The organism is Dyadobacter sp. HNCC25DJ184 (genome assembly GCF_056895215.1).
On record NZ_JBXHAQ010000001.1, the window covers coordinates 288357 to 346027 of the forward strand.

Genomic DNA, 57671 nt, shown 5'->3' on the forward strand with positions numbered 1-57671 from the left:
AGAAAATCCGGAACTGGTTAACCAATACTTCGATGGATTTAACGATACCGACAATGCATTCACAGCACTGAACACAGCTTTTGCATTGGACGGCGTGTTTATCCATGTTCCTGATAATCAGGTGGTAGAGCATCCGGTGATATTGCGTTTCATCTCTGACTCGAGAACTGAAAATGTTGGAAGTCAGCCGAGAAATATCGTTGCGATCGGAAAAAATGCGCAGGTGAAAATGGCCGAGGCGTTCCGAACAATTGGCGAGTTCCGTTCATTTACCAATGTTGTTACTGAGGTATATGTAGCTCAGGAAGCAAACGTGGAGTATTATAAAGTTCAGAACGAAAGTGAAAATGCATACCACATTGGTACTACTCAGGTGCATATGCAGGATCGTTCCCATTTCTACGCAGGTACTGTGACTTTGAATGGAAAATTCACGAGAAATAACCTGAATATCCTGATCGACGGAGAGCGTTGTGAAGCGCATATGTATGGCCTGTATTTCCCGGATGGAAATCAACATGTTGATAACCATACCGTTGCAGACCACATGAAGCCTAATTCTGAAAGTAATGAACTTTACAAAGGAATTTTGCGCGATAAGTCGAAAGGTGTTTTCAACGGTAAAATATTTGTAAGGCCTGACGCTCAGAAAACCAACGCGTTTCAGTCATGCAAAAACATTGTTCTTTCTAACGAAGCGACGATGAATACCAAGCCGCAGCTGGAGATATATGCAGATGACGTGAAGTGTTCGCATGGAACGACTACTGGCCAGATCGACGAGGAAGCATTGTTCTATATGCGTTCAAGAGGTATATCTAAGCCCGAAGCGATGTCTTTATTGATGTATGCGTTCTGTGCTGATGTGGTTTCTCAGATCAAAATCGAATCAATACGGGAATATCTGGAAGGCGTGATTGCAGAAAAGCTTTCGGACAGATAAACCTTTCGGTTCATTTTATTATACTGAAGATATACAACTTTGCCTGTTTTTTGGGAAAAATATATTACCCAACCTATATGACATTGGGTTGGGTATTTTAATAAATTAAGGATTTGCTATGAGTCAGTTACTTGATATTAGTGCCATACGCCAGGATTTTCCTATTCTGAATGAAAAGATCAACGGAAAAGAGCTTGTATATTTTGACAACGCTGCAACGACGCAGAAACCGCGGGAGGTAATTGATGCAATTTCAGGATATTATGAGCATACCAACGCCAATATCCACCGAGGAATTCACCATCTGGCAGAAAAGGCAACCGCTGCTTTTGAAGAGACCCGCAAGACAATTCAGGCGTTTATCAATGCGCCATCTTCGGATGAGGTCATCTTTACCTACGGTACCACCGATGGGATCAATCTGGTAGCTCAAACTTACGGAAGAAAATACCTTGGGGAAGGTGATGAGATCATTATTACAACGATGGAACATCACTCCAATATCGTTCCATGGCAAATGCTGTGCGAGGAAAAAGGTTGCATATTGAAAGTAATTCCGATTACCGATGAGGGGGAAATTATCTTTGAAGAATATGAAAAGCTGATCAACGAAAGAACCAAATTCGTATCAGTTGTTCATGCTTCCAATGCGTTGGGAACGGTTAATCCGGTGAAACAGATTATTGAAAAGGCGCACGAAGTAGGAGCTGCGGTTTTACTTGATGGAGCGCAGGCGTCGTCTCATTTGGAGATTGATGTTCAGGCTCTTGACTGCGAATTTTATGTATTATCTCTCCATAAGATTTATGGCCCTACAGGAATGGGTATCTTATACGGAAAAAGAGATATTCTGAATGATATGCCTCCGTACCGTGGTGGCGGTGAGATGATTAAGGAAGTAACTTTCGCCAAAACTACCTACAACGAATTACCATACAAATTTGAAGCGGGTACGCCGAATATAGCGGATGTCATTGCTGCAAAGGCTGCAATTGACTTCGTCAATAGATTGGGTAAAGATAACATCGCAGCATATGAACACGAACTATTGGTATATGCTACACATGCGATGAAAGAAATTCCAGGTTTGAAAATTATAGGTGAGGCGAAAGAAAAGGTAAGCGTTGTGTCATTTATAATTGATGGAATTCATCATCAGGATATCGGCGTGCTGCTCGATCAGCAGGGAATCGCTGTCAGAACCGGGCACCACTGTACCCAACCTTTGATGCAACGACTTGGCATCACCGGAACCTCAAGAGCTTCTTTTGCTGTTTACAATACGAAGGGAGAAATTGACAGATTGGTGCAAGGATTGATCAAGGTGAAGAAAATGTTGAGCTAGGTCTGTTATTCATATTTAAACATAGAAATTGTTAGAAATGACGATCAACGAAGCACAGGACAGTCTTATCGAAGATTTTGAACTGTTTGACGACTGGGAAAGTAAATACGAGTATATCATTGACATGGGCAAACAGTTGCCTAAGTTGGATGAAGAATATAAAACTGAGGAGAATATCATAAAGGGCTGCCAGTCGTTGGTTTGGCTGCATGCATACACCGAAGGTGGAGTTTTGAAATTCGACGCTGACAGCGACGCAATCATAGTACGCGGTTTGGTAAGTATGCTTGTTAAAGTTTTATCAGGACATACACCAGAGGAGATAGCGAACGCTGACCTTTATTTTATGGAACGGATTGGTTTGCATCGCCATCTTGCTCAAACAAGATCTAACGGGCTTGTCTCTATGGTAAAACAAATGAGAGCCTACGGATTTGCATATCAGGCGGTGAACTGATTATCCTAAAATTTGTTTGTAACAGTACTAATAAATTGAACATATAAAAATGTCCGACTCAGAATCAGAACTACGGGAAGAGGTGATTAAGGCAATCAAACAGGTATACGATCCCGAAATTCCGGTGGATGTATATGAGCTTGGATTGATATATGATCTGAAAATTTTTCCAATAAATAACGTTTTTGTTTCCATGACGCTGACTTCCCCTTCATGCCCCTCGGCGGGAAGTTTGCCAGGCGAAGTAGAACAGAAAATAAGGGAAGTAGAAGGAGTAAACGACGTAAGTCTCGAACTAACTTTCGACCCTCCATACACCACAGAAATGATGTCGGAAGAAGCGAAGTTGGAGTTAGGGTTTATGTAGCTCTTTTAGCTTTCAGGGGTTAGCTATTAGCGTTTAGTTTGCTCGAAATGAATACGTTAAAGTTTGAAATTATTAATAATAGAATAAGTAGTTAGTTTTAAGGAGTGAGTTTTCTCCCAACAGCTAACAGCTAACAGCTAACAGCTAACAGCTAACAGCTAACAGCTAACAGCTAACAGTCCATTTGTATCACTTTTAAATCGAAAAATATATGTATCCTCCACAATTAGTGGCGCCTATGAAAGCTGAGCTCGTAAATGCAGGCTTTCAGGATTTGTCAACAGCAGAACAAGTTGACACTTTCATGCAGAATACAAAAGGAACTGCTCTTGTAGTGATCAATTCAGTATGTGGCTGTGCAGCGGGTGCAGCGCGTCCGGGTGTTCGTGCGGCTTTAACGCGCAGCGAAATCAAACCAGATCATTTGGCGACTGTATTTGCAGGTGCTGATTTGGAAGCTGTTGCAAAAATGCGTGAATATTGCTTGCCATACCCTCCGTCTTCGCCAGCTGTGGCGTTGTTTAAGGACGGCGAACTGATCCATTTCGTTGAACGTCATCATATCGAAGGTCGTTCTGCTGAAATGATCGCTCAGCATTTGCAAATGGCTTTTGAAGAGTATTGCGCAGAAGAAGCGTAAAAATAACTTCGGTTTTCGGCAGTCGGCTAGCGGCTGCCGAAAGCCAAATACCATAGGTCATTCTAAAGTTCCTATGGTGCCTGAATCGATAGCTGACCGCAGAAAACTGGTCGCCAGGCAATATTACAGCAAGTCCAAAGTTTGAAATAGTGTAGTCTGCTCGCCGACTACAGAAAGCCGATTGCAAACAATACTATCATGCGTGGACACCTATTTTCAAAGTTTATTCCGGTAGAACAGACTGGTAACAACAAGTTTGATCAACTGCTGAATATTTTCCAGCAATTGCTTCTCATGACGTCGGGCGATGTAGCAGAAACGATGTCATGGATGAGCCAACTCGACAGACAATATAATCTGACGAATGATACCTATGGAATCGGCGATTTTTTTGAGGATCTGAAGAAAAAAGGATATATCACGGAGGAGCGGACCGAAGGAGAAAACAAGCTCATCATGACGCCCAAGTCTGAAAAAAGCATCCGGAAAAGCGCATTGGATGAAATTTTCGGAAAGTTGAAGCGCTCAAAATCTGGTGGTAATCACCACACTCCAAATACGGGCGTGGGTGACGAGTTGAGCAGTGATATCCGCCAGTTTCAATTTGGAGATACCCTTGATCAGATTTCTATGACGGAATCTATCAAAAACGCCCAGGTAAATCACGGTATCGGCGACTTTACTTTGATGGAAAATGATCTGGAAGTGGTGGAAAGGGAGCAGCGGACGACAACTTCTACCGTGGTGATGATCGATATCAGCCATTCCATGATTTTATATGGTGAGGATAGGATTACCCCAGCAAAGAAGGTGGCTTTGGCGCTCGCAGAATTGATCCGCACAAAATACCCAAAAGACTCACTCGATATTATCGTTTTTGGAAATGATGCCTGGCAAATTCAGATTAAAGATTTGCCATATCTAGAAGTAGGGCCATATCATACCAATACCGTTGCAGGCCTTGAACTGGCGATGGATTTATTGAGACGAAAGAAAACAAAAAACAAACAGATTTTCATGATCACAGACGGGAAACCGACCTGTTTGAAAGAGGGAATCAGATACTACAAAAACAGTTTTGGACTTGATCGGAAGATCATCAATAAGACGCTGACGTTAGCTGCCCAATGTCGTAAACTTGATATTCCGGTTACAACTTTTATGATTGCAACCGATCCTTATTTAAAACAATTTGTTCAAAATTTCACGCAGGTCAACAATGGCAGGGCATATTACAGCAACCTGCAAGGATTGGGCGGTTTTGTGCTGGAAGACTTTCAAAGACATCGTCGGAAAAACGTCAAATAATATTTTCCCGACGATATACCTTTTATTTTTTACCCACCGAAATCATATTGGCGAACAGACGATATGCGCCTGTTACGCCCGCAGGTAGCTCCCTGAAGAAGGACAGACCTGTATATATATAATTCCCCTTGCCGTATTGCGCATACAAAAGTGCACCTTCTTTAGGTGTTTGGTCCATATCATGACCTACCAGAAGCGGCGTATACTTTTCCTTATCCCAGGTTTCGCCAAAATAAAGACCGCGTTCCTGGATCCAACCTTTGAAGTCTTGGGAAGTGATCTTGTTTGGGTAATTAAATATCTGGTTATCAGGTTGCAATATGGTCAGTTCTGCATCTTCTTCGGTAATCCTTTCGCGTCCGGTAGTCAGAGGATAAGGGCCTATTTCTTTGATTATTTGTCCATTGGGTATAGTATACTGAACAACCATTGTTCCTCCGTTTTTTACATAGTCCATCAGTTTTGGCTGATAGTTTATCAATCTGCTTTCGGTATTGTATGCACGTACACCCACTACAATTGCCTCATATTGAGTCAGATCTTTTGCCAATTCAGCTTCGTTCAACATCGTGACAATACAGCCCATTTGACGTAAAGCCGTGGGCACATCGTCTCCAGCTCCGGCGATATATCCAATATTTTTCACGGTCGTTTTTACATCGACGCGAGCGAGTTTTGTTTCACTGGCAGGGAATATGGTTTGAGATGGTATATGCCTGTAAGAAATCGTCTTAATTCCTTTTTCATAAACCACACGATCTGATTTGGCAAAACCTTTGATCGTAACTTCCTGATTACCTGACGGTGGCGTAACCAAAAAGCTCAGATATTTTTGCTCATATTTGTTTTTCAAGTCAAATTCAAACGTGGCAGGTTCAGACTTCCAACCGTTCGGTAATTGCAGTCCGGCTGTTCCTTTCACGTCTTGTTTTTGAGCCTGAACTGTCATGTTGATCATTTTTGGCAGCGGGTCTGCAAACACATATACGGGCTCCGAAATTGTGACAGTCACAGCTGGTCTTATCTCAAATGGCTGATAAATTTCGCCTTCCGCAGCATCATTATGTTTATAAATCCAAGGTTTTGAAACAGAGAACAGTTGGCCTCCGATATCAAAAGTAAAAGTGGTCATCGTCTCTGGACGATTTTCAGGATATCCAATATCTGTTTGATTCTGAATATCAAACATGCCTTTATCCAAAGGTTTTTCTAGCCAGTAAGGCTGGCTGATTTTTAGTTTTTCTGAAAGCGGCGTTTTTACGGTAGTCTGGAAAAACACGTTATCCTGCAATTTCAGATTCAATATGCTGTCTCTCGAACTTCCAGTCCAACTGATGGATTTTAATGCCAATGGATAATCAGAACGATTAATGGCCGAAATTTTAATCGGCATAATTTCTCCTGCAACACCAGAGAAGCTTTGGGGATTGGTTTCATACCACAGACCGAGACATTCAAAAAGAATATTCTGAACTTCGTTCTTTTTCAGTTTCACATACTGATCTGTAGAATCCAGTTTATTTAGTTCAGTGTTGATATTCAGTAATATAGGTATTGATCTGGTCGGGTTTTCCTGAGAAAAATTTTGAATCACTGATTTGACAAGAGTCTGCACTTTCTCACTTCCCTTAACCCGCTTCCACGACATATCAATGCCATCAAACAGAGAGCTTTCTGCAGGATCACCTTCTTTTAAAACAAAATAGTCAGTTCTTTGACCTCTCACGGGCGAGGTCCCGAAGGCCTGACTTTTATGCTGACTCCGGCTTTGCGCGGCAATTTCCGTATAAGATTTTCCTAAAACCGCATTGTATCCACCAATTTCAACACTTGTGTAAGGTCTCTTTTCTTCTGTTGGACTATTGTTGGTAAAACCCGGTGTATAGGTGTTCCAAACCAATCGTTTCGGTTGCCAAAGTTTTACATATTTCAGTTGGTCGGGATAAGATTTCGGGTCTGCGGCCAGCGAGAAAGCTTTTTCCGCCAGATAGGCCGATGTCTGATGGTGGCCATGTCCGGCTCTTGGATCGGGTGGGAAACGGGTGATGATCACGTCCGGTCTGAATTTTCGGATCATCCAGACTACGTCACCCAGCACTTTGGTTTCGTCCCAGAATCGGAGCGTTTCTTCTCGTGTCTTTGAAAACCCAAAATCATATGCGCGGGAAAAGAATTGCTCAGCCCCGTCTATTCTTCTTGCTCCCAACAGTTCCTGCGTCCGGATCACGCCAATATTATATCCTTGTTCAGGGCCGATCAGGTTTTGTCCGCCGTCACCTCGCGTCAAAGACAAATAGCCGGTTCTGACCAGTTTGTCTTTTGACAAATAGGACAGCATCAAGGTATTCTCATCGTCTGGGTGAGCTGCGATATACAGCACTGAGCTCAATACATTGAGTTTTTTCAGATTCTGAAAGATTTCGCCGGAGGATGTTTGTGCAAAAGATCTTACTAAAAACAGGCTTAGAAATAAGGCAATAAATAGTTTTCGCATAGGTGGTTATGACGAGTTGTATATAATTAGGTATGTACTATCATTTCAAAATCCTTTAATTTGTTTCAGGGTCGAGTGCTAAAACCATAAAACCAGCCACCTCAAACCGTCCAGGTTAACACATATTCCCCAATCCATTCAAATTGAAGGCATATGCTTTTGATGTCGTTCTTATTATGAATATAAGCTTCGATGTTTCCAAATTGTTCCATCTTCACGGGGCAAATCTGAAGATCGTTTTTGAAATCAAGATCAGACTGTCTCAGATATTTGTAAATAGATTCCTTCGCCGACCAAATCAGATTATGCTGCGATATGTTTTTCGAGTTGATCCAGCCTTTTTCAAAATCATTCAGAAAAAAATCAGCGCCTTTTATGACGACAGATCTAGCCTTCTGGATATCTACGCCAATTTGCTCTTTGGGATGCAGATATACCGCAACAAAGTCTTCGGAGTGCGAAATTGAAATGGTGTTTGACGCGCTGGCAAGATATGGAGCGCCATTTTCATGGTAGCAAATCTTTTCGGGATGAGTTACCAGCGTCTTCAGAAGACAGCGGGTAGCAAGCCATTCTCTCTTCCTCTTTTCTGATAAATGGGGTTTAGCTATGAACTCTTCCAATTCCTCCGGTATCAGCGAAAGCTCCAACTGTGCGGTCGATTCAGTTACCTCCCAGACGGCCAGGATACCCGAACTACCAATAAGTTTTCTAAACGCAATACCCATTTATTCTTACTTTTACCTGAATGTTTGTGTTCTGATTTTAAAACGCACTGTTCACTAGGTAGTGCGCGGAGTAACGGTGTAAAAACTTTCCTTACTCAGTGAAAACTTCCAAAACTCTGCGTTGAACAATAAAAACGCATTCCGATTTTAAATTGAAGTATGTGGCCTCAAAATAAATTTTTAAGAAGATTTTTAAAAACCCTCAGTGTAATTCTGGTTTTGTCAGCCGTGTTGTTTGGCCTCTTTATCTGGAGGATACGCATTCCGTCGCCAGAAATTAAAAGTAGTAAAACAATTGAAAGCTACAAACGAATCCAATTAGCTCCCGATCATTTTGTAGTAGAAGATAGCTGGCTGAAAAAGAATAAACAAGGGATTTGGGAAATGTACCTGGAAGGAAATCCTTATGAGCGTGGGTTGAAATACGGTATTTTGGCACGTGAGCTAATGGAAAAGCAGGAAGTGCATTTTGTAGCCCAAATCAACGAAATGATTCCGAACAAGTTCTTTCTGCAGGTGATCAAAGGGTTTGTCGGTTGGTTCAACAAGGATATTTATAAATACATACCCGAAGAAAATCTGGAAGAAATATATGGTGTAAGTAAATCATTTTCAGATAAATATGACTACATAGGGCCTAAGTATTACCGCATTCTAAATTACCATGCAGCACATGATATCGGTCATGCACTTACGGATTTGAATATGGTCGGCTGTACGTCGTTCTCGGTTAATAAAAAATTCTCTGCGGATTCAACCCTACTGATTGCCCGTAATTTTGACTTTTACATGGGTGATGCCTTCGCCGAAGACAAACTTATTGTTTTTATCAAACCCGATAAAGGATACAAATTCGCTTCTTACGCTTGGGCAGGTCTGACGGGTGTTGTGTCGGGCATGAATGAAAAGGGTGTGACGGTAACACTAAATGCTTCAAAATCAGATATTCCATATGGGGCCAAAGATCCGATTTCCCTATTGGCCCGTGAAATTTTGCAATATTCAAAAAATATAAAAGAAGCGGTTGCCATCGCTCAGCAAAGAGAAACGTTTGTTTCTGAGTCATTGCTGATTGGCTCGGCAGAGGACAATAAGTCGGTTATTATTGAAAAATCACCGCAACGGATGGATGTATATGATTCTGGTATCGATTATCTGGTTTGCGCAAATCATTATCAGGGTGCAAAATTTATTCGGGATTCTACAAATATTATTAATATCAACACGACAGATTCCAAATACCGGTTTGACAGGATATCAGAGTTGATGACGGAAAAGTTTCCAATTGACGTTCCTGCGGCGATCGGTATTTTAAGAAATAAAAATGGAATGGGCGAGAAATTCATTGGATATGGCAATTCGAAGTCTATCAATCAGCTTATTGCGCACCATGGAATTGTCTTCAAACCTGCGAAAAAAACACTTTGGATATCATCGGCTCCGTATCAGCTGGGCGAATTCGTGGCTTATAATCTGGATGTGGTTTTTGGTAGCGGCGGTAAAATTACCGGGCTTGATTCACTAGATATTCCGACGGACAACTTTATTCATACCAAGGAATATAGCCAATACGAGTCCTTCAAAAAGACGAAACAACGGATTGGTAAATATATCATGTTGGGTAAAGATCTGACAATCAGTCAGCAGGAAGAGAGCAGCTTCATAATGAACAATCCTGAAAGTTTCCTGACATACCTTGCCCTGGGAGATTATTACCACAAGAAAAAGGAGGCAGATCGCGCGATTAGTTATTACAAAAAGTCGCTGGAAAAAGAGGTTTCGTCTGTACAGGAGCGAGAGGCCATACTGAACAAAATCCGGGAGATTGAGGGTAAGGAGTAGTGGCGGATTTTGTCAGGTGTTGACAGGAGTTGTCATCTATGGCCATTGAAGGTGTAATGATCAATTTTGGCGTCAAGATGAAGTTGTACCTTAATGTTTCTAAACGTCTTAAAGGTTAAGGGAAAATATGTTAAACCATTAAGGAGTTTAGGCTAGTTAAGGGTTTTGCATGAAAACAAAACCTATTCTTCAAACTATAAAAAAATTTATATGAATGCCGAGGTTCAGCAAAGGCAAAATGAGAAACTAAGGGATGTTTTGGCTCACGTGTCCAACAAATCTTCTTACTATAAAAGGGTATTTGATGAGAATGGAATAAATATATCTTCGATACAGACCGTCGCGGATTTGGGGATTCTACCCTTTACAACTAAAGACGATCTTGCTCTGCATAATGACGATTTTTTATGTGTGCCAAAATCTCATATTGCAGATTTTGTTACAACTTCCGGGACATTAAGCGATCCGGTTGCATTTTATCTGACAGACGCTGACGTTGAAAGATTGGCTGTAAACGAAGCCGAGTCGTTCACCTGCGCGGACGGTTCGAGCGAAGATATATATCAACTCATGACCACTATCGACCGTCGGTTTATGGCAGGATTGGCCTATTGGATGGGAGCCAGAAAACTGGGGGTCGGTATGATTCGAGTGGGTCCTGGAGCGCCATTTTTACAGTGGGAATCCATTGATCGTTTTAAGCCCACGACTTTGATTGCTATTCCGTCCTTCATTCCAAAACTAATCGAATATGCGGAGCAAAATGATATAGATTTTCAGGCTTCTTCCGTCAGGTCGGTTATTTGCATTGGCGAGCCTATCCGCAATCCTGATTTTACTTTGAATGAATTGGGAAAACGTATCACGAGTCAGTGGGATATCAAATTGTATTCTACCTATGCTTCCACTGAAATGGGAGCTGCTTTTACGGAGTGCTCTGAAGGAAAAGGCGGCCATTTAAATCCCGATCTGCTGATATTGGAAGTAGTCGATGATAGTGGTGAGCCTGTGAAGGATGGCGAGCTGGGAGAGGTTGTTGTGACAACGTTAGGGGTTGAGGGTATGCCTTTGATCCGATATAAGACCGGTGATCTATGCAATGTATATCATCAACCCTGCGCCTGCGGCCGAAATACTACCAGGCTCGGGCCTGTGGTAGGGCGAAAGCAGCAAATGATTAAATTCAAAGGAACGACGATATTCCCTCCAGCTATTTTTGACGTATTGGATATGGTCAAAGAGATTGATCTATATCAGGTTGTGGTATCGAAAAACGAGTTTGGAAACGACAATATTACCATTCTCCTGTCCATGCAATTGCAGTCGGAAAAGTTTCGGGAAATGCTTCATTCGTTATTCAAATCCAGGCTGCGTGTGAGCCCGGAAGTGCAATTTATTACCACTCAAGAACTTTCCTTCAGGATATACAAGCAGGAGAAACGCAAACCTGAGAAATTAATTTATCTTTGATTTCCATTAAAGCAGACCACTTTATATGCCCATTGTAAACCAAATGATTATGAAAAAACTACTGTTCTTGTTGCTGTTCACGCCTTTTGTTTTTTTCAATGCCCAAGCTGAATATACGATGGCAGACTTGTTTGCTGGCAAAGCAAAGGTGACCTTTCTGGGACTTGACCTAACCCAGACAAAATATATTGGCAAGGTTGGCTTCACGGATCCGGCCGCTATCAAAAATCAACACTCAGTGAGCTGGAACCTGCTACTCAGCGCTGAACCTAAAAAGTTCTCTCTGCAAGATCCTTTGAAAATTAAAAAAAGCGATATGTACACTACCAGTGTGGACGACATGATCGCAAATAATAAAGATATTGATGTTGAAAAAAACATCACGGAAGATGCTTACACCATTACAGAAGATCAGGTGAAAAAATCCGTTTCTAAATACAAATTAAGCGAGAAAGACGGAATCGGTGTGGTATATGTGGTTGAAAGCATGAGTAAAACCGCCGAGAAGATGGCAGTCTGGGTTACTTTTATCGATCTTTCTACAAAAAAAGTGCTTTACACTGAGAGAATTGAAGGTAAAGCGGGAGGTTTCGGTTTCAGAAACTACTGGGCAGGTGCGGTATATCAGGTAAACAAGGCGATCGATTCAAAGTATTACAAAATCTGGAGTAAAAAATTCGCCTCATAAGATATACCGAATTATTTCCTAATTTAGTTGCATCTCAGAGCTGTGAATTTATTTCCTTTTGGGAATAGATTCACGGCTTTTTCATAAACTGTGATCCATATTTGTGCTAAAATTTCTGAGTTATTCTTTGTTGTCTCTGCTCATGCTTTCGGCGGGTTGTACCAGACATCTCTTCAAAAAAGCGGCAAAATCATACGAAAAGGGCATTCAGGGGCAACCGTATGATGCAATTATTGTAACAGGATTTCCTTACGACGGGAAGACGTGGGGGCAGGTCGTGCAGATGCGGGTTTACTGGGCCAAGTATCTTTATGATAAAGGGTATACTAAAAAAATCATATTTTCGGGAAGCGCGGTGGCCACCCCGTATATCGAAAGCAGGGTGATGGCCAAATATGCAATTGCACTTGGTATCCCTGAAAAAGATATTTTTAAGGAGGAAAAGGCCGAGCACAGCACCGAAAACGTATATTACTCATACCGGTTGCTCAAAGACAAAGGGTACAAGAAGATAGCCCTGGCAACGGATCCATATCAGAATCACTATATGGAGAAGTTTGTTCGAAAATATCAATTGCCCATTGCATTTTTACCGATCGTACTTGATACCTTGCGAACGCTCGATACGCTGGAACCGAAGATTGACACAGCAAAAACATTGAAAAAGGATTTCGTGAAATTGTCGGATCGCGAAGGTTTTTTCAAACGTTTCAAGGGTACCATTGGTAAGTATATCATCTGGCATGAAGAAGATTTAAAAAAGAAGAAATACAGAAAAAGATACAAGGATCGTACGATACCTTGATTTAGAAATTGAGTTAAAACAATTTGTTGAAAAGGCAGTAACCAGCTAACAGCAGGGTTTTATGGCTAAAAGCTAAAAGCTAAAAGCTAAAAGCTAAAAGCTAAAAGCTAAAAGCTAAAAGCTGCCCAAGATTTTATAATCGAATGAAGAAAGAATTGTCGGCGATTGATGCCAAATATGAAGCTCAGAAAATTGCCTTTGGGCCAATGTATTTTCAGGCGGTGATTGCCATGAGAGATTTGGGGATACTCGACTTCATAAGCAAAAACCGGAAAGGTGTAACGATTAAAAACATCATTGAGAATCTGGATGTATCCGAATATGGTGTCGAGCTTCTTGTGGAAGCAGCAGAAATTCTTGGCGTTGTAGAGATTGAAAATGAGTTTGTGAAGATTACTAAAATCGGCTTCTTTCTTCTAAAAGATGAAATGACGAGGGTGAATATCAACTTCATGAATGACGTCTGCTACCTCGGAGCCAAGGAAATGACTGAAAGCATCCGGACCGGAAAGCCGGAAGGGTTAAAAACGTTAGGTAACTGGCCAACGATTTATCAGGGACTCTCGATTTTGCCTGAACCAGCCAATCGTTCATGGTTTGAGTTTGACCATTATTATTCCGATAATGCATTTCCGGAGGCGTTGAAAATCGTCTTCAAAAAAAATCCCAAACTGATTTTTGATATAGGGGGAAATACTGGCAAGTGGTCATTCGCGTGTTGTGATCATGATCCAACCGTGAAAATCAAAATTCTCGATTTGCCCGTTCAAATTAAGGTTGCTCGTGCCAATGCGATTGAACGGGGACTGGAAAACAGGATCGCTTTTCATGAAATCGACCTGTTGGATACTGCCCAGAAAATCCCGGAGGGCGCTGATGTGATATGGATGAGCCAGTTTTTGGACTGCTTTTCGAAAGAACAGATATCCAAAATTTTGGAAAACGCCTGTCAGGCGGCTTCGGCAGATACCACGCTTTTCATTCTGGAACCATTTTTTGATAATCAAAACTATCCGGCAGCACATTTTAGTCTGGTGGCTACTTCGTTATACTTTACGATCATGGCCAATGGCAACAGCAAGATGTATCGCATTGAGGTGATGAAAAAATTGGTATCAGACGCGGGCTTTGAAGTGGTGGAAACCTATCCGTTAATAGGTGATAGTTATCACACTATTTTAGAATGCCGCAAAAAGGCAAGATAAGTAATGATAAGTGTTAAAAAGATATTTGTTCTCCTGGTTATCGGGGTGTTATTTGGTGCTTTTCGATTCTCGGTGGAGCGGAAAGAATACTACAAGGCACTTTCGTCAGGAGATATAAATGAGATTGAAAGTATTTTGAAAGTACTTGATGGTCAGAAGGAAAGCTCTTTGGTCTTGGCTTTTAAGGGAGCACTGATCATGAAAAGCGCTGGTTTTGAGAAAGGTGTGAATAGCAAAGTGAAAACCTTCAAGAAAGGTGCACACATGCTGGAAGGGGAGATTGATAAAAATCCTTCGAATGCAGAATATCGGTTTCTTCGACTGGCAATTCAGGAACACGCGCCCGGAATACTGAATTATAACAAAAAGATGAATGAAGATAAGAAGGCCGTAATTTCAGCATTTCCCAAAATGGACGATGACCTGAAAGAGGTAATTATGAACTATGCGGCCAAATCAAAAAAACTGCATCCGGAAGATCTCAAACCCTGATGTGGGGAAAATGTTTCACTAATGAATTGCAAATGAAAAAAGTTCTGGCCGTCGGATACTCTCAGTCCGGTCAACTCACTGAAATTCTTGAAAAATTTCTCATACCATTTGACAGCCAGCTTGTCGAGAAAGTCCAGATTCAACCGGCAGTAGATTTCCCTTTTCCCTGGACAACTGATGTGTTTTTTGATAAAATGCCGGAGTCGGTGCAGGAAGAGGCGATTGAATTGAGACCGATTTCTTTTCAATCAGACCGGTATGACCTGATTGTTTTGGCATATCAGCCGTGGTTTCTATCACCCTCTTTGCCGATTACCTCTCTTTTGCAAAATGCAGATTTTCAAAAGCTTATGAAAGACACGCCCATTGTGACACTCATTGGTGGCAGAAATATGTGGCTTAATGCGCAGGAAAGTGTAAAATTGTATATTAGTAAGACAGGTGGCCGACTTGTCGGTAATATCCCGTTGATGGACAGAACTTCCAATCTGATCAGCGCCGTGACCATCCTTCATTGGATGCTGACGGGTCGAAAGGATAGTAAATGGGGAATATTTCCGTTGCCTGGCGTGAGCAGAAAAGATATCAATAGCGCGACGGATTTTGGAGTCAAGGTGAAGGATGCATTGGAGAGAAATCAGTTTGATTCATTGCAAAAGGATATAATAGGTACAGGGCTTATCAAAATACCAACGGATATTCTTTTTATTGAGCAAAGGGCGAAGAAGCTATTCCGAATTTGGGCGGGGCTGATCAAGAAAAAAGGGACGACGCCCGAAAAGCGAAAGACATTGGTAACTTTCTTCAAGTATTATCTCTTGGTGGCACTTTTTATGGTGGCTCCCATACTGGTAACGGTTTACAAATTGTTGATAGCGCCTTTCGTCGGAACATCGATTAGAAGGAAAAAAGAATATTTTTGTGGTTTAGAAACCAAGTAATAATGTCAGAAGTATATATCACTAGAATATCCCACTTTTTGCCAAATGAGCCTGTTTCGAATGAAGAAATGGAAGCCTATTTGGGATTTATAAATGGAAAGCCTTCCAAGTCAAAGGCAATTGTTTTAAGAAATAATGGAATCAAGAGACGCTTTTATGCGCTGACAAAGGAAGGTATAGCCACACACACCAACGCCGAAATGGCATCTCTGGCGATCAAAAGTTTGTTTAATTCTGATAGTAACGAGATTAATTCGATAGATTTAATCAGTTGTGCAACTTCCAGCCCTGATCAACTGATGCCCTCGCATGGGGTGATGGTTCATGGTCATTTGCCAGAGACTAAATCGGTTGAGGTGGTATCACCTTCCGGTGTTTGCTGTGCCGGAATGCATGCTTTCAAGTACGCATATATGTCGGTGAAAATCGGAGATAAAAAGAAAGCAGTGAGTTGTGCTTCTGAACGTCTTTCACCTGTTCTCCGCGCTGACCAATTTGAGGAAGAAGTACAGCAATTGGTGAAACTAGAGCAGAATCCCTTTATAGCTTTTGAAAAGGACTTTCTGAGATGGATGCTTTCCGACGGCGCAGGGGCGTTTTTGATTGAAGACAAGCCTAATAGTGAGGGTGTCAGTTTAAGAGTTGAATGGATTGAAGGTTGCTCATTTGCCAATGAGGAGGAAGCGTGCATGTATATGGGTTCGGATAAGCAGGCTGATGGTTCGCTGGTGAGCTATAAGGACATCAGTCCAGAAGATATTTTGGAGAAATCGATATTTAGTATTAAACAGGATGTCAAGCTGTTAGGGGAGAAGATAGTACAGCTTGGCTTCTCAAAACTTAAAGATATACTGACAGAAAAAGGAGTATCGATGGATGATGTATCCTACTTTTTACCTCACCTTTCGAGCTACTTTTTTGAAGACAAGATTGATAAATTTTTTACGGAAAACGGCCTGGCGATACCCAAAGAGAAATGGTATACCAATCTGGTAACGGTCGGAAATGTGGGAGCAGCTTCGATATATATGATGCTCGGAGAGGTTTTCAATAGCGGCGCTTTGAAAAAAGGGGAGAAGATACTTTTGGCTGTTCCGGAGAGTTCGCGCTTTTCGTATATGTTCGCGTTGCTCACCGTTTGCTAAGAGCGATTTGGGAAATTGGAAATGTATAAGTAAGGGGGTAAATTGGATCAGTATAAAGAATAGGTGATTTTCAAATAACCATTAAGATTTAAGGGTCTTGATGGCCCTTAATTTCTGAAGGTTAAGAATTAAAATCATCTTTGTAAAACTCCGAATTGGAATGAAAAAGGAAGATTTACCACAAGATCCTGGAGCGTTGGACAAATTTACGCGTGAAGTAGTTTACGTGAAAAATGAGGATGGGAAATACGAGACGGCGTTGAGTCGCGGCTGGAATGTGAAGAAGGATGCACTAGACAGTGCGTGGGTGGAAGTAAATGAGCGCATTGAGGAAGCCCGTAAAGCAGTGGCAGATGGCGAAAAAAGTCCGGTTTACTACTATATGGAGCTCAGGCTTATGGATATGACAGTGCTTGCCGGCTACACAGGTTTCTTTCCGTTTTTTATTAAACGTCATATGAAGCCCTCTGTTTTTGCAGGATTAAGCCAACGAAAACTCGAAAAATATGCGAAGGCATTTGATATCAGTGTCGACGAATTAAAAAACTTTAAAGGGTAAAATTAAGTGGATATAGTTACGCAACCAGCTGTTTTTCAGCATGTTCAGGCAGCCCATTGTGAAAATGGCGTGACAACAGCCCTTTTACGACATCATGGTCTGTCATTCATGACCGAGCCGCTTGCTTTTGGTATGGGATCAGGGCTTTTCTATATTCAGATTCCGTTTTTGACTGTAAACAATGGCCCTGCTATATCGTTTCGTACCATGCCGGGTGCCATATTCAAGAGGACTTGTAGCGCGCTGAATATTGACGTAACGCACAAAAAATTTGGCAGTGAAAGTAGCGCGCAACAGTTTTTACAAAAGAAAGTAGACGCGGGAATTCCCGTAGGCTGCCAGGTCGGCGTTTTTCATCTGTCGTATTTCCCAAAAGAATATCGATTCCATTTCAACGCACACAACCTTATTGTTTTCGGCAAAGAAGACGATCAGTTTTTGATCAGTGATCCGGTGATGGAAACGACTACTTCCCTGAACGAAGAGGATTTGACACGCGTACGTTTTGCAAAAGGAACATTCGCGCCGAAAGGGCATATTTATTACCCTGAAAGAGTGGGAGTTGTGACAGAGGACCTCATCAGAAAAGGTATTGTGAGTGGTATTAAAAGAAATATCAGAGATATGCTCCGTATCCCCGGAAGTTTTGCCGGAGTGGATGGTATCAGGCATACTTCGAAGCATATCCGGAAATGGCGTGACAAATTGGGTGTGAAAAAGGCAGGTCTTTATCTCGGACAGATCGTTAGAATGCAGGAAGAAATTGGTACGGGTGGCGGCGGTTTCCGCTTTCTATATGGAGCTTTTTTGGAACAGGGCGCGGCATATTTACAAGACGATCGCGTGGCGAATATTGCCGAAGATTTCACAAAGTCAGGAGATATGTGGAGAGCCAGCGCGATAAAGATGGCCGGTGTTTACAAAGGCCGTCTGACCGAGCAAAAGGATTTTGAAGAGATTGCGGATATGCTCGTGGATATTCGGTCCGTTGAGAAAGAGGCTTTTGAAAAGCTATCGAGATTGAACCTGGGCAAGCGATAAATACCTATAATGATTGATAATTCCTGTGTAATTGAAGTCAGCCGCGTATCTCACAAATACAAGACAGCCGGGGAGTATTCACTTCGAGATGTTTCTTTGCAGATAAACCGATCCGATATTTTTGGTCTGCTTGGACCGAATGGAGCGGGAAAGACTTCGCTGATTTCGATTCTCTGCCATATATTCAACGCTACGGAAGGGCAGGTTTCTTACCTTAAAAATAATATTGAACTTTCAGTCTTAGATCGTAAAAGGGCTATTGGATTTGTTCCCCAGGATTTCGCATTTTATGCAGAACTGACTCCCAGACAAAATCTCGACTATTTCGGCGCAATGTATGACATGAATGCTGATTCTCTGAGAAGTCGGCGGGAATATTTGTTAAAGGTTTTAGGCTTAGAAAAGGTGGCAGACAACAAGGTAGAGACATTTTCCGGAGGGATGAAACGCCGTTTGAACCTTGCGATAGGGATAATTCATGAGCCGGAATTTTTGTTTCTGGATGAACCGACCGTGGGGGTAGATGTGCAAAGTAAAAATGCCATTATCAAGTATTTACAGGAACTGAACGGTTCCGGAACGACGATTATCTATACCTCACATCATTTGTCGGAAGCAGAAGAATTATGCAACCGGATCGCGCTGATGGATAATGGAGCCATTATTGCAGAAGGGGATTTGGCCGCTCTTTTGGCACAATATGCCGCCAAAGATTTGCATTCGCTGTTTATTAAACTAACCGGCGAGGCTTATCGCGACTGATATGTTCAAAATTTTTGCATCCATACGTAAGGAGTTTTTACTTTTGCTGAACGACAAGGTCGGGCTGATATTGATGTTTGCAATGCCTGTTTTGCTCGTTTTTATCATCACGATTATTCAGGATGGAGCATATAAAGTCGTGAATGAGAATAAAATTCCGATGATAGTGGTGAACCACGACAAGGGAAAGATTGGAGAGAAGTTATTAAACACACTAACAGAATCCGGACTTTTTGAAATAGACAGGCAGGATAAACTTCTTCAAAATGCCTTAAAATCTGAACTTCTGGCGCGCGGGAAGATGCTCGCGCTGTATATACCTGCTGATTTTTCTTTTGGTTTGGAAACGAACGCGGGAGAAGTGAGCAATATCCTGATGGAAGATCTTGGTTTAGAAGGGGATAGTTCCAACAACGCCTTGACGAAAATCCCACATCTGACATTTTACCATGATCCAGTACTCCAGCAAAATTATACTTACTCGGTTCAGGGTGTGATCCAATCCTATATGAGCCTGATTGAGAAGTCGGTGATGATAGAAAAGATGTACGCCAGCATGGACCTAGCAGGGAAAGAGGCAAAGCTGGAAAAGAAAATGGTTGACAATCGCGTGAGAATTGATCAGGTCGTTGCTAGCAATAATAACAGCATGGCTGTCCCCAATTCGACCCAGCATAATGTCCCGGCTTGGACGATATTCGCGATGTTTTTTATGGTGGTGTCACTTGGAAGTAATATCGTCAAGGAACGTGTAAGCGGCAGTTTTCTCAGACTAAAAACAATGCCGACATCCTTTCAACTGGTGATGTTTAGCAAAATGTTTGTTTACGTTATCGTTGCCATATTACAGGTCTTGGTTACGTTTTCAATCGGGATGCTCATACTGCCTCTGATTGGTTTGCCTGACCTCACGTTTCCGAGCAATATCCCGGCCTTTGCTGGTGTGGTGCTAGCGAGTAGTCTCGCAGCTGTGAGTTATGCGTTAATGATAGGGGCATATGCACGCACACAGGAGCAGGCTAACGGGTTTGGGGCGGTATCTATTGTTATTTTCGGTGCCATTGGCGGGATATTGGTGCCATCGTTTGTAATGCCTTCTTTTATGCAGGGCATTGGTAAATTGTCGCCGTTACACTGGTGCCTGGAAGGGTTTTATATACTATTTTTAAAAGGAGGAAGCTGGTCGGAGCTTAAACAGGTACTTCTATTTTTAGGTGTGTTTGTTTTGTTTTGCCAACTTTTTACTTACTTGAAATTAAGATTGGAAAAAATCATTTGACATTACGGGGTTAATGGTGATAGGGAAAGGATAAGGGTAAAATTGTTTAGGGGACGTGGGATAGTATTTTTAAACGCTTCTCATCTTGCCTGACTGTTAAAATAACACAAAATTAAATTATGAATATCAGCTCTCTGAAGACAGTATTAAAAACACAAATTGTGCAGTATCTCAACCTTTTGGAGATTAATCCCGAGGATATAAAGGATGATGAACCACTTTTTGGAGGCGATCTGGGACTGGATTCCATTGATTCTCTGGAACTGGTTGTGTTGCTCGAACGTGAATATGGTATCAAAATAACCAACCCTGCAGAGGGTAGAAAGATATTGGTCGACGTAAATCATATGGCAGAATATATTCTGGCCAATACAAAAGAGGCATAACGAATGAGGCGTGTGCTAGTGACTGGGCTGGGGATCATTACATCCATCGGAAATAATCTTCGGGAAAATCACGAAGGGCTTACCAGAGAAATTTCTGGAGTTTCCAAAGCGTTTTTTTTTGAATCGGCATATGCTTCTCAATTACCCTTTGGAGAAGTAGCCCTTTCCAACGAAGCGTTAAAGACTGCCGTTGGCGCTAAAGATGAAAAAGGGTTGACAAGAACCTGTCTATTAGCAAGAAAGGCATTTGATGAAGCCATTTCGGATGCCTCTTTATCTTCCCAAACTCTAACCTCTTTTGACACGGCTTTTATCTCCGCCAGCACCGTTGGCGGTATGTGCATCACGGATCAGCTATATGATGATGCAAATTTGAAATCTGGTGGCTCGGAATATTTGAATTCTTACGGATGTTCTGCGCACACTCTTTCAATCATCAGAAAATACGGTATAAGAGGTTTTACAGACACGATAAACACAGCCTGTTCTTCGTCTGCAAACGCAATCGCCTTCGGTGCAAGGTTAATACGGTCAGGAAGAGCCAGATGTGTGATTGTTGGGGGAGTAGATAGTCTGGCAAAATATACTGTCAATGGCTTCAATGCATTGAAGATCCTTTCTTCCAACCCTTCCAAACCTTTTGACGAGAACCGCGACGGGTTGAATCTCGGTGAAGCAGCGGCATATCTGGTACTGGAAGGAGAGGAGAGTATTCAGCACAAAAAGGTATACGGCGAAATATGCGGATACGGGAATGCAAACGACGCATACCACTCGTCAGCGATGTCAGATGAAGCAACCGGAGCGATCTTGTCTATGCAAGAAGCAATCGGGATGGCGGGTATTACTCCAGCTCAAATCAGCTATGTAAACGCGCATGGGACGGGAACGCCAAACAACGATCAGGTCGAGTCATTTGGCATGAGCCAGGTATTTGAAAATGTTCCGCCATATAGCTCAACCAAATCCTATACAGGCCACACACTTGGCGCATCCGGCGCAGTAGAGGCTGTTTATAGTATTTTGAGTATTCAAAATTCGGAGATATACCCCAGCCTGAATATAGAAACTCCGATTCAAGGTTTTGATTTTAAACCGGTCCAATCGCTACAGTACGGTGTAATAGTTGATTACGTGCTTTCCAACTCCTTCGGGTTTGGAGGAAATTGTAGTTCGTTAGTGATTGGGAGAGTTTAAAAAACCTCATTCAAAAATATAAGCGCATCGCTTCTCCCGGGTTTTTTCATATAATGGCCAGCTATGGAGATTGCAATCAAAGCCATTAGCCTTTTTGAAATGTTTTCAGTTTTCCGCGACCAGCCGAATCACATAGCCACCGCCGGGAGCCATTTTCACAGATATTACATTCTTATTAGAAAGTGTTGTGGAATACAGGTGATAATCCATGGCATTGCGTTCGGCATTGACACCATCTTCGCATATGGTAGCAACGTAATTTTTTGTGTCGAGGAAAGTCAAAGGAAACGTCAGGTGTCTGGCTGTCAGGTCGTTCATTCCACCTATATACCAGTCTTTTCCTTTTTTTCGTGCAGTTACTATGTAGTCTCCTATTTTGGCATCAAGGACAATTGTCGTGTCCCAGGTTGTTGGTAAACTGCCCATTAAGTGCATGAAATCAGGCTCCAACTTACCTTGTGAGGGATTCCCGGAAAAGAATTGAGCAGGACTGTCATATACCAGAAACATGGCCAATTGCTGTGTCCGCGTTCCCATCGACATTACATTTTCGGGATTGGCCCTGAATCCTTCCTTGGTGCCATTGCTAAGTAGTCCGGGTTCATAATCCAACGGCCCGGACGTCATCCGAATGAATGGTAAAAGCAAATTGTGATCGGGAGTCGTTTTGGCGCTCCACATATTATATTCCGATCCCAATACCGCTTCTCTAGTCAATGCATGCGGATAGGTTCGGTTAAAACCTGCCGGCTTAAACGCTCCGTGAAACATGAGCATGATTTGATGACGGGCACAAGCCTGGGCAATTTTATGGTAAAAACTGACCATCTTCTGGTCGTCGCGATCCATGAAATCAGTCATGATAAAGTCGACTCCCCATTTGTTAAATTGATCCAAAGCATGCTCAAGTTGCCGATCCAAAGTCATAGCCAGAGTCCACATTCCGATTTTTATCCCTTTACTTTTGGCATATGTGGTGATTGAGTCCATGTCAATCCCGGGAGTGATTTTAAAAAGATCATTATTGTCGCTCCATCCAGCATCCATCAAAACCTGCTCAAAGCCGAACTGTTTTGCAAAATCGATATAGTATTTATAGGTGGCGGTGTTGACTCCGCTTTTAAACGGAACCTGAAAGAGGTTGGAAGAAATAATCCATTCCTCGGTGGATTTCCGCGGAGAAATCCACGATACATCCGCAACCCTCGACGGTGATGCAAGTCTGTACACCAGATCGTTTGCGGGCAAGTCTTTGTCCTCCGGTGCGATCATCAGCACCCGCCACGGAAAATGTCGGGTGCCAATAGTTTTGGCAATATAGGTTTCCCGTTCAGCTACATATACCTGAGAATAAAGACCTTCGGCAGTTTTTTCACTTTTCGGGTAAGGTGCGAACTCGCCTTTGAAACCCGCTCCTCCACTGCTGACCAGAAACATTCCAGGATATTCTTCTATATCTGATTCTGTAACAATAACCTTTGGCCCGGATCCTGGCGCGATCAATATTGGTGTGAAAATCAGACTTTTCGGGGAAATACTGTCAATAGTATTGATCTGGTAAGGTTCTTCAAAACTCGTATGATATCGGTCCTGATTGCCTCGGAACACTACCTGCGGGTAGAAGGCGGTTGGGTTAGCCGGAAAGTTGAATTCAGCAAGTTCAGTTTCCACTTTAATCGAATCTTTAAAAAAAGTCGATATCCGGTAAGCCACGCCATCGTCATATACCCGAAATGTAACACCAAAACCATTGGCGAACCGGTAATCGATTTCATTATAGTGATCGGGAATATATTTTCTCTTTTCAGGAACCGGAGAGGTTATTGTTTCCCGGACTGACCTGGTTTTAATTTTTGGCTTCGCTAGATTAGAACTTAGCTTTCTGCCATCCAGTAGCTGCAAGTCTATCGTTGAATTTGACGTAATAGCTTGTCCGTTGTATTCAACTTGATAACTCAACGATTTTTCAAGTGATATTGAGAGTTTGACAGCGCCATTCGGTGACCTGACTTCCGTGGTCGAAGCCGCGAAAATTTGCGCGATAAATGATATATGAAAGAGTATTGTAAAGAAATATCTCATGGTAGGAAAGACGGAGGTGTGGGGTATCAATATTCGAAAGGGTCAATTTTTTCAAAGTTAAGTGAAGTTTTTAAAAAAAGAGACGAAAGGCATTATGCAGGAAAATGAATTTTTTTGGTTTTATGGAACTACAAACCTCAAAAACCGCTCTCCCTTCATCCCTTCATCCCTTCATCCCTTCATCCCTTCCTCGCTACGGCGCAATCACCACCTTCTGTGTATAAACCGGAAGATCACCTCCACTTAACCGGACGATATATAGTGCCGATGGTATCAGGTTGACAGGTATATCCAGTTTTCCGGTTTTGTTGGAGATATTTGATTTTAGCAAAGTTGTACCAGATACACCAATCAGCTCAAAGGAATCGTAAGGTTTTTGAATATTAACCGTCAGAGTGCCTGAGGTGATAATTGACGGTAATACCAAATCTCTGGCTTGATTGTCAGTATCAACCGGGAGAATAGCGGAATAATCATATGTGCCGTCGGTATCTATCATTTTCAAACGATAGTATACGAGACTTGGGGGAGCAGTGGAATGCGTGAAATGGTATTCGGCACCAACCTGACTATTTGTGCCGACGATTGTTCCGATTTTCGTGAAACCCTTGCCAGACGAACTGTATTCAATATCGAATGTCTGGAAATGCTCTTCCATTGAAGTTTTCCATGAAAGTTTAACACCTTCGATATTCCTTTTGGCGGTAAAACTGATCAGATTTACCGGAAGTGGGTCGACGTTGGCATCCACAAAACGGTAAATGTTATTGTCGGCCATAGACACAGCATATATTTCGCCATTTTCGCCCTCGCTGAAATCGGCAATATTGACCATATTATCCAGCATAATCGCTCCCATTCGACCAACTTCCGATTCTGGAGCAAGAATATGAAAGATGCCTGAGTAGTAATCTGCTCCGATATAATATCCATTCATAGCCGGGTACTTCGAACCGTGATAAACCACCCCACCGATCACTGACTGTCCGAGGGAATGGTCGTAGGTATATTTGGGAACAAAATTTCCATATGCGGCACACTCCGTCTGATAGGTCGGCGAAATGTAAGCGGGGGTTCTGATATCACCCTCGTAGCACCTCCATCCAAAATTTGCTCCTTTTATCATTGCCGCCGGGCAGTGATCAATTTCTTCCCTCGCCCCCTGACCCACATCGCCTATCCACATATCGCCGGTAGCACTGTCGAAGCTCCATCGGAAGGGATTTCGTAACCCAATACAGTATACCTCATTTCTCGGCAACAATGGATTTTCGGGAAAAGGGTTGTCAGCCGGATTGGTATATGTATCCGCTCCAGAGGTGGCTGGCTGAATTCTCAAAATTTTTCCCAGCAATATTGTCGGATCCTGTGCATTGTTGTTGATATCATTTGATCCGCCACCGTCGCCGACGGATATATATAAAAAACCATCCGGCCCGAAATGCATCTCACCACCGTAATGATTGGTTTGAGGATGTGGGATCGTGAGAACTGATATTGGAGTAGTGTCGTCCATCACGTTGGCGTCAGGATCTGAACCATCGTAACGATCAATAGCAACGTTTCCAAACTTGTCAGTATAGTGTACAAAAAGGCAGCCATTTGTTTCGAAATCAGGATGAAAGGCGATGCTTAATAGTCCTCCCTCACCACCTGAATTCACCAGGCTGGTGATATTAAGATATTCCCCCAGATACCCATAACCGCTATTAAAAACTTTGACAACGCCCCCTCGTTCGGACACGAAAATCCTTCCCGACCCATCGCCTGCATTGGCCAGGTGCATGGGGCTGGTCAAATTTGTACCTATTTCGGATTTAAGCTGTATATCTGGTTGAGCAAGAGATTGGTCGGCAAATAATAGTGCGAATGAAAAAAGTAGAGCACTTCGTAAATTCCTGAATAAGTAAAAGTGTGACCGTCGCATGTGTATGTAGATTTAGTGGGTTAAAAAAATTTTCGGAATTTTTTATTGATCTATGAATCAGGAGGTCAGGTAGTTTTAACTAATCAAATATCGTACTAGAACGGAGTTGTAAGGCTTCTTATCAGGTGAGCAAAATGCGTGGAAAGCTTGGGATATAATGACGATATACTTCCAGAACTGGTTGGAGAGGTCTGAAGCGATATTTTTTGTATCGGAAGGAGACTTTTTTGAGGCGAAATTAAATTTTATTGCCGATTGGTTTCAATCTGAAGTGTGAAGCCCGGATGACCCATTTTTTCACACAGTCCGAGAGAGGGTTTGATGATTGCCACGAATAATGTAAGATGCTAAGGATCTGACGAGTGGGGTTTCAGTCTTGGTTTCATTGTTAAAGTAGACTTGATTTAATATCAGTATTTTAATCCAATTTTAAATCAGGCGCTTTCCTGCATCAAATCGGTAAGAATTTTTATGGCCGAGGTAGCGATGACGGTGCCTGGCCCGAATATGGATTTTACACCAGCCTGATGTAGAAAGTCAAAATCCTGTTCCGGAATGACGCCCCCCGCGACGATATAGATATCTTCCCGCCCTTCGTCCTTCAAATGGGAGATTAATTCGGGAATTAGCGTTTTGTGACCGCCGGCCAGGCTGGAAATGCCGATGATATGAACGTCGTTATCGATTGCCTGACGGGCCACCTCCGCGGGAGTTTGGAACAACGGACTTATATCCACATCAAAACCCAGGTCAGCAAAGCTCGTCGCCACAACTTTGATACCCCGGTCATGGCCATCCTGACCCATTTTTGCCAGAAGGATCCGAGGTCTGCGCCCATCGTATTTTGCGAACTGATCGGAAACCTCCCGCGCTTTCTGGAATTGATGATTATCTGCGCTTTCGGACCCGTAAACACCTGAAACCGATCTGATCGTCGATTTATGTCTGCCGAATTCTTTTTCCATTGCCTCGGATATTTCACCTAAAGTAGCTCTTTTTCTGGCAGCTTCAACAGCGAGGAAAAGCAGATTGGAGTTCATATCAGTGCCTCCGTTTTCTTTACAGGCATTGGTCACCGCCTCCAGAGCCTTTTCAACATCTGCCTGGTTTCGGTTTGCCTTGACGTTGGTTAGTCGGATCAATTGAGATATCCTGGTTGCTTCACTGTCCACCTCCCGAATGTCAAGATGGTCGGATGTTTCCGTTTTATATTTATTAACCCCAACGACAATCTCGCTTCCCGAATCAATATGAGCCTGCTTTCGAGCGGCCGCTTCTTCGATCCGCAATTTTGGCAACCCAGACTCCAAAGCTTTTGTCATGCCGCCGAGTTTTTCAATTTCATCAATCAAACTCCATGCTTCCTGAATCAGCTCGTTTGTTAGATATTCGACATAGTAGGAACCGCCATATGCATCAACAGCACGGCACAAGTCTGTTTCGTTTTGGAGAACAAGTTGTGTATTTCGGGCAATTTTAGCTGAAAAATCGGTGGGTAAGGCGACGGCTTCATCAAACGAATTGGTATGTAAGGACTGTGTGTGACCAATGATGGCAGACATAGCTTCCACGGTTGTACGAACGATATTATTCAAAGGATCCTGTGCCGTAAGGCTATATCCGCTGGTTTGACAATGCGTCCGCAACATCATCGAGCGTTCGTTTTTTGGGTTAAAATGCTTCACCAGTTTCGCCCACAGAACCCGCCCTGCCCTCAATTTCGCCACTTCCCGAAAATGATCCATTCCGATTCCCCAAAAAAATGAAAGCCTTGGAGCAAACTCATCGATATCCATTCCGGCTTTTAGCCCAACTCTTACATATTCCAACGCGTCGGCAAGTGTATATGCCAGTTCAATATGGGCAGGCGCACCCGCTTCATGCATATGATACCCACTGATGCTGATCGGATTGAATTTCGGCATGAAACGTGTGGCATAAGTGAAAATATCGCCAACAATCCGCATTGATGCGTCAGGAGGATATATGTAGGTGTTCCGAACCAGGAATTCCTTTAATATATCATTCTGGATGGTGCCGGTTAACTTGTCCGAACTGATTCCTTTTTCTTCGGCAGCCACGATAAAAAATGCCATTATTGGAATCACAGCGCCATTCATGGTCATTGAAACAGACATTCTGTCCAGGGGAATCTGATCAAAAAGGATGGCCATATCCTCGACAGTATCAATAGCTACGCCTGCTTTTCCAACGTCGCCAGTTACTCTTGGGTGGTCGGAATCATATCCGCGATGTGTAGCCAAATCAAAGGCGACGGAAAGACCGTTTTGCCCGGCGGCCAGATTTTGTCTGAAAAAACGGTTGGACTCTTCGGCTGTTGAAAAGCCGGCATATTGTCGAATTGTCCATGGGCGTTTCAGATACATGCTTGCAAAAGGCCCACGGAGAAACGGTGCAGAACCGGCACCAAATTCAAGATGTCCGGCCCCGATGAGATCGTCATTTGTGTAATATCCTTTATCGCCAGGAGATCCGGCTGGCTCCGATAGATCTGTGTCCGATTTCTCAGAGTTTACTTTGTAATTGTTCAGCTGTTTAGAAAACGTGGGCTTCATGCTTTTGCTGGATTTAGGGAAGCGAGTTTTCGTAAGTCTTCGATCAGATTTCGTTTCAGTAAATTGACCGAGTTAGAATTTGAGTTCGAAATAAACTCAAGATTCTGAAACGTATCTGTTGTGTTTGAAGTCTGGCCTGTTTGCAGTCTGGTACTCAATAATCGTGCATAACTTCGATCTACATCCTGCCGGATACGACCACTTTCAAAACATTTGCCAATTCCTCCCTGATCTTCGACTTCAAGAAATAGCTCCCAGGCAGCGGTCGCCATTTTTTCAGTCATCGTTTCAATAAGATATGATCCTGCCGCAGACTCTCCGATATGGTCGAGTTTCCCTTCGAGGGAAAGAATAAGTGGAATTGTTTGTCCCAAATTGTCAAATATGTCCATCTCATCTGTTCCCAAAGTATCATCTGGGGAAACGGTTAATGCATTACATCCTCCAGCAATAGCGCTCATTGCAGAGATACTTTTTCTGACCAAATTGGTATGTGAATCCTGATAATCCAAATATAGATCGGAGGTAACACAGTTAATGAACGGCTGATAGGTATCCATTTTTATACCATAATTTCCCGCCACCTGGTCGATCAGTACCCGAAAGGCACGCGTCTTAGCGATTTCTGAGAAGTAGTTTATGCCGATAGATAGCGAGAACGATATGCACGAAAGAGCTGCTTGCGGTGATACTTGATTTTCGGTTAACAAATCTAAATAATATACCAGCTTGCCTATCGTGAATGCTAATTCCTGCACAGGGTTCGCACCGGCTTCATGAAAGAGGTGGCTTTGAACCTGCAATGGATAAAATTGCTGAGCAGTATTTTTGGTTTTGGAATATTCCGAGATTTTGGAAATATATTCCGAGTCAATTTTACCGGTTTTCATCCAGCGACCGACCGGGTCATAGACAAGCCCCACCTGGATTGAGCTGGCTAAAGTCTCGAAAGGTATATCGTATTTAGAATCAGGAAGTTCCAAAAAAATCAGGAAGTCGTGCGGCGGAATTTCCGTTAAAAGATTATTTAGCTCATGTTGGGAATGTGCAATTTTGGAAAGATCGACTATTGCGCCATGCGCCCCACGGGCATGAATATTTGTTAACAATTTCTTAATTGATCCAAAATCTTTTCTTTTTATTATCGGAAGGTTTTTCCAGCCGTTCAATCGCTTCTGACGCCCTTGAATCCATCCTGTTTTTGTCGTATTAAGCTCATTTTTTGCGAGATACGGAGGGACAGTCACCCCTTCTCCCAACTCCCATTCTGGAAGGGCAGTCATCGGAGCAAAAAGCTCTTTTTTGGCGCATTCAGCCCACTTTTCGATAGATCCAGGTTCGAATTCCTCAAATGAAATGCGTGGCGTTGCCATTGTTTTGTCGTGGTGTAAGTTGTATTTTAAGAATGTAATATAGTAAAAATACAAGTAATGAAAATTAATTTTCTCAACCTTAGCTTTAATCTCTATACGGTAGAAAACATTCGCTTGTATTTTTCTCATACTTTGATCTTTTGGTTTGTTTTAGCCTTGGCTTCATGCTAAATTGAAAGTCTTTTCGCCTTCGCAACGAGGTATTTTTATATCTTTGCCGTCCGTTTGAGTTTTGACATCCTGACTTCGGAAAATTAACATTGGAAAGAGTAGCTACATATAGAGAAGTGGACCAGATTTGGGATGCCTGTTTACGGGTTGTCCAACAGAATATTCCTGAGGATAGCTTCAGGACTTGGTTCGAGCCAATACGTCCGTTAAAGTTGCAGGGGAAGGTGTTAACCATTCAGGTTCCTAGTCAGTTTTTTTACGAGTGGCTGGAGGAGAATTATGTTAATTTGCTTAGAAAAGCATTGGACTATGCCATTGGTCGCGACGGCTTGCTGGAATACTCTATCATTGTTGATAAAGGGAACGACAGCCACCAGCCATTGACAATGAACGTATCTCCGCCGAAGTCTAACAACTATGGCCGCTCTGATAATTTTGCAACAGATCCACGATATGGATCGAAAAGTGTGCAGAAAGATCAGGACTCCATGACGCTGGATACCTATCTGAATCCGAATTACTCATTTGATAATTTTATTGAGGGAGACTGTAACCGTTTGGCACGTTCGGCGGGTTTTGCCGTAGCGCAACGTCCCGGACTTACTTCCTTTAACCCGTTGATGATGTACGGTGGGGTAGGGCTAGGGAAGACGCACCTGGTTCAGGCAATCGGAAACTATATTATGAATCATTTTGACAACAAAATGGTCTTGTATGTTTCTTCGGAAAAGTTTACCAACCAGTTTCTGAACGCGATCCGTAACAATACGATTCAGGATTTTACTGATTTCTATATGAAAGTGGACGTACTCGCAATTGACGACGTTCAATTTCTTTCAGGAAAGGAAAAGACGCAGGATACTTTCTTCCATATATTTAACCACCTGCACCAGCTGGGCAAGCAAATCATTATGACGAGTGACCGCCCGCCTCGTGAACTGCAAGGATTGCAGGATCGTCTTTTGTCACGATTCAAATGGGGTTTGACTGCTGATTTGCAAACTCCTGATTTTGAGACTCGTATCGCTATCATTCAGCGGAAAATTCAGGCCGAAGGTATTGCTATCGATTATGACGTTATTGAGTATATTGCTCATAGTGTGAATTCAAACGTTCGTGAGCTGGAAGGAGTTATTGTATCTTTGATGGCTCAGGCCTCCCTTACCCGTCGTGAAATTGATGTTGAGCTTGCTAAAAACACGCTCAAGAATATTGTCATGAACGAGCATAAGGAAGTTAATATCGATACAATTCAGGAAATCGTGGCAGATTATTTTCAGGTATCAATCGCCGATCTGAAAAGCAAAAGCCGTAAAAAGGAATATGTATATCCACGGCAATTGGCGATGTTCCTGGCGAAGGAGTACACTGATTTACCTCTGAAATCCATTGGATATCATTTTGGAGGACGTGACCACACTACCGTAATCCACTCTATTCAGAGCATCAATTTGCTCATGAATGAAACCCCTGACGTGGAAGAAACGCTGCAGAAACTGCGCAGCTATTTTAAATAATTCGTTGCATTGGATTGAACGGAAGTTAGCGTAACAAATCTCATTATTTGTCTGATTAGCAACGATATTCATAAGTTTGTTTTCCAACACAACGGTTTGTAAAACTCATGGATATGTCCAACCAGCCGATTTTACTTTCCAGATCCGAAATTGATGATGGGAAGTGGGACCGGCTAATTTATGAAAGCAGACAATCTCTGGTATATGCTCTCTCCTGGTATCTGGATACTGTTAGCCCCGGATGGGAAGCTTTTGTTTGGCCTTCATCGTCAGACTATCAAGTAGTTATGCCGATTCCAGTTCTTAGGAAATTGGGATTTCGCGTGGTTCAGCAACCTTTGTTTTGCCAATATCTGGGTCTTTTTTCAAAATCAGATTTGCCGCTGGAGACGATTAATAGCTTCAAGAATGCACTGGTTTCCACCTTTTCCTATATCTCTTCCTATCACTTCAATCCTGATCAAACGGAGCAGATTATATCCGGGTCAGGGAGCTTTCCCAAGTTGGAGACTGATATTCATTACTCGCACCTATTGGATCTGTCAAAATCATACACACATATTTTTGGTAACTTCTCAAAGGATAGAAAAGTTAATATCAAACGGGCAAATGATTGGACTTGGGAGGTATATGAGGACAAGAATCTGAACCCAATCTTGGAGATGTTCCGTAAAAATCATGAAAATAAAATTCATGGTGGAGTTAGTCCTACCGCATATGAGTTATTAAGACGGCTTTTGGAGATAGCTGGTAAGTTTTGTGATGTTAAAGTGATATATGCCGCGCAGAATGGAAATTACTGCGCTGGTATCGTTTTAATGGAATATAATGGCCGGGTTATTTATATTTTTAACGCAGCAAACAAGGAGGGAAGAGAGGGCAACGCGCGCAGCTGGTTGCTGAACAACTTTGTCAAAGCCAATGCTGAACGCGATTTGCTGTTTGACTTCGAAAGTCCCGATGTGCCGTCTATTGCGGCATTTTATGAAAGCTTTGGAGCAAAAGCCATTTCCTATCTTCGGGTTCATATGAATAATCTTCCAGCTCCTTTGAAACAATTTCAGCGCTGGCGACGGGATCGATCCCGTTCTCAGTCCTGAAAGTCGATCGGTTTTTTAAGACCTTTAATCGACTTGATATCCATTTCCAACGATCCGATCATCAATTGAACTTCGGCTTTCAGTGGAATTCGGTTTGCATCATCTGATACCCAAAGTTTCATGGGGTTGTCGCCTTTGAAAAACTTGTTTTCAGGAATAATAGGGTTGAGCCGGATTACACGGACTTTACCGAATTTTGTCTTGATGACATCCTTACCGCCATATTTCACTCTCAACTTGTATATTTCACCGTCGAAAAAAGTCGGTACTTCAATGATGTCGCCCTCTGAAAACGAAGCAAAGTTCACTGTTCTCAAGAAGAAATACCCGCTGATAATGTCATGTACATTGTTCGGGCAGTTATATGTTTTAGTTTCGTCTTTAACGGTCGATATGGCCTGATCCGATGTATGGTTAAAAACCACGGTTTCTTCCTTGCGATACTTATTTTCCTGAATACTTCTTTGAAACATTCGGGGCAGAATTGCAGTCGTGTCCAGATAGGTACGCCAAGTGTCTCTCACTCTTGTAATAAGGTCAAAAGCTCCTGTCGTACGGCCAGTAGCGCTGATTTTAAAGCATGGTCGATTATTCACCATAGCCACATTTTTGGCAATTTCAACCCTTGCTTCAGCCGCGTTAATGAACCCGTAGTGTACCCTGTATTCTACTCTTTCCCCGGTTCCGAAGCTATTGTTCACCACAGTTCTATTGGCCTCAAATTGCTTATAGCTCAGAAAAACACAAGATATAATAAGAATTCCTAATAATGATCTCTTCATTTAGTGAGTGTTCTATATCGAAGGGTACTTCTTTTGTAAATAGGAAAAGTATGCTTTAAAATCGCTTTTGAAAGTATTTTCAAACTCATTCCGAAACGAATTTTGCTTCGATTTATAAGTTTTGTAACTAATAAACACCGCGTTATTGGGAAGATTAACGTCGGAATCGAACTTTTTATTTTTCGGTTTCACCTTTCCTCCCATCAATGTGTCAATGTTAGCCACAATTCCGCTGATCGTATTTTTCTTTAACGAATCTTTATAACGATCCGGGCTTTGATTTTCACCAAAAGACAGATATAAACTATCCAGTTCTTTGATTGCCCGCAGCATATGCTGGGAATAGGCGTCGTTATATTTTTTTGAAAATTCGTAGTCTTTTAATTCTTTCGATTCAGTTCCGTATTTGAACTTAAGAAATCTGATTGCGCCATAATCCCCTATAAAACTGGCCAGATTTTCGTTAAGTTCCAGATTGTTTTTAACAAAAAGTGTTCCATGTGTTAATTCATGAAGAATTAAATTGGCCAGACTACCCTCCCTACGCTTTAGCATACTCGATAGAATAGGGTCTTTAAAGTACCCTAACGTCGACCAGGCTGATACATCGCCGATATCAGTATCCATGTTCTGCGCGATGAAAATTTGCTGATCAGAAACAGCTCGTGTAGAATCAAAATAGCCCTTGTAAGGGAAGCTGCCGATAATCGGGAAATCCCACTTATGGGCCTCAATTTTATATCGTGGAGATGCCGTCAGAACCCATATCAAAGGTTTGTCGTGCTGATCGTAAAAGGTAGTGTAGTTGTCTGAAGGATGCAGCCCCAGGGAGTCGACGCCGAATTTCTTGATTTCTTCGATCAGCCTTATTTTTTGTTTGAGCGTTTCAGGATAGTTTGGGTCTTTCAGTACATCTGAAACTTGCTGAACATTTCGGAGAATCGAAAGCTGTCCTTTTGCTTGCATATATCCATAGCTCAGCAAGTCGCGCTGGTAAATACCCAAACCCAAAAGGCAAACTGCAATTACAAGAATTATTTTTTTGAACATTGAACCAGCGGTGTAAAGAAAAAGGCCAGTTTCAACCGGCCTTTAACAAACAAAAATATCGCTAGTTTTAGTATTTACATATAGTTAAGATCATTATTTGGCTTCAACTTGATGATCTTAACTTTATTTAAGAGCAGAATAAATGGGTAAGTAGGATCGAACTCATGCCATTTGAAACCGAAATTTGCCCTTCCGCCGTACTTATGATGGTTGTTATGGTAAGATTCGCCCATCATCAGGAAGTCAAACGGAAGCAGGTTTTTGGCAGTGTCGTCCACTTTAAAATTAACATAACCGTAACGGTGTGCATACCAGTTAATAATAACGCCGTGGACCGGACCCATCAAAAAATGGATCGGAAGAAGCAGAAACATCCACCACGCTGTCGCGAATTGAATGTAAAACAGCACATACAGGGTGCCCCAGCCAATTCGGGATATCCAGCTGTCGCCAAGCTTTTCCATAAATGGCCAATTCGGAACTCCCTTTTTGAATTTAGGCTCGATCGTATCCGTTCGGTCAACAATGTTATTGTAATAATTTTTCGTCTTCCACATCATGTCCATCACGCTGTTGGAGAATGACGGTGAATGTGGATCGTTTTCAGTATCTGCATAGGCATGATGCAGCCTGTGCATTACTCCATATGCATACGGACTCAAAAAAGAAGAACCTTGAAATACCCAGGTCATAGTGTAAAAGAATTTCTCCCACTTCGGACTCATGGTGAAAATCTTATGTGCCGCGTATCTGTGGAGGAAAAAAGTTTGCATGAGTAACGATAAGTACCAATGCGCAATGAAGAAAATAAGGATAATCACGAAGTAAGTTTAATAAGTAGTTACGATAATATGGTACAAAAGTAAATAGGGGTGAAAATAAAAAAGATGAGAATCATCAGTCGAAAAGGAGGGTTTTGTTGGTATTGAGCGGATCGTGCACGGAATATTAATTTATGATACCTGAAATATCAATTTAAATGATACTTTTTGAATCAAAATTGAGTTTTTATGTTATTAAGACATTGTTATACTGTTAAAAAGAAATAAATTTACACCGGATTAAAACATAGTCCGGCGTTGGCAGGATGCCGATCATGGCTATTTAAAAAATAAAAACAGAAAAGACCTTTATGGCAGCACAAGTAACATCGGATAAGGATAACAAGCTGAAAGCATTGCAGACCACGCTTGAAAAACTGGACAAGGCATATGGCAAAGGCACTGTAATGCGCCTGAGTGATACCAAAGTTTTAGATATCCCGGTTATTTCGACCGGATCGCTCGGACTTGACCTTGCACTGGGAGTGGGTGGATTGCCAAAAGGTCGGGTTGTGGAGATTTACGGACCTGAATCATCAGGTAAAACGACGTTGTCTATGCATTGTATTGCTGAGGCACAACGTAAGGGAGGCTTAGCAGCATTTATCGATGCGGAACACGCTTTCGACAGAACTTACGCAGAGAAGTTGGGAATTGATACCAGTAATTTGTTGATTTCGCAGCCAGATAGCGGTGAGCAAGCGTTGGAAATTGCCGAACATTTGATCAGCAGTGGAGCGGTGGATATCATAGTAATTGACTCCGTAGCCGCATTGGTTCCGAAGGCTGAGCTGGAAGGTGAGATGGGAGAGAGCAAAATGGGTCTTCAGGCAAGATTGATGTCTCAGGCACTTAGAAAGCTTACTGGGGTCATCAACAAGACCGGATGCTGCTGTATATTTATAAATCAGCTGCGTGAAAAGATTGGGGTAATGTTCGGAAATCCGGAAACTACAACAGGTGGTAATGCATTGAAATATTATGCGTCGGTTCGTTTGGATATCCGTCGTATTGGACAGATCAAGGAAAGTGCGGACGCGATTCTGGGTAACCGTACGAGAGTGAAAGTCGTGAAAAACAAAGTAGCTCCTCCGTTTAAAGTAGTAGAATTTGATATCATGTATGGTGAAGGTATCTCCAAAGTGGGAGAGGTGATTGACTTGGGGGTAGAGCTTGAAATTATCAAAAAATCAGGTTCATGGTTTAGCTATGATGGCAACAGATTAGGTCAGGGAAGAGATGCAGTAAAAGCATTATTAAAAGATAACCCTGAGTTGCTGGACGAATTGGAAGCTAAGGTGAGAGACAAAGTAAATGGCGATCCGGAAACCCTGATCGACCTGAGCGAGCCTAATATTAAAGACGATGGTTCTCCAGAATAAGGGAGGCTATTGGCTCAGTTCTTATATAAATGAAAAAACCTGCGATAGCGCAGGTTTTTTCATTTATATCTAACTGCTGTAGTTTGACAAGATAAGCGTGGGGGGGCGAATTAATCTACAACCATTTTTCGCGTAACCGTACCATCAGATGTTTGTACTTGAAGTAAGTACAAACCTGCTGGTAACCGTTCGGATGATTTGAGACTCGTGCTAGCGTTTCCTTGGTCATCGGTAGTGAGGTTTTGTTGTTCGTGAATACGTCCAAGCATATCGATCAGGTTCAATTTTATCTTTTCCTTTTGATTTTGCTGAGTAATATTGACTTGTATTTTCTCGCCTTTTGCCGGGTTAGGGTACACCTTAATAATCTCATCGGATCGCGTTTCTTCTGTTTCTGCTAATGTCAATCTTGCGGAGCTCTGACTACTAGTTATCGGCGTTGCTTTTCGACTGACTGGGGAGAAATTGCCTCCTATGTAATAAATTGCTCCTTTCAGCTCCACAGCAACGCCGGCAGCTCTGGCGATGGGTATGGGCGTAAGGCTTGTCCAGGAATTGGAGGACGGAGAATATGCATATACTTTCGAGGATGGTACATTATGTGAGGTTTGTCCTCCAAGAACAATAATACGATCGCCTAAAATGGTTGTTGAGGAGTTGATATGATCCAACCCGATAGGCATATCGGCGAGACGCGTCCAGGTATTGTTATCAGAATTGTAAACCTCAGTTATTTTTTGGGTTATCGCCTGAGTATTCTGGCCATGGGAACCGCCGATTACATAGATTTTTCCATTATAAACAGCTGTCCCAGGATGATTCCGTGCATCAGATATTGGCGCTAAAACTTTCCATCCGGCCTCAAGGCTGTCTAAATTCAATACATAATGAACCGCGACATCTTTACGTGCTTTATCAGCTCCTCCCAGGTAATGAATTCTGCCTTTTAGGTATTGCAGCTGACCTGCTGCGAGTTCGTGAGGCAGGTCGGGCAAGGCTGAGTAAGTGTTTGAGGCAACGTTATATTTCCAAACCTGCTTTGTGCCAAAAATTTGTCCTGTACCATTTGCATTGGACGTATATCCTCCTGCCATGTAAATATCGGTACCATCCGATGTCATCCCCTCATGGGATATACCGCCGAAATCTGTACCCGTTGGAGTGTGAGGTAAATCTGCGATTGCGCTCCATGAATTATTACTGGGATTATAAACATAAGAACGCTTGGTGGGTGTAAAGGTCGGTTGCTTTTTTGAGTCAAATCCTCCAAATACATATATCCTGCCATTAACAACCTCTCCATGTGCTTCATGCGTTCCGAATGGCTGACCGGCGACTGTACCCCAGCTTAAAGCATTGTAATTTGGAGCCGTAGTCCCAATAGTCACGTCAATATTTACATTAGCATTGGCAGAAAGACCCTTTACGTCTGATGCACGGACTGCCAATACGTAGTTATTCTGCTTGTGGCTGTTAACAACTTTGGCAAGCCTTATTTCACCTGTCGAGGCGTTGATCGAGAACGCTCCATTAGTATTGCCGGAAATGATGTCGTAAGTAATTGCATCACCATCGGCATCAGTTGCTTTTACACTTCCGACCACTGATGCCACAGCGACGTTATCGGGAATAGAATTGTTGTACGTGCTGGAAGAAAATACAGGAGCATTACTGCTCGAGTTGAGAGACTTTATATTGAAATCTTCAAAATTGTAGGTAACCGGCGTTGCTGAATTCCTATGCGTGGCGAAAATCCCTGCATACGCGGTACCTGAAGTCAGCCCCATTCCAGATATATTCAAAGTTTTGGCGGGGTATGCCGATCCTACATTGACAAACGTTGATCCGTCTGTGGAATAAAAACCTTCTACCGTGTTGGTGGCCGGATCGATGATCAGACGTAAGCGCACGGTTCTTGTATTGAGATTAGAGATAGTTCCCGTAATCCGTTGGTCTGGGTTGGTAGTGCTTGAGACGTCACTTGAGGTGTCATTGGTTTCTTTACGCAACTCGACTCTGTTGGCCGATATATTCAGTTTTATGAAAGTTTTGTCAGTCAGACCAAACCACAAACCGGCCTGTTGACTTGCCCCGCCATTAAAAGGACTGACTATTGTAGTCTCCAATTGCAATTTTTCCTGGCTGTTCACCTGTACACCAAGCGTATTGAGTTGATTATTATTCGTCAAATGTCCAATCCCTTTGTTGGTTATAACTTGCAAACGACCACTGGTTACAGTTAGTTTGGACGGTTCATAGCCTGGAACATTCGCATTGGTCGGCGTACCATCTTGGGTGAGGCGCGATCCGGAATAGGAGGCGATCATAGTAAAACCTGTTCCTGCGCCATTTTTATCCACAATAGTTCCTTCAACACTTGCATCGAAGTTCAAACTGAAAGGAAGTGTTACCTGGAGATTTTCGCATGACAGGGTGCTAATCGGACTGCAGCCAGACATTGTGCTGAGCAACCCAAAAAAAGCTTTCTTTCTGTCGCTATTGATTCCCCAATCTACTGGCAGATTTTGATATCCTTCCACCAAAGCTTCGTCTGTCCTCCTGAAATCAAAAAAGCCCCAGGAAGCATGCATTTTGGTAGCGGAGAGAAAGTTGTTAGCAGGTTTATCAAAATTGTAGTGATCATCTTCATTAAAAACAATCGGCTGACCGGCATATAACACATTGCTTCGCACTGTTTTGACCATTTTCTCAATTTCCGCCGGATTTCCCACACCATTCCCGTGAAGCAGAACGTAATCAGAGGCGGTAAGAACATTATTCGTCGGAATCTCTCCGCCTGTAAAGCTTGTGGATACAGGAAGTCGGCGGCCATCAAGCTGAATAGATTTCACTAGGTTCATCAACTCATGCACTCTCGCAGGCTGTAAAATAGCATGGTCATATCGAAGGTCGCACTCATTATTGATCTCAACAAGAACGTTCTGATTTCCTGATCTAAGCAGCCATTCAGTCAAATTTCTAACCGCCGCAATCACCGCTTTTTCATCTTCTATTCTTTCGTCCTGGCCGAAATAAAAATATCCGACCATGACGACCATGCCCAATTCGTTCGCTTTTTTGATGATACGTTCCAGTCTGTTCAGGTAGGCGTTGTCCAGTGACCCGTCCGCATTGAATCCTGAATTATGCCAGGGTTGAGCACCCGAATATCCTTGAGGGCTTCCACCCTGAAAATTAACTGTAATGGCTAGGAGTCCGTTAGCCCTCCAAAGTGGCATAGCCTCTACAAATTCTTTTACATTACGTTCCGCATCCCACACACCTGTATCCGGATATTTCCAACGACTTCGGGTCGCGGAATTTTTATCATCGAATGTGCCCTGTACCATGCGTGAGTTAGGTAAAAGCCCTTGCAAATTCATGCCTTTATAACTTTTGCCTTTGAGAGTGATTTGATCATTAATGTAAAAATCCTCGCCCTTGATTGAGACCTTCGTGGATGAGGGTTGGGCGTAAGAGTTGAAAATTGTACACAGTAGTGTTGCAATCAGAAGATTTTTGAGGATCATAACGTAGATTATTGCGAAAGGTGAGGTTTTTGTTAATGGAGGTCAAAAAGCATGCCGTGGCATACTTTATGATAACGGATTGGTCTTAAATTTCTAGAATACTGAGCGTTACTATGATAAGTTGATTTCTTGAACCTCGGAATGAGGCTATACGATCAGTTTCAATACCATGATGCAGGGAGGTACTGAAGCCTGGAGGCTGCCAGCATTTTTGTATCTTTTAACATCCTATCTATATTAAGATGAAGGGTCGACAGGAGGAAAGAATTGTTATTCTGATGTCAGACTGGGAACGCGGTCGGGTCAAGCTTTTTCATTGGAATAAAGGGGTAGGTTATCACAAAACAGTTATGTAGAAGAAATTATGAAATATTAATATTTCATAAACGTATATACCACAACTTAGTTATCCCATAATGATAGTTAAATTATGTAGCAATACATAAATAGTTTCTACAATTTTTCTGATGATGCTTTCACTCAAAGCGATGTTACGAGGCGTATGGGGACAACTATGTTTCAAGATGAGTTTGAATATGGGCAGGAAAGTTGACTAATCAGGAATAGGCCCTACAACGAAAAAACCTGCATCAGCAGGTTTTTTCGTTAACATCAATTTATAATTTTCAAAATGGTTTTTCGTCGTCATCGTCGAAATCATAATCCTCATCATCTTCACCGGGGCCGGTAAACATGCTGCTTACCAGATCCTGAAACTTCATACCCTGATCGAGGGACTGTTTTCCGATGAGCGAGAATTCAGCCATACCATGCAATGCAAATTCCATCATGAATAATTTTTCTGATGGATCTGAAATGGTACTGAGCAAATCGACAAAGTCGTCCAGGCCTTCAATGGTTTTCAATCTGGCAGAGTATTCTCTGTCCGTCATATCCGCCGGCATTTCCATTGAATTGCCTGCGCCAAACCATTCGATTGCTTTCGCATATGGATTGATTTTGCTTTTTTTGCTTTTCTCAGGATCCGGGAAGTAATTGAGAAACTGTGTTCTGATTGCTTTTCCGATCAAGTTTTGAGCAACAATAACGGGGCCTTCAACTTCGCCTTCATATACCAGCTCGACTTTACCACATATTGCTGATATAACCCCGTACAAGTCTGAAATACGGGCATATGTAGTGGTTTCGTCGTTAATCAAAGCACGGCGTTCAGCAGTACTTAATAAACTCTCATATGCTGAAATCGTTAAACGGGCAGACACACCACTTTTGCTATCCACATATTCGCTTTCACGGGCTTCAAACGCAATCTGTTCGATCAATGTTTTGGTAAGTTCATTAACCGTGACAATGGATTTTTGAGCCTCCTTAACAACCGCTTCCTGTTCTGTGATTTTCTTTCCTACCTCAAGTGTTTTCGGGTAATGCGTCACGATTTGACTTTCTATCCTGTCTTTCAGTGGCGTGACAATACTTCCACGATTGGTATAATCTTCCGGATTAGCGGTGAATACAAACTGGATATCAAGCGGCAATCTCAACTTAAACCCACGTATCTGTATATCACCTTCCTGCAAAATATTGAAGAGAGCTACCTGGATACGGGCCTGTAAGTCGGGTAATTCGTTGATCACAAATATACCCCGGTGCGATCTTGGGATCAAACCAAAGTGAATTACACGTTCGTCGGAATATGGGAGTTTTAAAGATGCAGCTTTAATCGGATCCACATCACCAATCAAATCAGCTACTGAAACGTCTGGCGTTGCCAGCTTCTCTGTATATCTGTCATCCCGATGCAGCCAGCTGATGGGTGTAAGATCGCCATGCTCCTGAATGATGTTCTTTGCATTCAAAGTCAACGGCACCAAAGGGTCGTCATGTAATTCAGAACCGCTTATATAAGGCACATACTCGTCAAGCAGATTGACCATCATTCGGGCAATCCGTGTTTTGGCTTGCCCTCTTAAGCCCAGGAAATTGATATTATGCATCGAAAGAATAGCTCTTTCGACATCAGGAATTACGGTTTCTTCGTACCCCCATATCCCCGGAAAATTGACCTCTTTATTACGTAATTTCTGAATTAGGTTATTACGCAATTCCTCTTTTACTGAACAGGATTGATAACCAGCCTTTTTTAATTCTCCAAGGGTACTGATACCTAGTTTTTCAGATGCACTCAGTGTTGTGTAGGTCATGAAGCCGGTTGAGGATTAACGTGCGTAAGCTACCGCGCGCATTTCACGGATAACAGTAATTTTTATTTGTCCAGGATACTGCATTTCTTTTTCGATTTTCTGAGATATATCGAATGACAGCATGCCTGCTTTTTCATCCGAAACGTTCTCAGCATCAATAATTACACGAAGCTCTCTACCTGCCTGTATTGCGTAACATTTCTCCACGCCATCAAATGACAGTGCCAGATTCTCCAGATCGCGAAGTCTTTGGATATATGACTCCATCATCTCTCTTCTCGCTCCCGGGCGTGAGCCTGATATCGCATCACACACCTGGATGATCGGAGACAACATGCTAGTCATTTCGATTTCATCGTGGTGAGCTCCGATCGCGTTACACACTTCGTGGTTTTCCTTATATTTTTTCGCAAGTTCCATACCCAATACTGCGTGCGGGAGGTCTGATTCCTCAGGCCAAACTTTACCAATATCATGTAGTAATCCGGCTCTTTTGGCAAGCTTGGTGTTCAATCCCAATTCTGCCGCCATAGTAGCACAAAGCTTGGCTACTTCACGCGAGTGCTGCAACAAATTCTGACCATATGAAGACCTGAAACGCATGCGGCCGATCATTTTAACAAGCTCCGGATGCAAGCCGTGGATACCTAAATCGATAACTGTTCTTTCACCAATTTCAACGATTTCGTCGTCAATATTTTTACGGGTCTTGGCCACAACTTCTTCAATACGTGCAGGGTGAATCCTTCCATCCTGAACTAGACGGTGCAATGAAAGTCTCGCGATTTCCCTACGTACCGGATCAAAACCTGAGATTACGATCGCCTCCGGGGTATCATCTACAATAATTTCAACGCCTGTTGCCGCTTCCAAAGCCCTGATATTACGGCCTTCACGACCGATGATTTTACCTTTGATATCATCGTTCTCAATATTGAATACTGAAACACAGTTTTCAATTGCATGTTCCGCAGCCGTACGCTGAATCGTTTCGATCACTATTTTCTTAGCTTCTTTTGTAGCGGTAAGACGAGCCTCTTCCATCGCACTTTTTACGTAAGATCCGGCTCTTGTTTCGGCTTCCGCTTTCAGGGCATCTACCAATTGTTCGCGGGCTTGTTCTGCGGTAAGGCTGGCTATCTTTTCTAGTTGGGAAACTTGCTGTTGGAGCATTCTCTCAGCCTCTTCTTTCTTTTTCGCAGAAGTTTCGAGTTGCTGATTCAGCGTCGTCTTTATCGCATCCAGCTCGTTTTCGCGGCGCTTGTTAGTTTCCTGCATTTGATTCAGGGTCTGCTCGCGTTGTTTCAGCTTTTGTTCGTTGCTTTGAAGAATACCTCTTTTCTTATTAGCGTCCTCCTCAAACTCCGATTTAAGGCGTAGGTATTTCTCTTTGGCTTCTAGGATGCGGTCTTTTTTGATATTTTCGGCCGAGATTTCGGCATTGCTTAGTATTTCTGCCGCTCTTTCCTGGGCCTCTTTTTCTTTCTGGTCAAACGACTTCTGGAAGATATATTTGCCGGCAAATATCCCAACTCCTATGGCAATAATGTCGGATAGCAGGATAATAAAAATTAATGAAGTTGACATTTTATATATTGTTTACAAATAGTTGGTTAAACCGACTAGCTGCTTCAAAAATGCCAAACGAAAAGTGTTTAAACGATGTAATTAATCGAAAAAAGTAAATTCAATATTAAGACGCACCTCATACGCTCTGGTATTTTGGTCATGGATTCAACCTTCTATTGCTTCTGAAACCTTCTCTTCCAATCGGGCCACCCGTTCCTGAAATGCATTAGTTAAGTTTTCCATTTCTTCGAGTATCCGCTGCATGGCCACCATACATTCTATCGCGGTAAGGCCTGTAGCTTCTATCTCGTCGTATCCTTTTGTATTTTCTCTGTGCTGCTCGACACGCTTTTTGAAAACATCAAAGCCTTCCCTGTAATATCTTTCCTGGTCTGCCGGAACACTCAGCTTAAAGCCTCTGTCCAGTACTTTTATAAAGACAGAAACATCAGGATTGGGAATACTATTTTTTTTCATCGCTATCTTCAAGCATTTCTATGCACCTATCGATCTCTTGTATATATCGTTCAACTGAGTCTTTTAGTTCGGCTAATCCGGAAGTTGGTGTCAGTTTACTAATGACAATTTTAGCGAAAGTTTTAGACTTATTAAAGTCTTTCTCTAAAGTACTGTATTTTTTCTTCAATTCTTTTCCTTCTTCCTTGAGCTTGATATTTTCAGCGCGCAACTCTGCATTTTCGCGCTGAAGCTCAGACGCCGACCAGCTAAGGTTATTTTTTATGTTCGTCAGAATCTCAAGCTTCTTTTCCAATTCCGCTAATTGAATGATAATCAGCCGGGGATTGGAGGTTGGTTTTATAGTCATGACGATGGCACTTTAATAAACTTACACGGATCTGGATCAATTTTTTTTCGCCTTGAATACCAAGCCTCAAAGAATAGCGGATATTTTAACAGATGTCACTTTCGGATAATAGCACCCAACTCTTTCTCGTAAGTTGCGATTAACCGCTGCATGGTTTTATCAATTACCTTATCATTGAGCGTTTGCTGTGCATCCTGAAGAATAAAGCTGATTGAATACGACTTCTTGCCCTGCAGGTTTTCACCCTCGTATACATCAAATGCATTCACAGATTGAAGCAACTGCCTTTCAGTTTTATATGCAAGTTGTTTCAATTCCTGGAAAGTCACGCTTTTTTCAACCACAAGCGAAAGATCTCTCCGCACTTCAGGGAACTTGGCTACTTCCTTATATTGAACCGCGCTGTTGTATTGACGAAGCAGATAATCCCAATCAAAATCGGCGAAGAAAACCGGTGCCTTGATATCAGCTTTTTTAGTGATTGCCGTTTTAACCAACCCGAAACTTACCAAAGGTTTCTTGTTCAAAGTCAGTGTCAAACCATACTGGAAAATATTGGCATCAGCCGGCTGTTGATCAACAGCTTTAACTTTCATAGCGCCCAGTACCTGGCGAATAAATCCTGAAATATCGTGGAACGAAACCTCACGTGACTTTTCCTGCCAGCTTTCTTCCTGAATATTTCCGGTCAGAAATATCGACAATCGTTCTTTTTCCTGATATTTTCCTTCGTTTTCGAAGTATATCTTGCCAAATTCAAAAAGTTTCAGGTCTTTTTGACGGCGGTTGATATTGTGAGCAACTACTTCCAAACCTGAGAAAAGCAGTGTCTGACGCATCACAGACAAATCCTCACTTAGATAGTTGAGAATCTTCACAGGATTGCCCGGAAGGCTTTCGCTGATCGTTGCCTGAAGATCCGGTTTGGTCAACGAGTTGTTGATCATTTCAATATGACCATTGGCAGCCAACAACTCCGCAACACGCAATTTCAGTTTTTCAGGATCGTTTTCTGGGAATTCGGAAATGAAATCTGAGCTTAGTGCTTCCGACAATTCAACCTGACCAAAACCATATATTCTCAAAATTTCTTCGATCACATCCGCTTCGCGCTGTACATCCACACGATATGGCGGTACGATAGCAGTAAAACCTTCTTGCGTAACATTTTCGAGAACGATGTCCAGTTTTTCAAGGATATTGTGGATCAGATCTCTCTCTAACGTCTTTCCAATCAAACGGTCGATATGCTTGTAACTAACCGGGATTTCAAAACTTTGAATCGGATTTGGGTATATATCGATAATGTCCGATGATACTGAGCCACCCGCTATATCTTTTATCAGCAACGCCGCCCATTTCAAAGCATAAACAGGCATATTAGGGTCAGTACCTCTTTCGAAACGGAACGACGAATCTGTTTTCAGACTGAATCTTTGAGCCGTGCGTCTTACCCAAACTGGTGAGAAATAAGCAGATTCCAGGAATATGGCAGTCGTTTCAGCCGTCACGCCGGACGTAAGTCCACCGAAAACACCAGCAATACACATCGGTTCCGAGTCATTGCATATCATCAAATCGGTAGCGCCCAGTTTTCTTTCCTGTCCATCCAATGTTATGAAAGGCGTTCCTTCCGCCACAGTCTGCACTTTCACTTTGTTGCCTGAAACTTTGGCGGCGTCGAATGCGTGCATCGGCTGGCCTAGTGCATGGCATACGTAATTGGTGATATCTACTATATTATTAATAGAGCGAATCCCGATGGTTTGTAATCTTTGTTTCAGCCACGCAGGAGATTCCCCCACCGTAATTCCGCTAATTGTCAATCCGGCATATCTCGGACAAGCTTCTTCGTTCAAAACTTCTACCGAAATCGGTAAAGTTTGATTGTCTACCTGAAAGGCTTCGACCGAAGGCAAAGTGATATCACGGTCCAGAACAGCGCGTAAATCTCGGGCAACACCATAATGAGAAGCCGCGTCGGCTCTGTTCGGCGTCAAACCAATTTCAATCAGAAAATCGGATGATATATTGAAGTATTCTGCCGCTGGTGTGCCGTTTGGCAAATCAGTATCCAACACTAAAATGCCATCATGAGAGGTTCCAAGGCCAAGTTCGTCTTCAGCACATATCATTCCTTCGGAAACGGCTCCACGGATTTTTGATTTCTTCAAAACCAGAGCTTCTTCACTTCCCGTCGGATATAAGGTCGCGCCAACTGTCGCCACTACCACTTTTTGCCCTGCTGCCACATTTGCCGCTCCGCAGACGATCGAAAGGGGAGTTTCACCACCCGTATCCACGGTTGTCAGCTTCAGACGGTCTGCTTCCGGATGTTTCTCGCAAGTAAGTACCTCACCAATTACAACGCCTTTCAAGCCACCACGAACGGATTCAATCTCTTCAATGCCTTCTACTTCAAGGCCGGTCGCGGTGAGCAACTTGCCAATTTCTTCCGGGGACTCTTGTATATCTATCAGCTCTTGGAGCCACTTATACGAAATTTTCATGCAATATGGATTCGATTAGGATATGGTCTGAATATCACGCCAAAAACGGGCCGGCATGATATATAACCATCGGATTGTTGTTTTAATTTAAACGTAAACACAAAATTAGTGATTTAACTGCGACCTCCTGTCATGATATGGAGTCAAAATCTTCAGGAACTTAGTGCGCACTGTCTTCGGTTTGCTCGCCTGCGAAAATCGACACGGTCAGCTTGTTTTCTTTCGGAGGTACCGGACAAGCAAAGTCTTCCTGATATGCGCAGTAGGGATTGTAGGCTTTGTTGAAGTCCAGAATGATCGTATTGTTTTTTATGCCTGAAACAGGATAATCAATATACCGGCCGCCGCCATAAGTTTCCTTTCCACTGGTTTCGTCTTTGAAAAGAACTGATAGCGTGCCTTCATTTTCAAGTAAAAGCAGTTTTTCTGCCTGCCCGTTGATTGTGAAATTGGCATAGCCATATCTTACATATTTTTCATTGGTTCCATCAGTGTAGGTAATTGTCAACTCCTTTTCGTCGCCGGTGTAAGGCACTATATTGGCTTTCACCAGAAACTCCGGATTGACTTTAAAATAATGCAAACCATGAAACGAGTCCTTATCGGCGATTGGTGAATCAGGACCACTTTTGAAAAGCTCATCTTTGGCTTTTCTTTCTGCTTCAATTTTGGCGATATAGGCCTGTGGATTAGACTTAACTTCTTCAATAGAAGCGTCTTCGCCTGCGGAACCTGAAAAATTTTCTACAAAGAAATAGGCCAGAATCGCTATCACCATAGCGATTGTACTGTATCGAATTAATTTATTCTTGAACATTTTAAACAGCAGTCTCAGTAAATATCGTGCAATCTACACCTGAAATGCTGGTTTGGGAAATGATAGAACGTATATTTACCTTTTTGAATAAAATTTGAAACATAACACTGTCTGAGTTTGTGTTGTTGATCGAAATATATATAAATTGACCTGCCAAATAATTAAAACCAATACCTGACCCATATGTCATACACAAAGCGAGTACTCATTGCCGAAGACAGTTCTGTAATTCAAAACCTGGCAAGGAAGATTCTGGAATTTCAGCATTATGAAATTACATCCGTAAAGAACGGAGAGCAGGTTTTGCAGCTACTGGAAAAAGAGCAGTTTGATATTATACTTCTTGATATTAACATGCCGGTGATGGATGGAATGGAATGCGCAAGAAGTATCCGCAAATTGCCGGATGCAACCAAGGCAAAGACTCCGATTGTTGCTATTACAGGTAACGCAAAGAATTACTCCGAAGAAGATTTCAAAGCAGCAGGTTTTGACGATGCCCTGATGAAGCCTCTAAACTTTGACCGTTTGGTAGAAGTTGTGGCTCATTTGACAGAATAGTCTGGATGAAGATTACACTTTTAGGCACTGGCACATCGCAGGGAATACCCGTTATTGCCTGCGATTGTGCTGTTTGTCGTTCTGAAGACCCAAGAGATAACCGGCTGAGAGTGTCTGTCTGGATTCAGTCAAAAGGTAAATCTATTGTTATTGATGCTGGTCCGGACTTCCGGCAGCAAATGCTTCGCGCCGATGTGCGCTCGCTGGACGCGATCGTTTTTACGCACCAGCATAAAGACCACACCGCAGGCCTGGACGATTCCCGGGCTTTTAATCACCGCCAAAGGATAGATATTCCGCTTTATGGACGCAAAGAAGTTTTGAATCAGATCAAAACGGAATTTGCATATGCTTTTTCTGAGTTCCGATATCCCGGAGTTCCGCAATTTGAAACACATGAAGTTGTTAATCAGCCATTTGATGTTTCTGGAGTGACTTTTACTCCAATTGAAGTGATGCACCATCGCCTGCAAGTCTTCGGATATCGCATCGGGGATTTTACCTATATCACAGACGCCAATTTTATATCAGACGAAGAGCAGGAGAAAATCAAGGGCTCGAAAGTTCTGGTTCTTGATACCCTTCAGAAAGAGCCCCATCTTTCTCATTTCACCCTTCCCCAGTCTTTAGCACTGATCGAAAAGCTGAAAATCCCACAAACATATCTAACCCATATCAGTCACAAACTAGGCAAACACGCGGATGTTGAAAGCGAGCTGCCTCCGAATGTAAGGCTTGGATATGATGGCCTGGAACTTGAGTTGTAAGCATTAAAACGCAGAGTAATGGGAGTACACGCTGAGTTACGCAGAAAAAAAACCCTGTGTAACTTTGCTAAACAACAAGCCGGAGTCTATGAATAGCGAGTTTTATATTAAAACTCAGCGAAACTCAGCGGAAAACTCATCAAACTCAGCGTTTAAACCTGAAAACTCCGCGTTTAAACCTGAAAACTAAAAGCTAACCCCTAAAACCTAACAGTTAAATGAAAGATTTGTGGGAATACGATGCCGTCCGAAAAATAGAGGCTGATTATCAAAGGTCGGCGGATACGCATTTGGTATTATTAAATTTGCCTGAATATAAGGATATCGATTTTTATTTTAAAGACGAATCCACTCACCCAACGGGAAGCTTGAAGCACCGTTTGGCAAGATCGTTGTTTCTTTATGGACTTTGTAATGGCTGGATTAGCAAGGGGACAACCATTGTGGAAGCATCCAGCGGATCAACGGCTGTTTCGGAAGCCTACTTTGCTAAATTACTGGGACTGCCCTTCGTGGCAGTGATGCCGCGCTCAACGAGTACTGATAAAATCCAGGCGATTGAATTCTACGGAGGCAAGTGCTATTTCGTGGACCATCCTTCGGAAGTATATGAGGCTTCAAGAAAGATAGCTGAAGAGACCGGCGGCCATTTTATGGATCAGTTTACCTATGCTGAAAGGGCGACAGACTGGCGTGGAAACAATAATATCGCCGAATCGATATTCCGGCAGATGAAAAATGAACGCTATCCGGTACCAACCTGGATTGTAGTGGGTGCCGGAACAGGCGGCACTTCTGCAACGATCGGAAGGTTCGTGAGATATGAATGTCACGCGAGCCAGATATGTGTCGTCGATCCTGAAAATTCTGTTTTTTATGAATACTGGAAAAGTCGGGATCATCAGTTGTCAAACGAACATGGATCCAGAATTGAGGGAATAGGCCGGCCGCGGGTTGAACCATCGTTTATTCCCGATGTAGTGGACGAAATGATCAAAGTCCCGGACTGCGGCTCGATTGCTGCGATGCTCAAACTTTCCTCATTACTCAATAAAAAAGTCGGCGGTTCAAGCGGAACTAACTTCTGGGGCGTGCTGGAACTGGCTGAACAGATGAGAGTGAAAAAACAAAAAGGCTCGATTGTTACATTAATCTGTGATTCAGGAGAAAGATATCAGCAAACATATTATCACGACAACTGGCTGCAGGAAAAGGGATTATACGAGTCGGTGATGCAGGAGATTCTGTTTATTGAGAAGAGAATTTGTTGAGTTGAGAATATTTACTAATTGCTAGCCTGAAGTGAATTGTTTGAGTTAGGCAGGTACTTGCCAGCCTGAGCCTGTGGATGGCCGGGCGACTTAGGTTAATTTCCATAAATGATAGCTTAATGTCTTCTTCTGGCAGCCAATATTGATTCTTTTATTTGCTCTCGGCAAACTATAAGTTAGCATCTCGATGTTCAAAGGCATTTCGAATAACCTCTCTTTCCCTCCATTCCCAAAACGATATCCCCCCGCTATCATTAGACTTTCAGGATTTTGTGCTTCTTTTGAAAAGGACAAAAAATAGCAATAAAATTCAACTTCATCGAAATATGCCGGAATCAATATCCCAAACATTTGACGCGATCGTAATTGGCTCTGGTATAAGCGGAGGATGGGCAGCTAAGGAATTGTGTGACAAGGGATTAAAAACTTTGGTATTGGAACGTGGCCGAAATGTGGTTCACAATAAGGACTATCCGACAGCCACCATGGCGCCATGGGAATTTCCATATCGCGGTCGGGTTTCGAAAGAAATATTAGAAGAGAATCCGCTGATCAGCAAGGCGGCTGGCTATGACGATACCGACAAGCATTTTTTTATACAAGACAAAGACCATCCATATGTTCAGGAAAAGCCATTTGACTGGATCCGCGGATATCAGGTGGGAGGAAAGTCGCTCACCTGGGGACGTGCTTGTCAGCGTTGGAGTAATCACGAATTTGAGGCTCCTGCGAAGTTTGGTTATGGTATTGACTGGCCAATTCGATATCAGGATATAGCGCCGTGGTATTCACACGTTGAAAAATTTATTGGTGTTTGTGGTCATAAGGATGGTATAGAAGCCATGCCCGATGGGGAGTTTCTGCGTCCTTTCGAAATGAATTGTGTAGAATCTGCGGTTCAGAAAAGTATCAAGGACAATTATAAGGATCGTCATTTAGTGCAAGCACGATGGGCGCATATTACCGATCCACAGGAAATCCATATCAAGCAAGGGCGCGGACAGTGTCAGGCGCGGAATATGTGTATGCGGGGGTGTCCATATGGTGGCTATTTCAGCTCTGTTTCTTCAACTTTGCCTTGGGCTGAAAAGACAGGTAATCTGACGATCAGGCCTTTTTCTGTTGTGCATTCTATTGTATATGACGAAGAAAAAAAGAAAGCGGTCGGTATTAAAGTGATCGATACCAATACGCACGAAGAGGTAATCTTTTATGCAAGGGTGATATTCGTGAATGCTTCGGCTCTGAATACGAACCTGATATTGCTCAATTCCAAATCAGTGCGTTTCCAGAATGGGCTTGGTAATGACAATAACCTGCTAGGTAAGTATATAGCCTTCCACAACTACCGTGCGTCGTTGGGTGGAACTATTGAAGGCTTCGACGACAAATATTATTTTGGAAGAAACCCGACTGAGCCAATTCTTGCCAATTATCGAAATCTTGGGAAAATCGATACTGATTATGTTGGCGGGTTTACCACGTTCATGGGCGCACATCGGGGACGTGGGAAAAAGAAAGGAGAGGGAGCGACATTTGGAAAAGAATTCAAAGAAAGGCTGACTGAGCCGGGAGGTTGGACAGTTTATATGTATATGCAAGGCGAGACCATTCCGAAGGAAACCAATCAGGTGACTTTGAGTAAGGATCAGAAAGATCAGTGGGGAATTCCGCTTTTGGTTACCGCCGTCGACTATGACGATAATGATGAAAAGATGATCAAAGATTTTCTGACTCAAAGCAAGGAAATGTTGGAAAAAGCCGGAGTCAAAAATATTGAAACGCATGACAGTCACCAGGCTCCTGGACTGGATATTCATGAGATGGGCGGAGTAAGAATGGGGCATGATCCGAAAACGTCGCTTTTAAATAAGAACAATCAAATGCATCTTTGTCCGAATGTATTTGTAACGGACGGCGCATGCATGACCAGCACAGGAAATCAAAGTCCGTCGATATTATATATGGCGCTGACAGCAAGAGCGGTAAATTTTGCCGCGGAAGAATTAAAAAAAGGCAATTTGTAAGAGTTACATCGGCAGGCGGCTTTCATCAGTCAGATCATTCCAGAAAAAGATTTTAGTCGGTATGTCTGGTCGATTGCCGACCGTTGAAAGCCCACGCTCAAAAGAATATTTAACATTGCATCACAATTATTATTTTCTAAAAAAGCTGGCTCCGCGGCTTGATATTGAATTGAGGGGGAAGTCGCTGATGGAAACTTTCAGCCAGGAGAAGGATGAGCTTATTTTGGTTTTTGCCAATACTGATTCTGAAGTTTTTTATATCAAAGCAACCCTTAAATCGGATTTCGCCTGTTTAAGCTTCCCAGAAAAATTTGACCGCGCCCGAAGGAATAGCGTCAATTTGTTTACCGAGTTGGAAGCAGCGGTTGTTAAGCATGTCCGGGTTTTTGAGAATGAGCGTGCATTTGGGGTGTATTTTGAAAATGGATATTGCCTGGTTTTTAAGATGTTTGGCAATCGCTCTAATTTGGTAGCATTCGATCCGGAAGGGAATATCACCAGTATTTTTAATAACAAATTGTTAGCCGATCATGAATTGAAAGTCGACTTGCTTGACCGCCAAATTGATCAGAGTTTTGAAGCGTATATTCAGGCTGACCAGAATCCTCGCCTCTTGTTTCCTACTTTTAATAAGCTGATTAACAATGCATTAATTTCTCGTTTAGAAAATAAAACTGATCCGGAGGAAAAATGGAATGTGATCCAGAAATTGCTGTTCGAATTGGACGCTGGAAAATATTTTGTTGCCGTTGAGGACCATATCCCGATACTTTCACTTATAAACTTTGCACAGGATCCGAGCATTTTCAGCGATCCCATTGAGGCTCTCAACGCGTTTTATTTTGCTCGTATTCGTCTCAATGGTATTGTCAAAGAAAAAGGAGAGGTGATCCGGATTATCAAAAAGCGGATTGATCAAACTACTCATTATCTTGATAACACATTTGAGAAATTGGTTGCGCTTGAGTCTGCGGTTAAAAATGATGAGATCGGCCATATCATCATGGCAAATCTGAATCAGATCCCGGGCAGGGCCACGGAAGTTGAGTTGTACGATTTTTACAGAGACACCAATATCCGGATCAAACTGAAAAAGGATCTCAGTCCACAAAAAAATGCCGAAGGATATTATCGAAAAAGCAAAAATGAAAAGATCGAGCTGGATCGCCTGAATGACAGTCTGACCTTTAGAGAAAATGAAAAGAAGGAATATCTTTTGCACTTATCTAATATCGAGGCGATCGAGTCGCTAAAGGAATTAAGGACGTACATCAAAAAGTACACACTTTTAGGATCAACGACCAAAGCGAATTTGCCGGATGAATTGTTTAAAACGCTTCAATTTCAGGGATATACGATTCTGATCGGCCGGAACGCAAAGAATAACGATTTGCTTACAAAACAGTTTGCTTTTAAAGAAGATCTTTGGTTGCACGCTCGGGACGTTTCCGGATCGCATGTTGTAATCAAGTACCAGGCGGGGAAGAAATTTCCGTCGTCTGTGATTGAAAGAGCCGCGGAGGTGGCGGCATATTATTCGAAACGAAGGAACGACAGTCTATGTCCTGTGATTGTAACGCCGAAAAAGTATGTTCGTAAACTGAAAAATATGCCCGAAGGTGCGGTGATTGTGGATAAGGAAGAGGTTATTATGGTGGTTCCAAAAGGTGAATGAGCTCGCGACGGTTACATTCTTTTCGAGTACACTAAAATTGTAAAAAACTAATATAAAAACCGGCAGGTATGGCTTTGATAAGTCTTTCCATATCACGAGCTTCGCGTTAAAATTGGGAGAACAGGAATACTGGGGGTAGAATGCTCGAAAATCGTCGCTTTTATATTATTGGGTTTTTTATTCTTGTGGGTTTCATATACCTGTCGCGCCTGTTTTATCTGCAGGTCTTGGACGACAGCTACTCCATCGAGTCTTCAAGCAATTCCATCAAACGTGTTATTGAAATTCCATTTCGCGGTCAGATTTATGACCGGCACGGGAAATTGATTGTGTATAATACGCCCGTTTACGATCTGAAGGTAACGCCAAATAAGGCAAGGGTAGAAGATACGTTGCGTTTTTGTCAGGCATTGGGTATCGAGCGTTCAGATTTTGACAGCCTGATGGCAGCTGCCAGCTCATATAGCCGTTTCAAACCTTCCACATTTCTTCGGCAATTGTCAAAGGAAGACTTTGCTTCCATACAGGATATCATGGTGGATTATAGTGGTTTTGAATTTGCAAAAAGCTCTTTGAGAACCTATACTGCCCCGACACTTGCCAACACATTAGGGTATGTAAGTGAAATTACCGGCGGTCAACTGGAAAAGCAAGAAGACAAATACTACCGTCAGGGCGATTATGTAGGTCAGAACGGGATAGAGAAGATCTACGAGAATGAATTGAGAGGTAAGCGTGGTATTAAATTCGTGATGCAGAATGTGGCCGGAGTTTATAAAGGCCCCTGGAAAAACGGAATTTTGGATACCATGGCAGTAGCGGGTGAAAACCTTTACACTGGTATTGACCTCACCGTTCAGCAATATGCCGACAGTCTGATGATTAATAAAGTAGGAAGCATCGTGGCGATTGAGCCTAAAACGGGGCAGATTTTAACAATAGTAAGTGCTCCTTCATATGACCCTAACTTGCTGGCGAGCAGGTATTTTTCGAAGAATTTTGCCGCGCTGGTACGTAACCCATATAAGCCTTTGTTCAACAGGACTGTTATGGCCAGCTATCGGCCGGGTTCCACGTTTAAGATGATCCAGGCATTGGTTGGCTTGCAAGAAGGAGTAATTACGCCGTCAAGCGGATTTACCCATGCCAACTGTCCGATTGGTTGTCACAACCACCCTGCTACACCGACTGTCGCTCTGGGCGTAGCGAACTCGTGTAACCCATATTTTTACAACGTTTTCAGACGCGTTATTTATAACAACGAGATCAAAAATACATATAAGGCTTCTGCATATGGCCTTGAGAAGTGGTATGGGTACGTAAGTAAATTTGGAATCGGGCAGCGGCTGGGCGTGGATGTTACCGGCGAATACAAAGGGAATTTGCCCAACAAAAAGTATTACGACAAAATTATCGGAGAAGGGCGGTGGAAGTTTTCCAATATTTATTCACTGAGCATTGGAGAAGGAGAGCTATTGGTGACGCCGATGAAAATGGCAAACGTGGCGGCTATTATTGCCAACAGAGGTTATTTTTATACGCCTCATGTTGTAGCTGGAGTCGGCGATAAACGCAGGCTTGATACCACTTATACCAAAAGACATGAGACCGGAATTGCTGCCCGACATTTTGAACCGATCGTTGAGGGGATGATCGGAGCTGTGGAAGCCGGAACTGCGCGCCGCTCAAGAGTTGAAGGCATTACGATTGCTGGAAAAACCGGAACCTCTCAAAACCGAGTTGGAGACGACCATTCAATTTTTATCGCCTTTGCCCCTGCCGATAATCCCAGGATCGCAATCGCCGTTTTTGTTGAGAATGCCGGGGCAGGAGGGGCGGCCGCCGCACCGATAGCAACGCTGATTATTGAGAAATACCTTACCGGAAATATCACCAATAAAGCGCAGGAACAAAGAATGCTGGAAGCCAATTTTATGAAAAAAGTGGTGATAACCGGACAAAAGAAGCCAATACGCGCTGATAGTAGCAAAAGAGATGACTAAGAATATGTTCGATAACATATCAAGATATCAGCTTTTATAAATGGAAGCAAACCAATGCGGCATTGTTAGGCATGTTCATTATTGTATCGGTGAAAAGTCTATGAAACCTTTATGGTTGTAGTATAAGCTTTGGATATATTCAATTGGTACTTATATTGCTTACTGGACGGAATATATTACTGGTTCAGTTTTATTATTTTGAGAAAGCAAAAATTGTAAAAAACTAATATGAAAACCGTGGGGTATGGCTTTGATAAGTCTTTCCATATCACGAACTTCGCGTTAAAATTGGGAGAACAGGAATACTGGGGGTAGAATGCTCGAAAATCGTCGCTTTTATATTATTGGGTTTTTTATTCTTGTGGGTTTCATCTACCTGTCGCGCCTGTTTTATCTTCAGGTTTTGGACGACAGCTATTCCATTGAATCTTCAAGTAATTCCATCAAACGTGTTATCGAAATTCCTTTTCGCGGTCAGATCTATGATCGACACGGGAATTTGATTGTCTATAACACACCAGTTTACGATTTAAAGGTGACGCCGAACAAGGCAAGGGTAGAGGATACGCTGCGTTTTTGTCAGGCATTGGGTATAGAGCGTTCAGACTTTGATAGCCTGATGGCGGCTGCTCGTTCATATAGTCCTCACAAACCTTCGACTTTTCTCCGACAGTTGTCGAAGGAAGATTTTGCTTCCATTCAGGATATCATGGTGGATTACGGCGGTTTTGAATTTGCAAAAAGCTCTTTGAGGACCTATACCGCACCGACGCTCGCTAACACATTGGGGTATGTAAGTGAAATTACCGGCGGTCAACTGGAAAAGCAAGAAGACAAATATTACCGTCAGGGCGACTATGTGGGTCAGAACGGGATAGAAAAGATCTACGAGAATGAATTGAGAGGTAAGCGTGGTATTAAATTCGTGATGCAGAATGTGGCCGGCGTTTATAAAGGCCCCTGGAAAAACGGAATTTTAGATACCATGGCGGTAGCGGGTGAAAACCTATATACTGGCATTGACCTCACCGTTCAGCAATATGCCGACAGTCTGATGATTAATAAAGTAGGCAGCATC

The 57671-nt window shown here is 42.6% G+C and carries 46 protein-coding genes (2 of these 46 cut by a window edge); 30 read left to right on the forward strand and 16 right to left on the reverse strand.

Annotated elements, in window-relative coordinates; translation table 11 throughout:
• The 6 genes from sufD to AC1XUD_RS01145 form a co-directional block, all read left to right on the forward strand.
• On the forward strand, positions 1 to 943 hold the 3' portion of the coding sequence (gene sufD / locus AC1XUD_RS01120) for a Fe-S cluster assembly protein SufD (RefSeq protein WP_483359093.1). 374 nt of this gene lie to the left of the window's left edge; the window shows 943 of its 1317 coding nt (coding positions 375-1317); its start codon lies off the left edge, out of view; it ends in the stop codon at positions 941 to 943.
• Positions 944 to 1061: 118 nt separating this feature from the next.
• On the forward strand, positions 1062 to 2288 hold the full coding sequence (locus tag AC1XUD_RS01125; protein WP_483359094.1) for a SufS family cysteine desulfurase: 1227 nt from the start codon (positions 1062 to 1064) through the stop codon (positions 2286 to 2288).
• A gap of 37 nt (positions 2289 to 2325) precedes the next feature.
• Positions 2326 to 2745, forward strand: a complete 420-nt coding sequence (locus tag AC1XUD_RS01130) for a SufE family protein (RefSeq protein ID WP_483359095.1) — start codon at positions 2326 to 2328, stop codon at positions 2743 to 2745.
• A 49-nt stretch (positions 2746 to 2794) separates the two neighbouring features.
• Positions 2795 to 3112 (forward strand): SUF system Fe-S cluster assembly protein, encoded by a 318-nt coding sequence (locus tag AC1XUD_RS01135; RefSeq protein ID WP_483359096.1) that lies wholly within the window; start codon positions 2795 to 2797, stop codon positions 3110 to 3112.
• Between the two features lie 211 nt (positions 3113 to 3323).
• Entirely contained in the window at positions 3324 to 3752 is a 429-nt protein-coding gene (locus AC1XUD_RS01140) for a BrxA/BrxB family bacilliredoxin (RefSeq protein ID WP_483359097.1), read from the forward strand.
• Positions 3753 to 3950: 198 nt separating this feature from the next.
• The gene (locus tag AC1XUD_RS01145) at positions 3951 to 5060 is read left to right on the forward strand and encodes a vWA domain-containing protein (protein ID WP_483359098.1); all 1110 of its coding nucleotides are present in this window, start codon (positions 3951 to 3953) and stop codon (positions 5058 to 5060) included.
• A gap of 22 nt (positions 5061 to 5082) precedes the next feature.
• Here AC1XUD_RS01145 and AC1XUD_RS01150 read toward each other — a convergent pair whose 3' ends face one another.
• Together AC1XUD_RS01150 and AC1XUD_RS01155 are read right to left on the reverse strand one after the other, a co-directional pair.
• A complete protein-coding gene (locus tag AC1XUD_RS01150) occupies positions 5083 to 7554 on the reverse strand; it encodes a PIG-L family deacetylase (RefSeq protein WP_483359099.1) in 2472 nt (823 codons plus the stop codon).
• Between the two features lie 101 nt (positions 7555 to 7655).
• Entirely contained in the window at positions 7656 to 8282 is a 627-nt protein-coding gene (locus AC1XUD_RS01155; RefSeq protein ID WP_483359100.1) for a 4'-phosphopantetheinyl transferase family protein, read from the reverse strand.
• Positions 8283 to 8441: 159 nt separating this feature from the next.
• Here AC1XUD_RS01155 and AC1XUD_RS01160 point away from each other — a divergent pair, with 159 nt between their 5' ends.
• The 14 genes from AC1XUD_RS01160 (at position 8442) to AC1XUD_RS01225 (ending at position 22094) form a co-directional block, all read left to right on the forward strand.
• Positions 8442 to 10124, forward strand: coding sequence for a C45 family autoproteolytic acyltransferase/hydrolase (locus AC1XUD_RS01160; RefSeq protein ID WP_483359101.1), 1683 nt, complete (start codon positions 8442 to 8444; stop codon positions 10122 to 10124).
• Positions 10125 to 10334: 210 nt separating this feature from the next.
• A complete protein-coding gene (flxY, locus tag AC1XUD_RS01165) occupies positions 10335 to 11594 on the forward strand; it encodes a flexirubin biosynthesis putative acyl-CoA ligase FlxY (RefSeq protein ID WP_483359102.1) in 1260 nt (419 codons plus the stop codon).
• Positions 11595 to 11643: 49 nt separating this feature from the next.
• Complete coding sequence (locus tag AC1XUD_RS01170) at positions 11644 to 12282, forward strand: hypothetical protein (protein ID WP_483359103.1); 639 nt, start codon at positions 11644 to 11646, stop codon at positions 12280 to 12282.
• Positions 12283 to 12385: 103 nt separating this feature from the next.
• Positions 12386 to 13087, forward strand: coding sequence for a YdcF family protein (locus AC1XUD_RS01175; protein WP_483359104.1), 702 nt, complete (start codon positions 12386 to 12388; stop codon positions 13085 to 13087).
• Positions 13088 to 13230: 143 nt separating this feature from the next.
• The gene (locus AC1XUD_RS01180) at positions 13231 to 14292 is read left to right on the forward strand and encodes a methyltransferase (RefSeq protein WP_483359105.1); all 1062 of its coding nucleotides are present in this window, start codon (positions 13231 to 13233) and stop codon (positions 14290 to 14292) included.
• Positions 14293 to 14295: 3 nt separating this feature from the next.
• Positions 14296 to 14784, forward strand: coding sequence for a hypothetical protein (locus tag AC1XUD_RS01185; RefSeq protein ID WP_483359106.1), 489 nt, complete (start codon positions 14296 to 14298; stop codon positions 14782 to 14784).
• A gap of 32 nt (positions 14785 to 14816) precedes the next feature.
• Positions 14817 to 15725 (forward strand): hypothetical protein, encoded by a 909-nt coding sequence (locus AC1XUD_RS01190; protein ID WP_483359107.1) that lies wholly within the window; start codon positions 14817 to 14819, stop codon positions 15723 to 15725.
• Between the two features lie 2 nt (positions 15726 to 15727).
• Positions 15728 to 16870, forward strand: a complete 1143-nt coding sequence (gene darB, locus AC1XUD_RS01195) for a dialkylresorcinol biosynthesis protein DarB (RefSeq protein WP_483359108.1) — start codon at positions 15728 to 15730, stop codon at positions 16868 to 16870.
• A 160-nt stretch (positions 16871 to 17030) separates the two neighbouring features.
• Positions 17031 to 17429: a flexirubin biosynthesis protein DarG gene (DarG, locus tag AC1XUD_RS01200; protein ID WP_483359109.1), complete on the forward strand. Its 399-nt coding sequence runs from the start codon at positions 17031 to 17033 to the stop codon at positions 17427 to 17429.
• A gap of 6 nt (positions 17430 to 17435) precedes the next feature.
• Entirely contained in the window at positions 17436 to 18470 is a 1035-nt protein-coding gene (gene darH, locus AC1XUD_RS01205; RefSeq protein ID WP_483359110.1) for a BtrH-related acyltransferase DarH, read from the forward strand.
• A 9-nt stretch (positions 18471 to 18479) separates the two neighbouring features.
• Positions 18480 to 19232 (forward strand): ABC transporter ATP-binding protein, encoded by a 753-nt coding sequence (locus AC1XUD_RS01210; protein WP_483359111.1) that lies wholly within the window; start codon positions 18480 to 18482, stop codon positions 19230 to 19232.
• 1 nt (position 19233) lies between these two features.
• On the forward strand, positions 19234 to 20511 hold the full coding sequence (locus AC1XUD_RS01215; RefSeq protein WP_483359112.1) for an ABC transporter permease: 1278 nt from the start codon (positions 19234 to 19236) through the stop codon (positions 20509 to 20511).
• Between the two features lie 119 nt (positions 20512 to 20630).
• Complete coding sequence (locus tag AC1XUD_RS01220) at positions 20631 to 20897, forward strand: phosphopantetheine-binding protein (RefSeq protein WP_483359113.1); 267 nt, start codon at positions 20631 to 20633, stop codon at positions 20895 to 20897.
• A 3-nt stretch (positions 20898 to 20900) separates the two neighbouring features.
• Positions 20901 to 22094 (forward strand): beta-ketoacyl-[acyl-carrier-protein] synthase family protein, encoded by a 1194-nt coding sequence (locus AC1XUD_RS01225; RefSeq protein ID WP_483359114.1) that lies wholly within the window; start codon positions 20901 to 20903, stop codon positions 22092 to 22094.
• A gap of 105 nt (positions 22095 to 22199) precedes the next feature.
• Here the strand turns inward: AC1XUD_RS01225 and AC1XUD_RS01230 are convergent, their stop codons facing one another.
• The 4 genes from AC1XUD_RS01230 to AC1XUD_RS01245 all read right to left on the reverse strand — a co-directional run bounded on the left by AC1XUD_RS01230 (position 22200) and on the right by AC1XUD_RS01245 (position 30181).
• The gene (locus tag AC1XUD_RS01230; protein WP_483359115.1) at positions 22200 to 24176 is read right to left on the reverse strand and encodes a glycoside hydrolase family 97 protein; all 1977 of its coding nucleotides are present in this window, start codon (positions 24174 to 24176) and stop codon (positions 22200 to 22202) included.
• Positions 24177 to 24369: 193 nt separating this feature from the next.
• A complete protein-coding gene (locus AC1XUD_RS01235; protein WP_483359116.1) occupies positions 24370 to 26103 on the reverse strand; it encodes a PQQ-dependent sugar dehydrogenase in 1734 nt (577 codons plus the stop codon).
• A 434-nt stretch (positions 26104 to 26537) separates the two neighbouring features.
• Positions 26538 to 28679 (reverse strand): methylmalonyl-CoA mutase, encoded by a 2142-nt coding sequence (gene scpA, locus AC1XUD_RS01240; RefSeq protein ID WP_483359117.1) that lies wholly within the window; start codon positions 28677 to 28679, stop codon positions 26538 to 26540.
• Positions 28676 to 30181, reverse strand: a complete 1506-nt coding sequence (locus AC1XUD_RS01245; protein WP_483359118.1) for a methylmalonyl-CoA mutase family protein — start codon at positions 30179 to 30181, stop codon at positions 28676 to 28678. Before AC1XUD_RS01245 ends, scpA begins: the two co-directional genes overlap by 4 nt.
• A gap of 158 nt (positions 30182 to 30339) precedes the next feature.
• Between AC1XUD_RS01245 and dnaA the strand changes: the two genes are divergently transcribed.
• Both dnaA and AC1XUD_RS01255 read left to right on the forward strand, forming a co-directional pair.
• Entirely contained in the window at positions 30340 to 31740 is a 1401-nt protein-coding gene (gene dnaA / locus AC1XUD_RS01250) for a chromosomal replication initiator protein DnaA (protein ID WP_483359468.1), read from the forward strand.
• A 107-nt stretch (positions 31741 to 31847) separates the two neighbouring features.
• A complete protein-coding gene (locus tag AC1XUD_RS01255; protein ID WP_483359119.1) occupies positions 31848 to 32840 on the forward strand; it encodes a hypothetical protein in 993 nt (330 codons plus the stop codon).
• On the opposite strand, the gene AC1XUD_RS01260 is transcribed toward AC1XUD_RS01255, so the two are convergent.
• From AC1XUD_RS01260 to AC1XUD_RS01270, 3 genes are all read right to left on the reverse strand, one after another.
• Positions 32831 to 33622, reverse strand: a complete 792-nt coding sequence (locus tag AC1XUD_RS01260) for a DUF3108 domain-containing protein (RefSeq protein WP_483359120.1) — start codon at positions 33620 to 33622, stop codon at positions 32831 to 32833. The genes AC1XUD_RS01255 and AC1XUD_RS01260 overlap by 10 nt on opposite strands.
• Positions 33623 to 33634: 12 nt before the next feature.
• Entirely contained in the window at positions 33635 to 34672 is a 1038-nt protein-coding gene (locus AC1XUD_RS01265; RefSeq protein WP_483359121.1) for an aminopeptidase, read from the reverse strand.
• Positions 34673 to 34746: 74 nt separating this feature from the next.
• Positions 34747 to 35493, reverse strand: coding sequence for an acyl-CoA desaturase (locus tag AC1XUD_RS01270; protein WP_483359122.1), 747 nt, complete (start codon positions 35491 to 35493; stop codon positions 34747 to 34749).
• Between the two features lie 311 nt (positions 35494 to 35804).
• On the opposite strand from AC1XUD_RS01270, the gene recA reads away from it, so the two are divergent.
• Entirely contained in the window at positions 35805 to 36875 is a 1071-nt protein-coding gene (gene recA, locus AC1XUD_RS01275; protein ID WP_483359123.1) for a recombinase RecA, read from the forward strand.
• A 110-nt stretch (positions 36876 to 36985) separates the two neighbouring features.
• Here the strand turns inward: recA and AC1XUD_RS01280 are convergent, their stop codons facing one another.
• From AC1XUD_RS01280 to AC1XUD_RS01310, 7 genes are all read right to left on the reverse strand, one after another.
• Positions 36986 to 40225 carry a cadherin domain-containing protein gene (locus AC1XUD_RS01280; protein WP_483359124.1) on the reverse strand — a complete coding sequence of 1080 codons (3240 nt, stop codon included), beginning with the start codon at positions 40223 to 40225 and terminating at the stop codon, positions 36986 to 36988.
• Positions 40226 to 41031: 806 nt separating this feature from the next.
• Positions 41032 to 42567: a P-loop NTPase family protein gene (locus AC1XUD_RS01285; RefSeq protein ID WP_483359125.1), complete on the reverse strand. Its 1536-nt coding sequence runs from the start codon at positions 42565 to 42567 to the stop codon at positions 41032 to 41034.
• A 15-nt stretch (positions 42568 to 42582) separates the two neighbouring features.
• Entirely contained in the window at positions 42583 to 44154 is a 1572-nt protein-coding gene (rny, locus tag AC1XUD_RS01290) for a ribonuclease Y (protein ID WP_483359126.1), read from the reverse strand.
• 147 nt (positions 44155 to 44301) lie between these two features.
• Positions 44302 to 44613 (reverse strand): cell division protein ZapA, encoded by a 312-nt coding sequence (locus tag AC1XUD_RS01295; RefSeq protein ID WP_483359127.1) that lies wholly within the window; start codon positions 44611 to 44613, stop codon positions 44302 to 44304.
• Entirely contained in the window at positions 44600 to 44962 is a 363-nt protein-coding gene (locus AC1XUD_RS01300; RefSeq protein ID WP_483359128.1) for a hypothetical protein, read from the reverse strand. Before AC1XUD_RS01300 ends, AC1XUD_RS01295 begins: the two co-directional genes overlap by 14 nt.
• A gap of 95 nt (positions 44963 to 45057) precedes the next feature.
• Complete coding sequence (gene pheT, locus AC1XUD_RS01305) at positions 45058 to 47472, reverse strand: phenylalanine--tRNA ligase subunit beta (RefSeq protein ID WP_483359129.1); 2415 nt, start codon at positions 47470 to 47472, stop codon at positions 45058 to 45060.
• A gap of 160 nt (positions 47473 to 47632) precedes the next feature.
• On the reverse strand, positions 47633 to 48289 hold the full coding sequence (locus tag AC1XUD_RS01310) for a DUF1684 domain-containing protein (RefSeq protein WP_483359130.1): 657 nt from the start codon (positions 48287 to 48289) through the stop codon (positions 47633 to 47635).
• A 183-nt stretch (positions 48290 to 48472) separates the two neighbouring features.
• Between AC1XUD_RS01310 and AC1XUD_RS01315 the strand changes: the two genes are divergently transcribed.
• The 7 genes from AC1XUD_RS01315 to AC1XUD_RS01345 form a co-directional block, all read left to right on the forward strand.
• Complete coding sequence (locus AC1XUD_RS01315; protein WP_483359131.1) at positions 48473 to 48850, forward strand: response regulator; 378 nt, start codon at positions 48473 to 48475, stop codon at positions 48848 to 48850.
• A gap of 5 nt (positions 48851 to 48855) precedes the next feature.
• Entirely contained in the window at positions 48856 to 49617 is a 762-nt protein-coding gene (locus tag AC1XUD_RS01320; protein ID WP_483359132.1) for an MBL fold metallo-hydrolase, read from the forward strand.
• A 218-nt stretch (positions 49618 to 49835) separates the two neighbouring features.
• Positions 49836 to 50888, forward strand: a complete 1053-nt coding sequence (locus tag AC1XUD_RS01325) for a PLP-dependent cysteine synthase family protein (protein ID WP_483359133.1) — start codon at positions 49836 to 49838, stop codon at positions 50886 to 50888.
• A 326-nt stretch (positions 50889 to 51214) separates the two neighbouring features.
• Positions 51215 to 52915, forward strand: coding sequence for a GMC oxidoreductase (locus AC1XUD_RS01330; RefSeq protein ID WP_483359134.1), 1701 nt, complete (start codon positions 51215 to 51217; stop codon positions 52913 to 52915).
• Positions 52916 to 52976: 61 nt separating this feature from the next.
• Positions 52977 to 54590, forward strand: a complete 1614-nt coding sequence (locus AC1XUD_RS01335) for an NFACT RNA binding domain-containing protein (RefSeq protein ID WP_483359135.1) — start codon at positions 52977 to 52979, stop codon at positions 54588 to 54590.
• Between the two features lie 140 nt (positions 54591 to 54730).
• A complete protein-coding gene (locus AC1XUD_RS01340) occupies positions 54731 to 56593 on the forward strand; it encodes a penicillin-binding transpeptidase domain-containing protein (RefSeq protein WP_483359136.1) in 1863 nt (620 codons plus the stop codon).
• A gap of 316 nt (positions 56594 to 56909) precedes the next feature.
• Positions 56910 to 57671 carry the beginning of a penicillin-binding transpeptidase domain-containing protein gene (locus AC1XUD_RS01345; RefSeq protein ID WP_483359137.1) on the forward strand. Its footprint extends 1101 nt past the window's final position, so the window shows 762 of its 1863 coding nt (coding positions 1-762); it begins with the start codon at positions 56910 to 56912; the stop codon falls past the right edge of the window.

Bases quoted from the DNA above. Each gene is read 5' to 3' on its own strand.
- AC1XUD_RS01330 (WP_483359134.1), top strand. From the start codon at position 51,215: ATGCCGGAATCAATATCCCAAACATTTGACGCGATCGTAATTGGCTCT.
- AC1XUD_RS01190 (WP_483359107.1), top strand. From the start codon at position 14,817: ATGAAAAAAGTTCTGGCCGTCGGATACTCTCAGTCCGGTCAACTCACT.
- AC1XUD_RS01170 (WP_483359103.1), top strand. From the start codon at position 11,644: ATGAAAAAACTACTGTTCTTGTTGCTGTTCACGCCTTTTGTTTTTTTC.
- pheT (WP_483359129.1), bottom strand. From the start codon at position 47,472: ATGAAAATTTCGTATAAGTGGCTCCAAGAGCTGATAGATATACAAGAG.
- AC1XUD_RS01245 (WP_483359118.1), bottom strand. From the start codon at position 30,181: ATGAGAAAAATACAAGCGAATGTTTTCTACCGTATAGAGATTAAAGCT.
- AC1XUD_RS01265 (WP_483359121.1), bottom strand. From the start codon at position 34,672: ATGTTCAAAAAAATAATTCTTGTAATTGCAGTTTGCCTTTTGGGTTTG.
- AC1XUD_RS01215 (WP_483359112.1), top strand. From the start codon at position 19,234: ATGTTCAAAATTTTTGCATCCATACGTAAGGAGTTTTTACTTTTGCTG.
- AC1XUD_RS01335 (WP_483359135.1), top strand. From the start codon at position 52,977: ATGTCTGGTCGATTGCCGACCGTTGAAAGCCCACGCTCAAAAGAATAT.
- DarG (WP_483359109.1), top strand. From the start codon at position 17,031: ATGAAAAAGGAAGATTTACCACAAGATCCTGGAGCGTTGGACAAATTT.
- AC1XUD_RS01340 (WP_483359136.1), top strand. From the start codon at position 54,731: ATGCTCGAAAATCGTCGCTTTTATATTATTGGGTTTTTTATTCTTGTG.
- AC1XUD_RS01280 (WP_483359124.1), bottom strand. From the start codon at position 40,225: ATGGTACAGGGCACATTCGATGATAAAAATTCCGCGACCCGAAGTCGT.
- AC1XUD_RS01260 (WP_483359120.1), bottom strand. From the start codon at position 33,622: ATGAAGAGATCATTATTAGGAATTCTTATTATATCTTGTGTTTTTCTG.
- AC1XUD_RS01125 (WP_483359094.1), top strand. From the start codon at position 1,062: ATGAGTCAGTTACTTGATATTAGTGCCATACGCCAGGATTTTCCTATT.
- flxY (WP_483359102.1), top strand. From the start codon at position 10,335: ATGAATGCCGAGGTTCAGCAAAGGCAAAATGAGAAACTAAGGGATGTT.
- AC1XUD_RS01145 (WP_483359098.1), top strand. From the start codon at position 3,951: ATGCGTGGACACCTATTTTCAAAGTTTATTCCGGTAGAACAGACTGGT.
- AC1XUD_RS01300 (WP_483359128.1), bottom strand. From the start codon at position 44,962: ATGACTATAAAACCAACCTCCAATCCCCGGCTGATTATCATTCAATTA.
- scpA (WP_483359117.1), bottom strand. From the start codon at position 28,679: ATGAAGCCCACGTTTTCTAAACAGCTGAACAATTACAAAGTAAACTCT.
- AC1XUD_RS01225 (WP_483359114.1), top strand. From the start codon at position 20,901: ATGAGGCGTGTGCTAGTGACTGGGCTGGGGATCATTACATCCATCGGA.
- AC1XUD_RS01325 (WP_483359133.1), top strand. From the start codon at position 49,836: ATGAAAGATTTGTGGGAATACGATGCCGTCCGAAAAATAGAGGCTGAT.
- AC1XUD_RS01140 (WP_483359097.1), top strand. From the start codon at position 3,324: ATGTATCCTCCACAATTAGTGGCGCCTATGAAAGCTGAGCTCGTAAAT.
- AC1XUD_RS01295 (WP_483359127.1), bottom strand. From the start codon at position 44,613: ATGAAAAAAAATAGTATTCCCAATCCTGATGTTTCTGTCTTTATAAAA.
- rny (WP_483359126.1), bottom strand. From the start codon at position 44,154: ATGTCAACTTCATTAATTTTTATTATCCTGCTATCCGACATTATTGCC.
- AC1XUD_RS01160 (WP_483359101.1), top strand. From the start codon at position 8,442: ATGTGGCCTCAAAATAAATTTTTAAGAAGATTTTTAAAAACCCTCAGT.
- AC1XUD_RS01315 (WP_483359131.1), top strand. From the start codon at position 48,473: ATGTCATACACAAAGCGAGTACTCATTGCCGAAGACAGTTCTGTAATT.
- AC1XUD_RS01310 (WP_483359130.1), bottom strand. From the start codon at position 48,289: ATGTTCAAGAATAAATTAATTCGATACAGTACAATCGCTATGGTGATA.
- AC1XUD_RS01320 (WP_483359132.1), top strand. From the start codon at position 48,856: ATGAAGATTACACTTTTAGGCACTGGCACATCGCAGGGAATACCCGTT.
- AC1XUD_RS01230 (WP_483359115.1), bottom strand. From the start codon at position 24,176: ATGAGATATTTCTTTACAATACTCTTTCATATATCATTTATCGCGCAA.
- AC1XUD_RS01220 (WP_483359113.1), top strand. From the start codon at position 20,631: ATGAATATCAGCTCTCTGAAGACAGTATTAAAAACACAAATTGTGCAG.
- AC1XUD_RS01185 (WP_483359106.1), top strand. From the start codon at position 14,296: ATGATAAGTGTTAAAAAGATATTTGTTCTCCTGGTTATCGGGGTGTTA.
- AC1XUD_RS01150 (WP_483359099.1), bottom strand. From the start codon at position 7,554: ATGCGAAAACTATTTATTGCCTTATTTCTAAGCCTGTTTTTAGTAAGA.
- AC1XUD_RS01235 (WP_483359116.1), bottom strand. From the start codon at position 26,103: ATGCGACGGTCACACTTTTACTTATTCAGGAATTTACGAAGTGCTCTA.
- AC1XUD_RS01255 (WP_483359119.1), top strand. From the start codon at position 31,848: ATGGATATGTCCAACCAGCCGATTTTACTTTCCAGATCCGAAATTGAT.
- AC1XUD_RS01135 (WP_483359096.1), top strand. From the start codon at position 2,795: ATGTCCGACTCAGAATCAGAACTACGGGAAGAGGTGATTAAGGCAATC.
- darB (WP_483359108.1), top strand. From the start codon at position 15,728: ATGTCAGAAGTATATATCACTAGAATATCCCACTTTTTGCCAAATGAG.
- AC1XUD_RS01130 (WP_483359095.1), top strand. From the start codon at position 2,326: ATGACGATCAACGAAGCACAGGACAGTCTTATCGAAGATTTTGAACTG.
- AC1XUD_RS01285 (WP_483359125.1), bottom strand. From the start codon at position 42,567: ATGACCTACACAACACTGAGTGCATCTGAAAAACTAGGTATCAGTACC.
- AC1XUD_RS01180 (WP_483359105.1), top strand. From the start codon at position 13,231: ATGAAGAAAGAATTGTCGGCGATTGATGCCAAATATGAAGCTCAGAAA.
- recA (WP_483359123.1), top strand. From the start codon at position 35,805: ATGGCAGCACAAGTAACATCGGATAAGGATAACAAGCTGAAAGCATTG.
- AC1XUD_RS01210 (WP_483359111.1), top strand. From the start codon at position 18,480: ATGATTGATAATTCCTGTGTAATTGAAGTCAGCCGCGTATCTCACAAA.
- AC1XUD_RS01155 (WP_483359100.1), bottom strand. From the start codon at position 8,282: ATGGGTATTGCGTTTAGAAAACTTATTGGTAGTTCGGGTATCCTGGCC.